This window comes from Amnibacterium sp. CER49 (assembly GCF_029846255.1).
Classification (GTDB): domain Bacteria; phylum Actinomycetota; class Actinomycetes; order Actinomycetales; family Microbacteriaceae; genus Amnibacterium.
This window is the reverse complement of sequence record NZ_JARVWQ010000002.1, coordinates 1,014,155-1,069,282: the sequence shown is the minus strand read 5'-3', so window position 1 is coordinate 1,069,282 and position 55,128 is coordinate 1,014,155. Positions and strand designations below refer to the sequence as shown.

General features: G+C 74.0%; 55 protein-coding genes and 1 other RNA gene (1 of these 56 running past the window's edge). 28 read left to right on the top strand and 28 right to left on the bottom strand.

The genetic code is table 11. From position 1 onward, the window contains the following. The first annotated feature begins 128 nt into the window (after window positions 1-128). Complete coding sequence (locus QDR37_RS15125; RefSeq protein WP_279714608.1) at window positions 129-590, top strand: VOC family protein; 462 nt, start codon at window positions 129-131, stop codon at window positions 588-590. 15 nt (window positions 591-605) lie between these two features. On the opposite strand, the gene QDR37_RS15120 is transcribed toward QDR37_RS15125, so the two are convergent. From QDR37_RS15120 to QDR37_RS15110, 3 genes are read right to left on the bottom strand one after another with little or no spacing between them, the layout of a single operon-like run. Next, window positions 606-1,436 (bottom strand): PHP domain-containing protein, encoded by an 831-nt coding sequence (locus QDR37_RS15120; RefSeq protein ID WP_279714607.1) that lies wholly within the window; start codon window positions 1,434-1,436, stop codon window positions 606-608. A 48-nt stretch (window positions 1,437-1,484) separates the two neighbouring features. Next, a complete protein-coding gene (locus tag QDR37_RS15115; protein WP_279714606.1) occupies window positions 1,485-2,318 on the bottom strand; it encodes an aldo/keto reductase in 834 nt (277 codons plus the stop codon). 36 nt (window positions 2,319-2,354) lie between these two features. Next, window positions 2,355-3,104, bottom strand: a complete 750-nt coding sequence (locus QDR37_RS15110; protein WP_279714605.1) for a class I SAM-dependent methyltransferase — start codon at window positions 3,102-3,104, stop codon at window positions 2,355-2,357. A gap of 39 nt (window positions 3,105-3,143) precedes the next feature. On the opposite strand from QDR37_RS15110, the gene QDR37_RS15105 reads away from it, so the two are divergent. The 5 genes from QDR37_RS15105 (at window position 3,144) to QDR37_RS15085 (ending at window position 5,437) form a co-directional block, all read left to right on the top strand. Further along, on the top strand, window positions 3,144-3,905 hold the full coding sequence (locus QDR37_RS15105) for a class I SAM-dependent methyltransferase (RefSeq protein ID WP_279714604.1): 762 nt from the start codon (window positions 3,144-3,146) through the stop codon (window positions 3,903-3,905). A gap of 87 nt (window positions 3,906-3,992) precedes the next feature. After that, the gene (locus QDR37_RS15100) at window positions 3,993-4,184 is read left to right on the top strand and encodes a hypothetical protein (RefSeq protein ID WP_279714603.1); all 192 of its coding nucleotides are present in this window, start codon (window positions 3,993-3,995) and stop codon (window positions 4,182-4,184) included. After that, window positions 4,181-4,561: a TadE/TadG family type IV pilus assembly protein gene (locus QDR37_RS15095; RefSeq protein WP_279714602.1), complete on the top strand. Its 381-nt coding sequence runs from the start codon at window positions 4,181-4,183 to the stop codon at window positions 4,559-4,561. Before QDR37_RS15100 ends, QDR37_RS15095 begins: the two co-directional genes overlap by 4 nt. Continuing rightward, window positions 4,536-4,997: a hypothetical protein gene (locus QDR37_RS15090; RefSeq protein WP_279714601.1), complete on the top strand. Its 462-nt coding sequence runs from the start codon at window positions 4,536-4,538 to the stop codon at window positions 4,995-4,997. Before QDR37_RS15095 ends, QDR37_RS15090 begins: the two co-directional genes overlap by 26 nt. Window positions 4,998-5,008: 11 nt before the next feature. Further along, window positions 5,009-5,437, top strand: a complete 429-nt coding sequence (locus QDR37_RS15085) for a pilus assembly protein TadG-related protein (protein ID WP_279714600.1) — start codon at window positions 5,009-5,011, stop codon at window positions 5,435-5,437. Window positions 5,438-5,440: 3 nt separating this feature from the next. Here the strand turns inward: QDR37_RS15085 and QDR37_RS15080 are convergent, their stop codons facing one another. Both QDR37_RS15080 and QDR37_RS15075 read right to left on the bottom strand, forming a co-directional pair. Further along, complete coding sequence (locus QDR37_RS15080) at window positions 5,441-5,935, bottom strand: PaaI family thioesterase (RefSeq protein ID WP_279714599.1); 495 nt, start codon at window positions 5,933-5,935, stop codon at window positions 5,441-5,443. A gap of 29 nt (window positions 5,936-5,964) precedes the next feature. Beyond that, a complete protein-coding gene (locus tag QDR37_RS15075) occupies window positions 5,965-7,233 on the bottom strand; it encodes an MFS transporter (RefSeq protein ID WP_279714598.1) in 1,269 nt (422 codons plus the stop codon). A gap of 47 nt (window positions 7,234-7,280) precedes the next feature. Here QDR37_RS15075 and prfB point away from each other — a divergent pair, with 47 nt between their 5' ends. From prfB to ssrA, 6 genes are all read left to right on the top strand, one after another. Beyond that, window positions 7,281-8,399, top strand: a complete 1,119-nt coding sequence (prfB, locus tag QDR37_RS15070) for a peptide chain release factor 2 (RefSeq protein WP_279714597.1) — start codon at window positions 7,281-7,283, stop codon at window positions 8,397-8,399. A 75-nt stretch (window positions 8,400-8,474) separates the two neighbouring features. Beyond that, complete coding sequence (gene ftsE / locus QDR37_RS15065) at window positions 8,475-9,776, top strand: cell division ATP-binding protein FtsE (protein WP_279714596.1); 1,302 nt, start codon at window positions 8,475-8,477, stop codon at window positions 9,774-9,776. Beyond that, window positions 9,773-10,687: a permease-like cell division protein FtsX gene (gene ftsX / locus QDR37_RS15060; RefSeq protein ID WP_279714595.1), complete on the top strand. Its 915-nt coding sequence runs from the start codon at window positions 9,773-9,775 to the stop codon at window positions 10,685-10,687. Before ftsE ends, ftsX begins: the two co-directional genes overlap by 4 nt. A gap of 81 nt (window positions 10,688-10,768) precedes the next feature. Then, window positions 10,769-11,245, top strand: a complete 477-nt coding sequence (gene smpB, locus QDR37_RS15055; RefSeq protein WP_279714594.1) for an SsrA-binding protein SmpB — start codon at window positions 10,769-10,771, stop codon at window positions 11,243-11,245. Next, a complete protein-coding gene (locus QDR37_RS15050) occupies window positions 11,245-11,703 on the top strand; it encodes a GNAT family N-acetyltransferase (RefSeq protein ID WP_279714593.1) in 459 nt (152 codons plus the stop codon). Before smpB ends, QDR37_RS15050 begins: the two co-directional genes overlap by 1 nt. A 142-nt stretch (window positions 11,704-11,845) precedes the next feature. Further along, window positions 11,846-12,223, top strand: a transfer-messenger RNA (tmRNA) gene (gene ssrA, locus QDR37_RS15045). 43 nt (window positions 12,224-12,266) lie between these two features. Here the strand turns inward: ssrA and QDR37_RS15040 are convergent. From QDR37_RS15040 to aroA, 6 genes are read right to left on the bottom strand one after another with little or no spacing between them, the layout of a single operon-like run. After that, window positions 12,267-13,520 (bottom strand): Nramp family divalent metal transporter, encoded by a 1,254-nt coding sequence (locus tag QDR37_RS15040; protein WP_279714592.1) that lies wholly within the window; start codon window positions 13,518-13,520, stop codon window positions 12,267-12,269. After that, window positions 13,517-14,140, bottom strand: a complete 624-nt coding sequence (locus QDR37_RS15035; RefSeq protein WP_279714591.1) for a methylated-DNA--[protein]-cysteine S-methyltransferase — start codon at window positions 14,138-14,140, stop codon at window positions 13,517-13,519. The genes QDR37_RS15040 and QDR37_RS15035 overlap by 4 nt, the downstream gene beginning before the upstream one ends. Further along, window positions 14,137-14,610 (bottom strand): sigma-70 family RNA polymerase sigma factor, encoded by a 474-nt coding sequence (locus QDR37_RS15030; RefSeq protein WP_279714590.1) that lies wholly within the window; start codon window positions 14,608-14,610, stop codon window positions 14,137-14,139. Before QDR37_RS15030 ends, QDR37_RS15035 begins: the two co-directional genes overlap by 4 nt. Further along, on the bottom strand, window positions 14,607-15,434 hold the full coding sequence (locus QDR37_RS15025; protein WP_347882112.1) for an inositol monophosphatase family protein: 828 nt from the start codon (window positions 15,432-15,434) through the stop codon (window positions 14,607-14,609). The genes QDR37_RS15030 and QDR37_RS15025 overlap by 4 nt, the downstream gene beginning before the upstream one ends. A 9-nt stretch (window positions 15,435-15,443) precedes the next feature. Next, the gene (gene rsgA / locus QDR37_RS15020; protein ID WP_279714589.1) at window positions 15,444-16,544 is read right to left on the bottom strand and encodes a ribosome small subunit-dependent GTPase A; all 1,101 of its coding nucleotides are present in this window, start codon (window positions 16,542-16,544) and stop codon (window positions 15,444-15,446) included. Further along, window positions 16,541-17,848, bottom strand: coding sequence for a 3-phosphoshikimate 1-carboxyvinyltransferase (gene aroA, locus QDR37_RS15015; protein WP_279714588.1), 1,308 nt, complete (start codon window positions 17,846-17,848; stop codon window positions 16,541-16,543). Before aroA ends, rsgA begins: the two co-directional genes overlap by 4 nt. A gap of 322 nt (window positions 17,849-18,170) precedes the next feature. On the opposite strand from aroA, the gene QDR37_RS15010 reads away from it, so the two are divergent. Continuing rightward, window positions 18,171-18,857, top strand: coding sequence for a sigma-70 family RNA polymerase sigma factor (locus QDR37_RS15010; protein ID WP_279714889.1), 687 nt, complete (start codon window positions 18,171-18,173; stop codon window positions 18,855-18,857). After that, window positions 18,854-19,096 (top strand): zf-HC2 domain-containing protein, encoded by a 243-nt coding sequence (locus QDR37_RS15005; protein WP_279714587.1) that lies wholly within the window; start codon window positions 18,854-18,856, stop codon window positions 19,094-19,096. Before QDR37_RS15010 ends, QDR37_RS15005 begins: the two co-directional genes overlap by 4 nt. Window positions 19,097-19,108: 12 nt before the next feature. On the opposite strand, the gene QDR37_RS15000 is transcribed toward QDR37_RS15005, so the two are convergent. Further along, entirely contained in the window at window positions 19,109-19,306 is a 198-nt protein-coding gene (locus QDR37_RS15000; protein WP_279714586.1) for a hypothetical protein, read from the bottom strand. An 85-nt stretch (window positions 19,307-19,391) separates the two neighbouring features. Further along, window positions 19,392-23,249 carry a multifunctional oxoglutarate decarboxylase/oxoglutarate dehydrogenase thiamine pyrophosphate-binding subunit/dihydrolipoyllysine-residue succinyltransferase subunit gene (locus QDR37_RS14995; RefSeq protein WP_279714585.1) on the bottom strand — a complete coding sequence of 1,286 codons (3,858 nt, stop codon included), beginning with the start codon at window positions 23,247-23,249 and terminating at the stop codon, window positions 19,392-19,394. 100 nt (window positions 23,250-23,349) lie between these two features. Here QDR37_RS14995 and QDR37_RS14990 point away from each other — a divergent pair, with 100 nt between their 5' ends. The 3 genes from QDR37_RS14990 (at window position 23,350) to QDR37_RS14980 (ending at window position 27,281) form a co-directional block, all read left to right on the top strand. Next, window positions 23,350-24,789, top strand: a complete 1,440-nt coding sequence (locus QDR37_RS14990; RefSeq protein WP_279714584.1) for a GuaB1 family IMP dehydrogenase-related protein — start codon at window positions 23,350-23,352, stop codon at window positions 24,787-24,789. Between the two features lie 120 nt (window positions 24,790-24,909). Beyond that, window positions 24,910-26,250 (top strand): hemolysin family protein, encoded by a 1,341-nt coding sequence (locus QDR37_RS14985; RefSeq protein ID WP_279714583.1) that lies wholly within the window; start codon window positions 24,910-24,912, stop codon window positions 26,248-26,250. Further along, window positions 26,247-27,281, top strand: a complete 1,035-nt coding sequence (locus QDR37_RS14980) for a hemolysin family protein (RefSeq protein ID WP_279714582.1) — start codon at window positions 26,247-26,249, stop codon at window positions 27,279-27,281. Before QDR37_RS14985 ends, QDR37_RS14980 begins: the two co-directional genes overlap by 4 nt. Before the next feature lie 68 nt (window positions 27,282-27,349). Here QDR37_RS14980 and QDR37_RS14975 read toward each other — a convergent pair whose 3' ends face one another. Further along, window positions 27,350-28,453, bottom strand: coding sequence for an NADH:flavin oxidoreductase/NADH oxidase (locus QDR37_RS14975; RefSeq protein WP_279714581.1), 1,104 nt, complete (start codon window positions 28,451-28,453; stop codon window positions 27,350-27,352). Next, window positions 28,450-29,076 (bottom strand): HAD-IA family hydrolase, encoded by a 627-nt coding sequence (locus QDR37_RS14970; protein ID WP_279714580.1) that lies wholly within the window; start codon window positions 29,074-29,076, stop codon window positions 28,450-28,452. Before QDR37_RS14970 ends, QDR37_RS14975 begins: the two co-directional genes overlap by 4 nt. Before the next feature lie 50 nt (window positions 29,077-29,126). Here QDR37_RS14970 and QDR37_RS14965 point away from each other — a divergent pair, with 50 nt between their 5' ends. Genes QDR37_RS14965 through QDR37_RS14955 form a run of 3 tightly spaced genes read left to right on the top strand, consistent with a single transcriptional unit; the run spans window position 29,127 to window position 32,138 of the window. Then, window positions 29,127-29,972: an NAD(P)H-hydrate dehydratase gene (locus QDR37_RS14965; RefSeq protein ID WP_279714579.1), complete on the top strand. Its 846-nt coding sequence runs from the start codon at window positions 29,127-29,129 to the stop codon at window positions 29,970-29,972. 14 nt (window positions 29,973-29,986) lie between these two features. Beyond that, window positions 29,987-30,847, top strand: coding sequence for an FAD:protein FMN transferase (locus QDR37_RS14960; RefSeq protein WP_279714578.1), 861 nt, complete (start codon window positions 29,987-29,989; stop codon window positions 30,845-30,847). Window positions 30,848-30,857: 10 nt separating this feature from the next. Further along, window positions 30,858-32,138, top strand: a complete 1,281-nt coding sequence (locus QDR37_RS14955; protein ID WP_279714577.1) for a hypothetical protein — start codon at window positions 30,858-30,860, stop codon at window positions 32,136-32,138. On the opposite strand, the gene QDR37_RS14950 is transcribed toward QDR37_RS14955, so the two are convergent. The 6 genes from QDR37_RS14950 to QDR37_RS14925 form a co-directional block, all read right to left on the bottom strand. After that, complete coding sequence (locus tag QDR37_RS14950) at window positions 32,135-32,788, bottom strand: response regulator transcription factor (RefSeq protein WP_279714576.1); 654 nt, start codon at window positions 32,786-32,788, stop codon at window positions 32,135-32,137. The two genes, QDR37_RS14955 and QDR37_RS14950, sit on opposite strands and share 4 nt — an antisense overlap. A gap of 74 nt (window positions 32,789-32,862) precedes the next feature. Further along, window positions 32,863-34,164 carry a hypothetical protein gene (locus tag QDR37_RS14945; RefSeq protein WP_279714575.1) on the bottom strand — a complete coding sequence of 434 codons (1,302 nt, stop codon included), beginning with the start codon at window positions 34,162-34,164 and terminating at the stop codon, window positions 32,863-32,865. Then, a complete protein-coding gene (locus tag QDR37_RS14940; RefSeq protein WP_279714574.1) occupies window positions 34,161-35,360 on the bottom strand; it encodes an ATP-binding protein in 1,200 nt (399 codons plus the stop codon). The genes QDR37_RS14945 and QDR37_RS14940 overlap by 4 nt, the downstream gene beginning before the upstream one ends. Window positions 35,361-35,509: 149 nt before the next feature. Continuing rightward, window positions 35,510-36,175, bottom strand: a complete 666-nt coding sequence (locus tag QDR37_RS14935; protein ID WP_279714573.1) for a response regulator transcription factor — start codon at window positions 36,173-36,175, stop codon at window positions 35,510-35,512. Window positions 36,176-36,282: 107 nt separating this feature from the next. Next, on the bottom strand, window positions 36,283-37,482 hold the full coding sequence (locus QDR37_RS14930; RefSeq protein ID WP_279714572.1) for a homoserine O-acetyltransferase: 1,200 nt from the start codon (window positions 37,480-37,482) through the stop codon (window positions 36,283-36,285). 75 nt (window positions 37,483-37,557) lie between these two features. Then, window positions 37,558-38,877 (bottom strand): bifunctional o-acetylhomoserine/o-acetylserine sulfhydrylase, encoded by a 1,320-nt coding sequence (locus QDR37_RS14925; protein WP_279714571.1) that lies wholly within the window; start codon window positions 38,875-38,877, stop codon window positions 37,558-37,560. Between the two features lie 119 nt (window positions 38,878-38,996). Here QDR37_RS14925 and QDR37_RS14920 point away from each other — a divergent pair, with 119 nt between their 5' ends. From QDR37_RS14920 to QDR37_RS14910, 3 genes are all read left to right on the top strand, one after another. Beyond that, window positions 38,997-39,773, top strand: coding sequence for an SDR family oxidoreductase (locus QDR37_RS14920; RefSeq protein ID WP_279714570.1), 777 nt, complete (start codon window positions 38,997-38,999; stop codon window positions 39,771-39,773). Window positions 39,774-39,959: 186 nt separating this feature from the next. After that, window positions 39,960-40,133, top strand: a complete 174-nt coding sequence (locus tag QDR37_RS14915) for a hypothetical protein (RefSeq protein WP_279714569.1) — start codon at window positions 39,960-39,962, stop codon at window positions 40,131-40,133. Window positions 40,134-40,174: 41 nt separating this feature from the next. After that, window positions 40,175-42,943, top strand: a complete 2,769-nt coding sequence (locus tag QDR37_RS14910) for a LuxR C-terminal-related transcriptional regulator (RefSeq protein ID WP_279714568.1) — start codon at window positions 40,175-40,177, stop codon at window positions 42,941-42,943. A gap of 40 nt (window positions 42,944-42,983) precedes the next feature. Here QDR37_RS14910 and QDR37_RS14905 read toward each other — a convergent pair whose 3' ends face one another. Together QDR37_RS14905 and QDR37_RS14900 are read right to left on the bottom strand one after the other, a co-directional pair. Next, window positions 42,984-43,367: a hypothetical protein gene (locus tag QDR37_RS14905; protein ID WP_279714567.1), complete on the bottom strand. Its 384-nt coding sequence runs from the start codon at window positions 43,365-43,367 to the stop codon at window positions 42,984-42,986. Window positions 43,368-43,481: 114 nt separating this feature from the next. After that, window positions 43,482-43,823 carry a DUF2568 domain-containing protein gene (locus QDR37_RS14900; RefSeq protein WP_279714566.1) on the bottom strand — a complete coding sequence of 114 codons (342 nt, stop codon included), beginning with the start codon at window positions 43,821-43,823 and terminating at the stop codon, window positions 43,482-43,484. 40 nt (window positions 43,824-43,863) lie between these two features. Between QDR37_RS14900 and QDR37_RS14895 the strand changes: the two genes are divergently transcribed. Further along, window positions 43,864-44,337: a GNAT family N-acetyltransferase gene (locus QDR37_RS14895; protein WP_279714565.1), complete on the top strand. Its 474-nt coding sequence runs from the start codon at window positions 43,864-43,866 to the stop codon at window positions 44,335-44,337. Here the strand turns inward: QDR37_RS14895 and QDR37_RS14890 are convergent. The 5 genes from QDR37_RS14890 to argG form a co-directional block, all read right to left on the bottom strand. Continuing rightward, entirely contained in the window at window positions 44,334-45,806 is a 1,473-nt protein-coding gene (locus QDR37_RS14890; protein WP_279714564.1) for a DUF222 domain-containing protein, read from the bottom strand. The two genes, QDR37_RS14895 and QDR37_RS14890, sit on opposite strands and share 4 nt — an antisense overlap. A gap of 115 nt (window positions 45,807-45,921) precedes the next feature. Then, window positions 45,922-47,787 carry a carboxypeptidase regulatory-like domain-containing protein gene (locus QDR37_RS14885; RefSeq protein WP_279714563.1) on the bottom strand — a complete coding sequence of 622 codons (1,866 nt, stop codon included), beginning with the start codon at window positions 47,785-47,787 and terminating at the stop codon, window positions 45,922-45,924. A 120-nt stretch (window positions 47,788-47,907) separates the two neighbouring features. Further along, window positions 47,908-50,238 (bottom strand): phosphoketolase family protein, encoded by a 2,331-nt coding sequence (locus QDR37_RS14880; protein ID WP_279714888.1) that lies wholly within the window; start codon window positions 50,236-50,238, stop codon window positions 47,908-47,910. A 107-nt stretch (window positions 50,239-50,345) separates the two neighbouring features. Continuing rightward, window positions 50,346-51,245: a proline iminopeptidase-family hydrolase gene (locus QDR37_RS14875; RefSeq protein WP_279714562.1), complete on the bottom strand. Its 900-nt coding sequence runs from the start codon at window positions 51,243-51,245 to the stop codon at window positions 50,346-50,348. 40 nt (window positions 51,246-51,285) lie between these two features. Further along, window positions 51,286-52,704, bottom strand: coding sequence for an argininosuccinate synthase (gene argG / locus QDR37_RS14870; RefSeq protein ID WP_279714561.1), 1,419 nt, complete (start codon window positions 52,702-52,704; stop codon window positions 51,286-51,288). 23 nt (window positions 52,705-52,727) lie between these two features. Here argG and QDR37_RS14865 point away from each other — a divergent pair, with 23 nt between their 5' ends. The 4 genes in view from QDR37_RS14865 to QDR37_RS14850 are tightly spaced (at most 11 nt apart) and all read left to right on the top strand, a layout consistent with a single transcriptional unit that may run on beyond the window. Beyond that, a complete protein-coding gene (locus tag QDR37_RS14865) occupies window positions 52,728-53,432 on the top strand; it encodes a Type 1 glutamine amidotransferase-like domain-containing protein (protein ID WP_279714560.1) in 705 nt (234 codons plus the stop codon). Next, complete coding sequence (locus QDR37_RS14860; protein ID WP_279714559.1) at window positions 53,429-54,151, top strand: uracil-DNA glycosylase; 723 nt, start codon at window positions 53,429-53,431, stop codon at window positions 54,149-54,151. The genes QDR37_RS14865 and QDR37_RS14860 overlap by 4 nt, the downstream gene beginning before the upstream one ends. A gap of 11 nt (window positions 54,152-54,162) precedes the next feature. Further along, complete coding sequence (locus QDR37_RS14855; RefSeq protein WP_279714558.1) at window positions 54,163-54,741, top strand: GNAT family N-acetyltransferase; 579 nt, start codon at window positions 54,163-54,165, stop codon at window positions 54,739-54,741. Between the two features lie 2 nt (window positions 54,742-54,743). Beyond that, window positions 54,744-55,128: the 5' end (the start) of an amidase gene (locus tag QDR37_RS14850; protein ID WP_279714557.1), read on the top strand. The gene runs 1,055 nt beyond the window's last position; only the first 385 of its 1,440 coding nucleotides appear in the window; the start codon lies at window positions 54,744-54,746; the stop codon falls past the right edge of the window.

Below are 55,128 nucleotides of genomic sequence, written 5' to 3'. Positions count from 1 at the left end.
ACAACCGACTGCTGATCAGCGCATCGAGTGTCTCGACAGCGGCGCGCCGCCATGGTCGTCGCTCTTCCGCTCGGCGGCTGCTCCCGCCACACTGAACCCGCCCGCAGCGCCGCGAGAAGGGATCTCCCATGGCCGAGGTCACGCCGTTCCTCTGGTTCGACGACCGCCTCGAGGAGGCGATCGACTTCTGGGCCGGCATCTTTCCCGACACGGAGGTGCTCGACCGTCGGCTCGATGGCGAGGGCCGTCTCTTCGGCGCGACCTTCCGCCTCGCCGGGCGGACGTTCTTCGGGCTGAACGGGGGACCGGGCCATCCGTTCACCGACGCGATCTCGCTCTACGTCGAATGCGCGGACCAGCAGGAGGTCGACCGGTACTGGGACGGCTTGCTCGAGGGCGGCACTCCCGTCGCGTGCGGATGGATCACCGACCGCTTCGGCCTCAGCTGGCAGATCGTGCCGCGGCGCCTGCCCGAGCTGCTCGGCGACCCGGATCCGGCGCGGGCGCAGCGAGCGATGGACGCCATGCTCCGGATGGTGAAGCTCGACATAACGGCGCTCGAGCGCGCCGCCGACGGCGTGCCCGCCTGACCCGACCGCCCCGGCCTAGCCGAGCCGCCAGAGGTCCGCGGGGCGCTCGCCCGGCCCGAAACCGAGACCGCCGGCGACCGCGGCCGCCTCCTGGAGGCCGCGCCCGACGTCCTCCGGCCGGTGCGCGTCGCTGCCGATCGAGATCGTCCGTCCGCCCTCCTCGATCCACCACAGCAGCACCATCGGCGTCAGCGGCAGCCGTGTGTTCAGCTCGAGCGCGCGGCCGCTGCCCGCGAGTCGGGACAGCGCCTCGCGGACTCCCGCCTCGTGCCGGGACCACGCGAACGGCGGTGCATCGACGGGCCGGTGCCGGAGGGGGTAGTCGAGGTGCGTGAGCACGTCGTAGGGGGCCGGGGAGCCGGCGAGGTCGGCGAGCTCGCCGAACCAGCGCTGGAGCACCTCGTCGGGATCGAGCGCCGCGAAGAGGGTCGGAGGCTCGACGAACTCGCCTTCGAGCTCGATGGAGTGGAGCGATCCGAGCACCCGGTCGAAGCCCCCCGCGTCGAGCAGCGGCCGTGCAGCGTCGATGTTCCGGTGCGGCTCGCCGAGCTCCGCGCCCGTGAGGATCCGAAGCCCCGGGAACCGGATGCGGCACCGCTCGACCGACTCGAGGTAGCCGTCGACGTCGAGCGGCGGCGGGCGCAGCAGCCCGTCCGCGCCCGTCCCCGGCGGCAGCTCGATCCCGTCGTCCCGCAGCGGGCGCCACACCGTGGTGTCGAGGTGCTCGGTGAGCACCACCGCGGGCAGCCCCAGCTCGACCGCGCGGGCGCAGGTGCCGGCCATGTCGCCGAGCGGGCTGTCCCACGACCACTCGGTGTGCACGTGCGAGTCCGCGGGAAGCGCCATCCGCGGATCCTCCCGGTCGAGCCGACCGACCTCGGACAGAGGCTCCGCCTAGTGCCCCTCGACGTCCGAGTCGACGCCGGCGTCGGGCCCCGTCGACAGCGCGTCGAGCGCGGTCATCTCCTCGTTCCCGAGCGCGAAGCCGAAGACGTCGAGGTTCTCGGCCTGGCGCGACGGCGTCGCCGACTTCGGCAGCGGCACGAGGCCGTGCTGCACGTGCCAGCGCAGCACCACCTGCCCGGGCGTCCGCCCGACCTGCTCGGCGATGCGCACGATCGCCGGATCCTGCAGCAGCGCGGCGCCCGGGCCGCCGAGGGGCGACCAGGACTCGGTCACGATGCCGTGCTCCTCGTCGTAGCGACGCTGCTCAAGCCGCGGGATGGTCGGGTCGATCTGGATCTGGTTGACCACGGGCACGATGCCCGCATCCTCGCGCAGCGTCTCGAGGTGCGCGGGCGTGAAGTTCGACACCCCGATCGAGCGCACCTTCCCTTCCTGCTGCAGCCGCGCGAACGTGCGCAGGGTCTCGACGAAGAGCCCGCGGGCGGGCAGCGGCCAGTGCAGGAGCAGCAGGTCCACGTACTCCGTGCCGAGGCGCTCGAGCGAGCCGGCGAGGCCGCCGACCGCCTTGTCGTCGCCCTGGAACTCGCCGTCGAGCTTCGTCGTGACGAAGACCTCCTCGCGCGGCACCCCGGAGCGCCGGATCCCCTCACCGACCCCGTCCTCGTTGCCGTACCGGACCGCGGTGTCGACGTGGCGGTAGCCGAGCTCGAGGGCGCTCGCGACGGCGACGGCCGCGTCCTCGCCCTTCAAGGGCCAGGTGCCGAGGCCGATCTGCGGGATCGCGGCGCCGTCGGACAGGGGGAGGGAGGGAGCAGCAGGCATGCCTCGAGGTCTACCACCTCGCTCCGATGGCCCCGGTCAGGGAGCGAGCGGCTTGCGCCACACGGAGACGTGCTGCTCGCTCTCGGCCGTGAAGGGCGTGCCCTGCCAGTCCGCCCACCGGTGCTCGAGCTCGAGGCCGGCGATGCGCGCCATGAGGTCGCACTCGGCGGGCCAGAGGTAGCGGAAGCGGCCGACGTCGTACCGCACCGTGCCGTCGGGGTCGCGGCGGTAGTGGTGCGACGCGGACTCCTGCGTCGCCGTGTCGATCGTGTCGAAGCCGACGTGCCCCTCGCCGATCTCGAACGGCACCGCGACCTGCCCCGGCGGCAGCCGCCGCAGCGGCGGGATCCCGAGCTCGATCACGAAGCGGCCCCCTGGACGGAGGTGCCGAGCCGCGTTCTCGAAGCAGGCGACCTGCTCGTCCTGACGACGGAGGTTCGCGATCGTGTTGAAGACGAGGAGGACGAGGGCGAAGCCCCCTGCTCCCGCCACCGACGCGGTCGCCATGTCGCCCTGCACGACGGGCAGGTCGCGGCCGCCGGGCTTGCGCCGCAGCTCGCCGAGCATCGCCTCGGACAGCTCGACGCCGCTCACGGCGAGCCCGCGGCGTGCGAGGGGCAGGGCGATCCGGCCCGTGCCGATCGCGAGCTCGAGCACCGGGCCGTCCTCCGCGAGCGCGACCAGGCGGTCGACCGCCGGACCCAGCACCTCGGGCGCGAACATCGCGGCCTCGTCCGCGTCGTAGGTGCTCGAGACCGACTCGTCCCACACGTCGCTGCTCGTCATGGCGTCGAGCCTCCCACCTGCCGCGGATACCGTGACCGGATGCCGGATCGATCCCGCACCTTCGGCGCGGTCGCCGCCTCGTACGAGCGGTTCCGGCCCGGCTACCCGGACGAGCTCGTCGACGCGGTGCTCGAGTACGCCGCCCGACCGATCCGGACCGCCTTCGAGATCGGCGCCGGCACCGGCAAGGCGACGCGGGCGTTCGCCGCTCGGGGCGTCGTCGTGACGGCCAGCGACCCCGACGAGGCGATGCTCGCCGAGCTGCGCCGACACGTCGGCGGCCCCGTCGAGACGGTCGTCGGTGCGTTCGAGGACGTGGCGATGAGCCGCACCTTCGACCTCGTCCTCGCCGCCGCAGCCCTGCACTGGACGCGGGCGGAGGGCCGGTGGGAGCGGATCGCCGCGCTGCTTCCGGACGGTGGCGTGCTCGCCTCGTTCGGTGGTCCGACCGGGCTCGCCGATCCTGCGCTCGAGGAGGCGGCGCAGCGTGCGCGCGCCCCCTTCGTCGAGGACGACGGCGTGCGGCCCCCTGAGGGCACGACGCCGGGCAGCCCGCTGGGGTGGCCGGGGAACGAGCTGCTGCGCACCCCGCTGTTCACCGACGTGCGGGAGGTGCTGCTGCCGCGGCGCCTGAGGATGCCTGCAGAGGAATATCTCGGTCTCCTGTCGACGATCTCGGCCTACCTCGTGCTGCCGGAGGAGGACCGGGAGGCTGCGCTCGCGGCGATCCGGGCGGTGCTGCCGGACACCGTCGACGTCACCGCCGACCTGGTGCTGCACCTCGCGCGTCGCGTTCGTTAGCGCCTGTGGACAATTCCGGAGGGGGGCGGCTCCGGCTCGGCACACTGGCCGCCGATCCTCGTCCCCCCCCCCCCCCCGGAGGCCCCCATGCAGTCCCTGCCCACGCCCGAACCCGCCGCCCTGCGCGTCGCCGCCGATGACCCCGAGCGCGGCGACGTGCCCGGCTGGGTGCTCGTCACCCTGATGACCGCCGGGCTCGTGGTGCTGCTCTGGGGCGTCGCCGGCCCCGCGCTCACCGGCCTGTTCCAGCAGGCGATGTCGAGCGTCTCCGGGCTGTGAACGACGCCGAGCAGGGCTCGGCCGCCGTCGAGTCGATGCTCGTGATCGTGCTGCTCGTCGCTCTCGTGCTCGGCGTGCTGCAGGTCGGTGCCGTGCTGCTCGTGCGCAACACCGCGCTCGACGCGGCGGCGGAGGGCGCCCGCTGGGCCGCCGTCGAGGGCAACGGCCCCGACGACGGCGTGCAGCGCACGCGACAGGTGCTCATCGACTCCCTCGGTCCGCGGTACGCGACCGACGTGCGTGCGGGCGTCCGCGAGGTCGCCGGCGCGGCGGAGGCGGCGGTCACGGTCTCCGCGCCGCTGCCCGTGCTCGGGCTGCTCGGCCCGCCGTCGGGCATCACCGTCACCGGCCATGCGCTCCTCGAGCCCGCGCCCTGAGCGCCGCGGCGACGACGGGTCGGCCGCCGTCGAGTTCCTGACCCTCGGGGTGCTGCTGCTCGTGCCGCTCGTCTACCTCGTGCTCACGCTCGGCGCGCTGCAGGGCGCGGCCTTCGCCGCCGAAGGGGCGGCCCGCCAGGCGGCCCGTGCCCTCGTCACAGCACCCGACGATGCGACGGGACGCGTCCGCGCCGCCGCGGCCGTCCGGGTCGCGCTCGACGACTGGCGCATCGCGCCGGACGCGTCCGCCGTCGCGGTCAGCTGCACGCCCGTGCCGGCCGACTGTGCGACCGCCCGCGGCACGGTCCGCGTCGCCGTCCGGGTCGCCGTCGCGCTGCCGCTGCTGCCCCGTGCCCTCGCCGTCGACGCGCCCGCCACGATCCCCGTGCAGGGCTCGGCCGTGCAGCGCGTCTCGATGTTCCAGGCCGCCCGGTGAGGGGCCGCCCCGTGCTCGAGGGCGACGAGGGCTCGACGCTGCCGCTGCTGCTCGTGTTCGTCGTGATCGCCGCGGGCTTCGTGGTCACCGCCGCCGCCGCGACGTCGCTCCACCTCGAGCGGCTGCGCCTCCTCACCCTCGCGGACGGGGCGGCGCTCGCCGCCGCCGAGTCCTTCGCGGTCGCCGACGCGCACGTCGAGTCCGGCGTCGTGGTGCCGCGGCTGACGGCGCCGGCGGTCGCGGCGGAGGCGCGCGCCTACCTCGCCGATGCCGACGCGGCGGGCTTCGACGGCCTCACGCTCGACTCGGCGACCACGCCCGACGGCAGGACCGCGTCGGTGCGGCTCACGGCGGTCTGGCACCCGCCGGTGGCGGGTGCGCTGCTGCCGCTGTCGGTGCCGGTCACGGTCACCTCGACCGCGGCTGCGCGCTTCGGCTGAGGGTCAGCGCGGCTGCAGCACGAGCAGGCTCGAGGTCGCGGTCGCGTAGACGGTGCCTGCCTGGTCGGTCAGCTCGCCGTCGGTGAAGATCACCCGCGCGCCGCGCTTCACGACCCGTCCCGTGGCCGTGACCCGGCCGGCGCTCGGCTGCACGGCGCGCAGGTAGCGCACCTGGAGGTCGATCGAGGTGTAGCCGACGCCGGCGGGCATCGTGGTGTGCCCCGCGCAGGCGAGCACCGTGTCGAGCAGGGTGCAGGCGAGGCCGCCGTGCACCGAGCCGAGCGGGTTGAAGAACGCCTCCCGGGGCTCGCAGGACACCGAGAACCGTCCGTCCTCGATCGTGTCGAACCGCATGCCGAACACCTCGGCGATCGGCGGCGGTGCGATCTCGCTCCGCTGCACGGCACGCAGGTACTCGATCCCCTGCATCGCGGCGAGGCTCGGCAGGGCCTCCCGAGGATCCTTCCAGGTCACGGTGAGGCGGCGCTCGTCGGTCACGGTCGGACGCTAGTGGAGCGCGGCGGCCCTCAGACGGCGCGACGCCCGATGTACCGCGGCACCCAGCGGGCGGCCAGCCCTGCGCCCAGCAGACCGAGCACCCCGATCGCACCGGCTGCGACGGCGACGGACGACACGGCCGTGAGCAGCGAGATGAGCAGGGGAGCGGCGGCGTTGCCGACGTCGCCCGTGAACCTGTAGGCGCCGAGGAACGGCGCCGGGTCGTGCCGCGGGGCGAGATCGGCGCCGAAGGTCATGAGGATGCCGCTGCCGAGCCCGTTCGCGACGGAGAGGAACATCGCGACGGCCACGAACCAGGCGACGGCGCTCGGCAGGTCGTGCGTGAGGGCGAGCACGAGGTGACCGAGCCCCAGCCCGATCATCGAGGGGAGGGCGCTCCACAGCCGGCCGAAGCGGTCCATGATCTGCCCGCTCGTGAAGAACAGGGCGAAGTCGACGAGGCCCGCGAGCCCGATGACGAGCGCGATCGAGCTCTCCGGCATCCTCAGGCTCACCGCCACGAGCGGCAGGATCACCTGCCGGCTCGCGCGCAGGCCGCCGATGAGCGCGGCGTTCGTGCCCATGCGCGCGAGCACCCCGCGGTGGCGCCAGACGGTGGCGAAGAGGCCCTCGCGCGGCCGCGCCCCGCCGCCCGCGAGGACCTCGTCCGACTGCGGCCGGTCCGCGCGCGGTGCGACGGCCGCCCGCCGCCGCGCCGCGAGCGCCTCGGCCGGGTCCGGCAGGGCGAGCAGCACCACCGCGGAGGCGAAGCAGGCGATCGCGTCGAGGAAGAACGCCGCCTGCGTCGTGCCGGCGAGCGCGATGACCGCCGCGGCGAGGAACGGGCCGACGAAGTAGCCGGCGCGGAACATCCCGCCGAGCAGCGACAGCGCCCGCGCCCGGTACGCGAGCGGGACGAAGGAGGTCATGAAGGCCTGCCGGGCGAGGGCGAACGAGGCGGTCGCGATGCCGACGATCAGCACGCCGAGCGCGAGCACCGCCGGCACGGGTGCGACGAGGGCGAGCAGCAGGCCGACGAGGGCCGCCGCGGCGGAGCCGAGCATCGCCCGCCGCTCGCCGACGCGTGCGACGATCCAGCCGCTCGGCAGGTCGCCGATCAGCTGCCCGACCGTGAGCAGCCCGGCGATGAGGCCGGCGAGCGCGAGCGGCGCGCCGAGCCGGGTGGCCGAGACCGGCAGGATCGGGATCACCGCGCCTTCGCCCGTCGCGAAGAGGAGCGAGGGCAGGTAGACCGGCAGCGCGACCGAGCCGAGTCGGAACGGCGCGGGCGAGGTCACTGCCTCGACGGTAGCCGCGCCTCCCGCGAACTACGCTGGACGGCGCTATGCAACTCGACTACGGCGCCCGTCTCGCAGCCCTCCGCTCCACGCTGGGCGACGTGCTCGCCGTGGTCGACGTCGACGCGCTGCGGAGCCGCATCGCCGACCTCGAGCAGAAGGCCGCGGCGCCCGACCTCTGGAACGACCCGGAGGCCGCGCAGCAGGTCACGAGCGAGCTGAGCCACGCGCAGTCCCAGCTGAACCGGGTCACGGGCGTCGAGCGCCGCCTCGACGACCTCGAGGTGCTCGTCGAGCTCGTGAACGCCGAGGACGACGAGGCGCAGGCCGCCGAGACGGCGAAGGAGGCCGACGCCGAGCTCGCCGCCGTCGAGGCGACCGTGAGCGAGCTCGAGGTGCAGACGCTGCTGAACGGCGAGTACGACCCGCGTCCCGCGGTCGTCACGATCCGCGCGGGAGCCGGCGGCGTCGACGCGGCGGACTTCGCCGAGATGCTCCTGCGTATGTATCTGCGCTGGGCCGAGCAGCACAAGCACGCCGTCACCGTGATGGACACCTCCTACGCGGAGGAGGCGGGGATCAAGTCGGCGACGATCGAGGTCGACGCGCCGTACGCGTTCGGCACGCTCTCGGTCGAGGCCGGCACGCACCGCCTCGTCCGGATGAGCCCCTTCAACTCCGCCGGCAAGCGGCAGACGAGCTTCGCGGCCGTCGAGGTGATCCCGCTGCTCGAGGAGAGCGGCGAGATCGAGGTGCCGGAGAGCGACATCCGCATCGACGTCTTCCGCTCGAGCGGCCCGGGCGGCCAGAGCGTGAACACGACCGACTCGGCGGTGCGCATCACGCACCTGCCGACCGGGATCGTCGTGTCGATGCAGAACGAGAAGAGCCAGATCCAGAACCGCGCCGCGGCGATGCGCGTGCTGCAGTCCCGCCTGCTCATCCAGCGGCGCGAGGAGGAGGCGGCGAAGAAGAAGGAGCTCGCGGGCACCATCACCGCCAGCTGGGGCGACCAGATCCGCAACTACGTCCTCGCGCCGTACCAGATGGTGAAGGACCTCCGCAGCGAGTACGAGGTGAACAACCCGTCGGCCGTGTTCGACGGCGACATCGACGGCTTCCTCGCGGCCGGGATCCGGTGGCGGAAGAGGGCGGTGGAGGTCTAGCCCCTACGCAGGATCGGGCTCCGTAGGCCTGTCGGCGCGGCCGTACTCGCCCGGGTGCCTATCGTGGTGGCCGTCATGATCCGCTTCGACTCCGTCACCAAGCGCTACAAGGGCGCGCCGCGGCCTGCGCTCGACGCCGTGTCCCTCGAGATCGGCAGCGGCGAGTTCGTCTTCCTCGTGGGCGCGTCGGGCAGCGGCAAGTCCAGCCTGCTCCGCCTCATGCTGCGCGAGGAGAAGCCCACCTCGGGCGAGATCCACGTGCTCGGCCAGCGGCTCACCTCGATCTCGAGCCGCAAGGTGCCCTACTTCCGCCGCAGCCTCGGCGTCGTCTTCCAGGACTTCCGGCTGCTGCCGAACAAGACCGTGTTCGACAACGTCGCCTTCACGCTCCAGGTGCTCGGCAAGTCGCGCGGCTTCATCCAGTCCGCTGTCCCCGACGTGCTGACCACCGTGGGCCTGGGGGAGAAGGCGCAGAACCTGCCGAACGAGCTCTCCGGCGGTGAGCAGCAGCGCGTGGCGATCGCCCGCGCGGTCGTGAACAAGCCCGCGATCCTGCTCGCCGACGAGCCGACGGGCAACCTCGACCCGAACACGAGCGACGAGATCATGCAGGTGCTCGAGCGGATCAACCTCGCCGGCACCACCGTCGTCATGGCGACGCACGACGTCTCGATCGTCGACCGGCTGCAGAAGCGCGTCGTCGAGCTGAAGCACGGGCACATCATCCGCGACGAGCTCGAGGCGAAGTACGTCACCTCGAACATCCCGATCCAGCGCCGCCCCGAGCCGCAGCCCGCTCCCGCGCCGGACGCGCCCGCCTGGGCCCGGCGCCGCGCGCAGCAGCCGCAGCCGTCCCAGCCGGGCGGCGAGTCCTCCCGGCCCGCCACCACCCCGGTGCGCCTGCCCACCGGACCGCTGCCCCTGCCGCTGCCGCAGCCCGCCGACACCGGCGAGGTGCGCACCCCGATCTGGGCGCGGTCGGAGACCGGACCGGTCGCGACGCCCGACGGCGAGCGCGCCCGCGCCCCGTGGCGCGCGGCTCCGGTGGCTCCGCCGGCGGCCCCCGCGGAGCAGTCGGAGGCCACGAGCCTCTTCTTCGCCGCTCCCGTCCCCGCGCCGCGGCCGCTGCACACGCTCGCGGAGGACGAGGCGGAGACGACGAGCTCGTTCCCGCTCGGCGACCGCCGCCGCGAGGCCCGCCGGGTCCGCGACGCCGAGCCGATCGACCTGGACGACACCGGCGACGTCGAGGGCGCCGCGCGCCGGAACGGCCGCCACCGCGACCAGCTGCCCGACCACCTCGACTTCCTCACCGGGCTCGGCCTCCGCGCCCCCGGTGCGCGGAGCGACGACGACGAGGTGGGGCCGTCCTCATGAGACTCGGACTCGTGCTCGCCGAGGCCGGCCAGGGCCTCCGCCGCAACTTCTCGATGGTCGTCTCGATCGTGCTCGTCACGTTCGTGTCGCTCACGTTCGTCGGCGCCGCCGCGCTGCTGCAGCTGCAGATCGGCCAGATGAAGAACTTCTGGTACGACAAGGCGCAGGTCGCCGTCTACCTCTGCAACGGCGAGGTGCCGAGCGCGCACTGCACGAACGGCAGCGCCACGAAGGCGCAGATCGCCGCCGTGAAGCAGGCGCTCGACTCGCCGACGCTCTCCCGGTTCATCACGAGGTACTACTTCGAGGACCACCAGGAGGCGTACAAGAACTTCGAGTCGCAGTTCAAGGGCAACCCGGTCGCCGACTACGTGACGCCCGACCTGCTGAACGAGGCGTACTGGATCAACCTGAAGAACCCGCAGCAGTCCGCGGTGATCCAGGAGGCGGTCGGCAACCTGCCCGGCGTCGACGCGGTCACCGACCAGCGGCGCCTGCTCGACCAGATCTTCGCCGTGCTGAACAGCGCCTCGATCACCGCGGCGAGCATCGCCGCGCTCATGCTCGTGGCCGCGGCCCTGCTCATCTCGACGACCATCCGGCTGTCGGCGTTCTCCAGGCGGCGCGAGCTCGGCATCATGCGGCTCGTCGGGGCGTCGAACCTGTTCATCCAGACGCCGTTCATCCTCGAGGGCGTGCTCGCCGCGCTCGTCGGCTCGCTGCTCGCGGGGGCGGCGACGGTCGGCATCGTGCAGTTCTTCGTGCAGGGCTACCTCGCGCACGCCCAGGCCGACATCGCCTTCGTGACCGTGCCCGACGCGCTCGTCGTCGTGCCGCTGCTGCTCGTCGTGGGGGTCCTGCTCGCCGCCGTCAGCGCGAACGTCGCGATCAGCCGGTACCTGAGGGTCTGACCTCCGGTCATCGACCGCCGCGGCGGCGGTAGACTGCCGGGCCCGCCGGTTCCCGGCGGCCGAGAGTCGAGGAGGTGCGCGATGCCCAAGGAGCAGGGTCGTCGTCTGGTGGCGAGCAACCGCCGCGCGCGCCACGACTACACGATCGAGGACACGGTCGAGGCCGGCCTCGTGCTCACCGGCACCGAGGTGAAGTCGCTGCGGCAGGGTCGCGCGTCGCTCATCGACGGCTACGCGTTCATCGAGCACGGCGAGGCGTACCTCGACGCGGTGCACATCCCCGAGTACAACCAGGGCACCTGGACGAACCACCCGCCGCGCCGCACCCGCAAGCTGCTGCTGCACAAGCAGCAGATCCTCAAGCTGTCGTCGCGGGTGAAGGAGGGCGGCTACACGCTCGTGCCGCTGTCGCTGTACTTCTCCGACGGCAAGGCGAAGGTCGAGCTCGCGGTCGCGAAGGGCAAGCGCGAGTACGACAAGCGCCAGACGCTGCGCGAGCGCCAGGACCGCCGCGAGGCGGAGCGCGCCATGTCGAGCCGCCGCCACCTCGGCGAGTAGTGCGCGTCGAGCCCGACGACCCACGACGGCCGGACGTCGTGGCGCTGCTCGTCGATCACCTTGCGGACATGCACCGCGAGAGCCCTCCGGAGAGCGTGCACGCCCTCGACGTCGAGGCGCTCGCCGCCCCCGGGATCACGTTCTGGTCCGTTCGGGACGACGACGGCCTGCTGCTCGGCTGCGGCGCCTTGAAGGCGCTCGGCGCGGATGAGGGCGAGGTGAAGTCGATGCGGACCAGCGGCGCGGCCCGCGGCCGGGGCGTCGCGTCCCGCGTGCTCGCGGTGATCCTCGACGAGGCCGCCCGGCGCGGCTACCGGCGGGTCAGCCTGGAGACCGGCCCGCAGGACTTCTTCGCCCCGGCTCGGCGGCTCTACGAGCGGCACGGCTTCGTGGCCTGCGGCCCGTTCGCCGACTACCGCGAGGACCCGTACAGCGTCTTCCTCACGCTCGCGCTGTGACCGCGTGGCGGTGATCCGCCCGGGCGGTCCACACGGTTCTGCATGCGCGGGAATGACGGCGGGGGGTGCGTCGTTCTAGACTGTCGGAGCCCCTCGGGGCACCGCACAACTCCACAGCGCGACAGTGGCTCGCCCACCCCATGGGGATGATCGGTTTCGACATTGCCTGTTCAGGGACGGGAAGCGGGCCGAGGATGCATGCTTATCTCGATAACGACGCATGCGACCAATAGGTGCCAGTAAGACTCGCACCGCCTTCGCTCTCGCTGCGTAAGCAACGGAGTAGATAAGGCCGTCGGACCGGGTTCGCCTCCGCCCCGGTATCCGGCGTCAGCGAGGAGGCTCGCTGCAGACGTCCTGCCTCGGGGCGCTGCGGGACTTGCACCGAGGCTGGGCCTGTCGACCGCAATCCGCCTGCGGTAAGAGTCGGGGCCGAGCAGAACGCCACGCGCAGGCTGCGCCCGGAGAAGACGTCGCTCTCCAGCAGTGGACGGGGGTTCGATTCCCCCCATCTCCACTTCCAGGCGTCGAGCCACTGTCGTGCTGTGCGAGCTGGTGCAGCGTCATGCCGTGCCGGTGAACGTGAGCACGAGCAGCGTCGCGTTCAGCGCGATCACGAGCGCCGCGACGAGCCAGCCGACGACGCGCAGGCCGCGCCCGGCCACGTGCTCGCCCATGAGCGTGGCGTCGCTGTTCAGCTTCAGCAGCGGCACGACCGCGAAGGGGATGCCGAAGCTCAGCACCACCTGGCTCAGCACGAGCGTCGGCGACGGGGGCGCGCCGAGGCCGAGCAGCAGGAGCGCGGGCACGAGCGTGATCGCGCGACGCGCGAGCAGCGGCACGCGCACCTTCAGCAGCCCCGCCATCACCTCGGAGCCGGCGTAGGCCCCGACGGAGCTCGACGCGAGGCCCGACGCGAGCAGCCCGAGCGCGAAGAGCACGCCGACGACCGGGCCCAGCGCGGCGGTGATCTCGGCGTGGGCGCCCTCGATCGTGCCCGGGCTCCCGCGCCCGTGCAGGTTCGCCGCGGCGACGACCAGCAGGGCGATGTTCACGGCGCCCGCGATGCAGAGCGCTGAGGCCACGTCCCAGCGGTTCGTCCGCAGCAGCGTCGGCAGGTCCTGCGCCGAGCCGCCGTGCCGGTCGCGGGACAGGGCGGAGTGCAGGTAGATCGCGTGCGGCATGACCGTGGCGCCGAGCATCGAGGCCGACAGGACCACCGCGGTGCCGTCCGGGAAGCCGGGCACGAGGCCGCCCGCGACTACGCCCCAGTCAGTGCGGCCGGTGAACGCGCCGACGGCGAAGCCGACCGAGAGCACCGCGAGCAGACCGATGAGCACCGCCTCGAACGTCCGCTGGCCGCGGCGCTGCTGCGTCGCGAGCAGCAGCAGGCTCGTCGCGCCGACGAGCACGCCGCCGAGCAGGAGCGGCAGGCCGACCAGCAGCTGCAGGGCGAGGGCGCCCCCGATCACCTCGGCGACGTCGGTCGCGGCGGCGACCAGCTCGGCCTGCGCCCAGAACGCGAGCCGCGCGGGTCGGGAGAGCCGCGAGCCGATCAGCTCGGGCAGGGTGCGCCCGGTGACGAGGCCGAGCCGCGCCGAGGAGTACTGCACGACCGCGGCCATGAGGTTCGCCGCGACGAGCACCCAGACGAGCGCGTACCGCTCCTCCGCGCCGGCGCTCACGTTCGCGGCGACGTTGCCCGGATCGACGTAGGCGATCGCGGCGACGAACGCGGGGCCGAACCCCGCGATCGTGGCGATCACCCCGCCGTTGCGCCCGCGGGCCCTTGCGGCGGCGCGGGCGGGGACGGTCATGCTCCGGGATCCTGCCGTATCGCCCCGCGAGCGCTCTCGAGGGCGAGCAGCCGCTCCTTCGCCGCCGTGCCGCCGAGGTAGGCGCCGATCGTCCCGTCCGAGCGCACGACCCGGTGGCACGGGATCAGCAGCGGCAGCGGGTTCGTGGCGCACGCCGTGCCGACGGCGCGCACCGCCTTCGGGTGCTCGACCGCCGCGGCGAGGGTGCCGTAGCTCACGGTCGTGCCGTAGGGGACGCCGCGGAGGCGCTCCAGCACCGCGAGGCGGAAGCCCCGCGCGAGCCGCAGGTCGAGCGGCTGCGCGAACGGATCCGTCGAACCGGCGAAGTACCGATCGAGCCAGCGGGCGACGGGATCGAGGCGCCCGGGGGTCCGCAGCACGCGGGGGCCCACTCGCTCGGCCAGGGCGTCGAGCACCGCGTCCTGCCCCTCCCGCGCGAAGGCGACCCGCAGCACGCCCCGCTCGGTCGCGGCGACGAGCAGCGGCCCGAGCGGCGAGTCCACCGTGCGGTAGTGCACGTCGGGTGCGGCGTCGCCGGTGGCGCCGGCCTCGAGCCGGGCGTGCAGCCGCTCCAGCAGACCGGGGTCGACGGCGGGGGTGTCGAGCGCGGGGATGGTCATCGGTCCTCCTCGAGGAGTGTTCGGAGCCGACCCACCCCGTCGGATGCCGCTTTCCGCGCGGCGGTCTCGGTGGTGCCGGTGAGGCGGGCGACCTCGGCGAACGGGAGCCCGCCGAGGTGATGGTGGACGACGGCGACGCGCTGCTTCGACGGCAGGGCGGCGAGGGCGTTCCAGAGGTCGAGGTCGCGGGATCCCGGCCGGCCGAGCGGCGACTCCCGCTCGGGCGGCTCGTCGGTCGGGATCGCGGTGCGGGCGCGCACGCGGAGCACGTCGATCGCCTTCCGGTGCGCGATGGTGATGAGCCACGCGCGCACGTCGGCGGCGGGATCGAGCCGCTCCCAGGCGCCGAGCGCGGCGAGGAACGTCTCGCTCCAGGCGTCCTCCGCGTCGTGCTGCGGCAGCAGGCCGCGGCAGACGCGCCACACGACTGCGCCGTGCTCGAGGGCGGTGCGCTCGAAGGGGGTCCTCACATCTCGTCAACGGCGGAGCCGCCGGAGATGTGAGGTGCGATCTTGCCAAGGGCCGCGTCGTGCAGCAGGCCGTTCGTCGCGAGCGCCGTGCCGTGCCAGGGCCCGGGTCGCCCGTCGAGCGCGGTGAAGCGGCCACCCGCCTCGGTGACGATCGGCTCGAGCGCGGCGAGGTCGTAGACCTTGAGGTCGTGCTCGCCGACGACGTCGACCTGCCCCTCGGCGACGAGCACGTAGGACCAGAAGTCGCCGAGCGCCCGGGTGCGCCACGAGGCGCGGGAGAGCGCGAGGAGGCCCTCGAGGGCGCCCGCGTCGTCCCAGCCCTGCAGCGAGTTGTAGGACAGGAGCGCGTCGGCGAGCTCCGCGACGCCCGAGACCTGGAGCCGGGCGGGCGCCCCCGTGCCGCCTTCGCCGACCGGCGCGGCCCACGCGCCCTGGCCGCGCGCCGCCCACCACCGGCGGCCGAGCGCGGGGGCGGCGGCGACGCCGAGCACCGGCTCGCCGTCGACCGCGAGGGCGATCAGCGTCGCCCAGATCGGCAGGCCGCGGAGGAAGTTCGTCGTGCCGTCGATCGGGTCGATGATCCACTGCCGACCCGGCGCCGGATCGCCGCCGTACTCCTCGCCGAGCACCGCGTCGTCGGGGCGCTGGTCGGCCAGCGCGGCGCGCAGCGCCTGCTCGATGGCCTGGTCCGCGTCGGTGACGGGGGTGCGGTCGGGCTTCGTGGTGACACGCAGGTCGGCGGCGCGGAACCGCTGCATGCTGAGCACCTGCGCCATGTCGGCGAGCTCGAGCGCCAGCTGCAGGTCCGCGAAGATGCCGGGCACGGGGCGAGCCTAGGGCTCGTCGGCGTCGCCGTCGGCGATCTCGTCCGCCCCCGTGATCCTGCCGCCCTGCGCCTCGAGCAGCCGCTGCAGCGACTCGAGCCGCCGCTTGCCGGCCTCGCCGAGCTCGCCCGCGCCGACCCGGTCGACGATCTCCCAGTCGTGGGCGTCGGCGAGCGCGATGCCGTCCGGCGGGTCCGCCACGGGGCGGCTGCGCGCGGCGAACGATCGGAGGATGCTCGCCGGGTCGATGTGGCCGAGGCCGAACGAGCGGATGCCCGGGGTGTCGATGATCCAGCCGGCCGGCGGCCGCCCTGCCGCCCCGTCGTCCTCCGTCGCCAGGACGCGCAGCGCGACGCTCGACGACGAGGTGTGCCGCCCGCGCCCCGTCACCTCGTTCACCGCGCCCGTCGCGCGGCCCGCGTCGGGCACGAGCGCGTTCACGAGCGTCGACTTGCCGACCCCGGAGTGCCCCACCGCGACGGTGGTCCGACCGAGCAGGTGGCGGCGGAGGTCGCCCAGGTCCGCCCCGCGCTGCGTCAGCACGACGGGCAGGTCGAGGGGCACGAACTCGTCGAGCAGGGGAGCGGGATCGGCGAGGTCCGTCTTCGTGACGAGCAGGAGCGGGTCGATCCCCGCGTCGAACGCGGCGACGAGGTACCGGTCGATGAGCGCCGGCCGCGGCTCGGGGTTCGCGGCGGCGACGACGATGAGCAGCTGGTCGGCGTTCGCGACGACGACGCGTTCGACCTCGTCGGTGTCGTCGGCGCTGCGCCGCAGCACCGTCGTGCGCGGCTCGAGGCGGACGATGCGGGCGAGCGTGCCCGGCTGCCCGGAGAGGTCGCCGACGACGTCGACACGGTCACCCGTCACGACGCCGGTGCGCCCGAGCTCGCGGGCGCGGGTCGCCTGCACCTCGCGCTCGTCGTCGCCCTCGCCGAGGAGCACCTGCATGCGTCCGCGGTCGACGGTCAGCACCCGGCCCGGGACGGCCGTCTCGTGCGCGGGCCGCTGCTTGCTGCGCGGCCGCGAGCCGCGGCGGTTCGGCCGCACCCGTGCGGCGGCCTCGTCGTACTCCTCGTACGGCTCGTCCTCCTCGCTCAGCCAGCTCACGCGCGCAGCATCCGCTCCCAGAGCGCCGCGAAGCCCGGCAGCGTCTTCGCGGTCGTCGTCACGTCGTCGACCACCACGCCCGGCACCGCGAGGCCGAGCAGGGCCCCGGTCGTCGCCATGCGGTGGTCGCCGTAGGCGCCCCACGGCCGGTCGGTCGCCGCGAGCGGACCCGGCGTCACGACGAGGCCGTCCTCGGTCTCCTCGGTCGCCGCCCCGAGGGCGGTGAGCTCGGCGGCGAGCGCGGCGAGGCGATCGGTCTCGTGCCCGCGGAGGTGCCCGATGCCGGTGAACCTGCTCGGCCCGTCGGCGAAAGCGGCGAGCCCGACGAGCGTCGGGGCGAGCTCGCCGCCCTCGCCGAGGTCGAGGTCGACCGCGCGCAGCGGCGCCGCGCGGACGCCGCCGGCCTCGACGACGAGCGCGCCCGCGGCACGGGACACCCGGGCCCCGAACGCCGGCAGCCACTCGCGGAGCCGATCGCCGACCTGCGTGGTGCGCTCGGGCCAGTCGGGCACGGCGACCCGGCCGCCCGCCACGAGCGCCGCGGCGAGGAAGGGCGCGGCGTTCGAGAGGTCCGGCTCGACGACGACGTCGCGGGGGGCGATCGGCCCCGGTTCGACGGTCCAGCGGGCGGCGGCGACGTCGCTCGTGACGCGCACCCCGCGCCGGGCGAGCACGTCGACGGTCATGGCGATGTGGGGGAGCGAGGGCAGGGCGCCGCCGCGGTGCTGGACGGTGAGCCCGCGGGCGAAGCGGGCGCCGACGAGCAGCAGCCCCGACACGAACTGGCTCGAGCGCGACGCGTCGAGCACCACCTCGCCGCCGTCGACCGCCCCGCTACCGCGCACGGTGAAGGGGAGCGTGCCGCGGCCGTCGTCGTCGACCTCGACGCCGAGCGCCCGCAGGGAGCCGACGGTCTCGGCCATCGGCCGGGCCCGGGCCCGCTCGTCCCCGTCGAAGCGCACCGGACCGGACGCCAGCGCGGCGAGCGGCGGCAGGAAGCGCATGAGCGTCCCGGCCAGGCCGCAGTCGACCTGCGTGTCGCCGCGCAGCGGTCCCGGCGTGACGACGAGGTCGTCGCCGTCGTGCTCGATGCTCGTGCCGAGCGCGACGAGCGCGTCGACCATGAGCGCGGTGTCACGCGCGACGAGCGGGCGCCCGAGCCGGGACGGGCCGGCGGCGAGCGCCGCGAGCACGAGCTCGCGGTTCGTGAGGCTCTTCGAGCCCGGCAGGCGCACCGTCGCGTCGAGCGGCGCCTGGGCCCCCGGCGCCGCCCAGGACTTCTCGGAATAGGTCTGCGCCGGCATCGGTTCCAGCCTAGGACGGGCGGGGTGCCCGGCGAGAGGCACGGGAAGGGGACGACGCATGGCCGAAGCGCTGCTCGAGCGTCCGCTCCTCCCGCCGCTGCTCCCGGGGGAGCCGTGGGCCTCCGAACTACACTTCGACCCCATGTCCCTCCCCGCCGACCGTCCCGACCGGCTGCCCCGTCTCGAGGACGACGCGACGCGTCCCCCCGAGGACGAGGCCGACGAGGCCGACGAGCGGTTCGACCGCCGCGGCGACGAGCTCGAGCCCGAGGACGACGACGAGGACGACCTCGGCGAGGGCACGGAGAGCGAGTCGGAGCCCATGGACGAGGCCGTCCGCGAGGACGACGCCGAGGCGACCATCGAGGAGTCCCTCGAGGACGCGGCGCCCGACGACCGCCAGCTGCGCGCGCTCTTCGAGCAGCAGGCGCTGCCGTACCTCGACCAGCTGTACGCCGCGGGCATGCGCATGACCCGCAACCCGGCCGACGCGCAGGACCTCGTCCAGGAGACGTACGTGAAGGCGTTCAGCGCCTTCCGTCAGTTCCAGCAGGGCACGAACCTGAAGGCCTGGCTGTACCGGATCCTGACGAACACGTTCATCAACAGCTACCGGAAGAAGCAGCGGGACCCGTACAAGAACACCATCGACGACCTCGAGGACTGGCAGCTCGGCGAGGCGGTCTCCACGACCTCCGCGTCGCGGGTGTCGCGCTCCGCCGAGGCCGAGGCGATCGATCACCTGCCGGACTCGACCGTGAAGGACGCGCTGCAGTCCATCCCGGAGGACTTCCGGCTCGCGGTCTACCTCGCCGATGTCGAGGGCTTCTCGTACCAGGAGATCGCCGACATCATGAAGACGCCCGTGGGCACCGTGATGAGCCGCCTCCACCGCGGCCGCCGCCTGCTCCGGGACCGACTGACCGGGTACGCGGAGGAGCGGGGCATCTCGATGGGTGCCGTGTCCCGCCGCGCCACCTCGACGCGGAAAGGGGCAACGACGCCATGACGGACTGCGGCTGCGAGAAGGCCAAGCGGGACCTCGAGGAGTACCTCCACCACGAGCTGAACCGTGTGGAGTACGCCGACATCACCGAGCACATGTCGGGCTGCGTCGACTGCGCGGAGGAGCACCGCATCGGCGTGGTGCTCACCGAGGCGGTCAAGCGCGCGTGCCGCGACACGGCGCCCGAGACGCTGCGCGAGCAGGTCGTCACCCGCCTGCGCCTCATCACGGTCCACGACTGACCAGCAGGCCGGCTAGCGCTCCAGGAACGCCCTGAGCGGGCCGGGCAGGCGCGACAGCAGCGCCGGCACGTCGATGCCGAGCCGCTGCAGCGTCGCCGCGAGCTGCTGGGTGTCGACCTGCTCCGGCAGGTGCTGCTCCGCCTGCGCGGCGAGCCCGTCCTGACCGCGGCTGCGCAGCAGCTCGACGATCGTCGACCTCGGGACCTGCATCGCGCCTCCTGCGTAGGAACGGGAAGGGCCGGGTGCCGCTCCCCGAAGGGGAGTCCAGCACCCGGCCCTCGCCGGATCCTGAGCCCTACCTGGCGAACACCCGCTCGACGAGCTCCGCCTGCTCGGCCGCGTGCCGCTTGGCCGAGCCGACCGCCGGTGACGCCGACGCGGGCCGCGAGATGATGCGGAGCCGGTTCACGTACGGCGTCGCGAACGCCTGCAGCGTCACGAACGGTGCGGCGCCCTGGTTCGCCGGCTCGTCCTGCGCCCAGACGATCTCGGCGTGCTCCGGGTAGGAGCCGACGAGGTCGAGCAGCTCCTTCCGTGGGACGGGGTAGTACTGCTCGACCCGCACGAGCGCGGTGCGCAGGTCGTTGCGCTTCTGCGCCTCGGCGAGCAGGTCGTAGTGGATCTTGCCGCTGTGCAGCACGATGCGGTCGACGGCGCCGCGGTCCTCGATGCGGGCGTCGTCGATGACCGGTTCGAAGCGGCCCGACGTGAAGTCGTCGACGCCGCTCGTCGCGCCGCGCAGCCGCAGCATCGACTTCGGCGTGAAGACGACGAGCGGGCGACGGGGCCGTGCATAGGCCTGGCGCCGCAGCAGGTGGAAGTACGACGCGGGCGTGGACGGCTGCGCGATCGTCATGTTGCGCTGCGCGGCGAGCTGCAGGTAGCGCTCGATCCGGGCCGACGAGTGGTCCGGCCCCTGTCCCTCGTAGCCGTGGGGGAGCAGCAGCACGACGCTCGACCGCTGGCCCCACTTCTGCTCCGAGGACGAGATGTACTCGTCGATGACGCTCTGCGCGCCGTTCGCGAAGTCGCCGAACTGCGCCTCCCAGGCGACGAGCGCGTCGGGGCGCTCGACGGAGTAGCCGTACTCGAAGCCCATCGCCGCGTACTCGCTGAGCAGCGAGTCGTAGATCCAGAACTTCGCCTGGTCGTCCGAGAGGTTGTCGAGCGGCGTCCACTCGGCGCCGGACGCCCGGTCGTGGAGCACCGCGTGGCGCTGCACGAAGGTGCCGCGGCCGCTGTCCTGGCCGACGAGGCGCACGGGCGTCCCCTCGAGCAGCAGGCTGCCGAACGCGAGCAGCTCGCCGAAGGCCCAGTCGATCCCGCCGGTGCGGGTCATCTCGACGCGGCGCTTCAGCACCTGCTGCAGCTTCGGGTGCACCGTGAAGCCCTCGGGCGCGTCGTCGAACGCGTCGCCGACGCGCTGCACGACCTCGATCGGCACGCCAGTCGTCTCCGGCTCGACGACCTCGTCGTCGCCCTGCTGCGACTTCGGCATCTCGAGGTCGGCGACGTGGTCGGCGTCGGCGTCGGGCTGCTGCGCCTGCACGGGTGCGCCGCCCTGCGTCTGCGCCGCGTGGGTCTCGGCGAAGGCGTTCTCGAGCCGCGACTGGAAGTCGCGGTGCGCCTCGTCGTAGACCTCCTGCGTGATGTCGCCGCGGCCGACGAGGGCCTCGGTGTAGAGCTTGCGGACGCTGCGCTTCGCCTCGATGAGGTTGTACATGAGCGGCTGCGTCATCGACGGGTCGTCGCCCTCGTTGTGGCCGCGCCGGCGGTAGCAGACGAGGTCGATGACGACGTCGCGGTGGAACCGCTGGCGGTACGCGAACGCCGTCTCGGCGACGCGGGCGACGGCCTCCGGGTCGTCACCGTTCACGTGGAGCACGGGCGCCTGGATCGTCTTCGCCACGTCGGTCGCGTAGACGGACGAGCGCGAGTCCTTGGGCGGTGTGGTGAAGCCGATCTGGTTGTTCACCACGATGTGGATCGTGCCGCCCGTGCGGAACCCGCGCAGCTGCGACATCTGCAGCACCTCGACGACGACGCCCTGGCCGGCCATCGCCGCGTCGCCGTGGATGAGCAGCGGCAGCACGCGGAAGCTCGCGACGGGGTCGCGGTCCTGCTTCGCGCGCACGATGCCCTCGAGCACCGCGTCGACGGTCTCGAGGTGCGACGGGTTCGCCGCGAGGGTGATCGGCAGGGTCGCGCCGGTGGCGGAGACGTACTCGCCGGAGGTGCCGAGGTGGTACTTCACGTCGCCGGAGCCGTGGACCGTCTTCGGGTCCTGCGTGCCCTCGAACTCGCGGAAGATCTGCCCGTAGGTCTTGCCGCAGATGTTCGTCAGCACGTTGAGGCGGCCGCGGTGCGCCATGCCGAGCGCGGCGGCGTCGAGGGCGTCGGCCTCGGTGGCGCGCTGCAGCACCGTGTCGAGCAGCGAGATGAGGCTCTCGGAGCCCTCGAGGCTGAACCGCTTCTGGCCGACGTACTTCGTCTGGAGGAACGTCTCGAACGCCTCGGCCTGGTTCAGCTTGCTGAGGATGCGCATCTGCTCGGTGTGCGTCGGCTTCTTGTACGGCCGCTCGAGGTGCTCCTGGAACCACGCGCGCTGCTCGGGGTCCTGGATGTGCATGTACTCGATGCCGACGGTCCGGCAGTACGTGTCGCGGAGGAGGCCGAGCACGTCGCGCAGCCGCATGGAGCGCTTGTCGCCGAAGCCGCCCACCACGAACTCGCGGTCGAGGTCCCAGAACGTGAGCCCGTGGTTGCGGATGTCGAGGTCGGGGTGCGACCGCTGCTGGTAGACGAGCGGGTCGACATCGGCGAGCAGGTGCCCGCGCACCCGGTAGGCGTTGATGATCTCCTGCACCCGCGCCGTCTTGCTGATCTGGTCGGAGACGTCGACGTTGATGTCCTGCGCCCAGTGGATGGGGTCGGACGGCACGCGGAGCGCGGCGAAGATGTCCTCGTAGAAGCGCTCCTCGCCGATCAGGAGCCGGTGCACGATCTTCAGGAACTCGCCCGAGCCCGCGCCCTGGATGACCCGGTGGTCGTAGGTCGACGTGAGCGTGATCGTCTTGCTGATGCCGAGGTCGACGAGGGTGCGCTCGCTCGCGCCCTGGAACTCGGCCGGGTACTCGAGCGCGCCGGCGCCGATGATGCAGCCCTGGCCGCCCATGAGGCGGGGCACCGAGTGCACGGTGCCGATGCCGCCCGGGTTCGTCAGCGACAGGGTGGTGCCCCCGAAGTCCTCGGCGGTGAGCTTGTTCGCCCGCGCCTTCCGGACGAGCTCGTCGTAGGCGCCGACGAACTCGGCGAAGGTCATCGTCTCGGCGCGCTTGATGCTCGGCACGAGCAGCGCGCGGGTGCCGTCGGGCTTCGGCAGGTCGATCGCGAGGCCGAGGTTCACGTGGCCCGGCTGCACGACCGACGGCTTGCCGTCGACCTCGGCGTAGTGCACGTTCTGGCTCGGGAACTCGGCGAGCGCCTTGACGAGCGCGTAACCGATGATGTGGGTGAAGCTCACCTTGCCGCCGCGGGCGCGACGCAGGTGGTTGTTGATGACGATGCGGTTGTCGATCATCAGCTTCGCCGGGATCGTCCGCACGCTCGTCGCGGTCGGGATCGTGAGCGACGCGTCCATGTTCGTCGCGAGGGTCTTCGCCATGCCGCGCAGCGGCGTGACCACGTCGTCCGACGGCATGCCGGACGGCGACGCCGGCGTCGGCGCGTCGGCAGGGATCGCCTGCTGCTTCGGGCCGGACGAGGTGCGCGACGGGGCGCGACTCGCGGCCGGGGCCGGGGCCGGGGCCGGGGCCGGGGCCGGGGCCGGCTTCGGCTCGGCCGGGGCGGGCTCCGGCTGCTCGGCCGTCGGAGCGGGTGCCGTCGGAGCGGGTGCCGTCGGAGCGGGCGCTGCCGCCGCGGCCTCAGGCGCCTCGGCGGCCGGCGCCTCCGGCGTCGCGGGCACGTCGACCTCGTGCGCCGTGAGCACGGCGTCGGCGTCGACCGGGTGGTACGCCTCGAGCACCGGCCACCACGAGCGGTCCACCGAGTTCCGGTCCTGGACGAACCGCTCGTAGAGCTCGTCCACGAGCCACTCGTTCGCGCCGAACTCTGCTCCGGCGCCCTCCTCGGTTCCGGTCAACTGGCTCGACACGGTATTCGGCCCACTTCCGTCGCGATGCTTGCACGTTCCGCGGTACACGAGGGTACGCCCGATCCTCCGCGGCACCCGGTGCACGGATACCGTTTCGGACATGCGATTCCTCGCAGCCCGCCCTGCGCACGACCTCACCTACTCGGACGTGTTCCTCGTCCCCGGCCGGAGCGCCGTGGCGAGCCGTCTGGACGTCGACCTCGCCCCCGGCGACGGCACCGGGGCCACCCTGCCGATCGTCGCCGCGAACATGAACTCGGTCACGGGGCCGAGGCTCGCCGCGACCCTCGCGCGGCGCGGCGGGATCGGCGTCCTGCCGCAGGACCTCCCCGCGGCGGAGCTCGCCGAGGCGGTCGCCTGGGTGAAGGAGCAGTCGCCGGTCTGGGAGTCGCCATTCGTGCTGAGCCCCGATGCCACCGTGGCCGACGCGCTCGAGCTGCTGCCGCCCGTCGCCGGCCACGGCGTCGTGCTCGTCGACGGCAGCGGTGCGCTCATCGGCGCCCTCGAGGCGGTGCGGCTCGCGACCGCGCTGCCCGACGCGCGCCTCGGCGACCTGCTGCGCCGCGGCGGCGGGTACGTCCACGACGGGTCGGTGTCGGAGCCGCACGCCGTCTTCGAGGCCCTGACGGACGCGGCGGTCGACTTCGCCCCGGTCGTCACCGACGGCGTGCTCGACGGCACGGTCAGCCGCCGGGGCGCGGTGCGCGGCGCGATCTACTCGCCCGCGCTCGACGACCGGGGCCGCCTGAGGATCGCGGCGGCGCTCGGCATCAACGGCGACGTCCGCGGGCGTGCCCGCCGCTTCGCCGAGCTCGGCGTCGACGTGCTCGTGCTCGACACGGCGCACGGGCACCAGGAGGGCATGCTGGCGGCCGTCGAGCGGGTCGCCGAGCTGGGGCTCGGGCTGCCCGTCGTCGCCGGCAACGTGGTCACCCCCGACGGGGTCCAGGACCTCGTCGAGGCGGGCGCCGACATCGTGAAGGTCGGCGTCGGCCCGGGGGCCATGTGCACGACGCGGATGATGACGGGCGTCGGCCGGCCGCAGTTCTCCGCCGTGCTCGAGACCGCCGAGACGGCCCGGAGCCTCGGCAAGGCGGTCTGGGCGGACGGCGGGGTGCGCTACCCGCGCGACGTCGCCCTGGCGCTCGCCGCGGGCGCGGCCTCGGTCATGATCGGCTCCTGGTTCGCCGGGACGATCGAGGCGCCCGGCGCGCTCGAGCACAGCGCCGACGGGTCGCTCTTCAAGCAGAGCTGGGGCATGGCGTCGACGAAGGCCGTCCAGGCGCGCTTCGGCGGCGGCGACCGCTGGGAGCTCGCCCGCAAGGAGCTCTTCGCCGAGGGCATCTCGGCGTCGCGCATCCGCGTCGACCCCGAGATGCCGGGCGTCGAGGACCTGCTCGACATGATCACGACGGGTGTCCGGTCCGCCTTCACCTACGCAGGGGCCGCCGACGCGCACGCCTTCCACGACCGCGCGGTGGTCGGCACCCAGTCGTCGTCCGGGTACGAGGAGGGCAAGGCCCTGCCCATGAGCTGGTAGCACTCGCTCGCGAGTGCTACGAAGAGCCCGGCGCGCGCCGTCAGGGCTTCCGAATAGACTCGCGGGCCTGATGGACGGACACCGGCCCGCCCCTATCCACCTCGACGACTCGATCCCCGCATGGTGATCGATCTCCTCCTGCTGCTCATCGGGGTCGTGCTCACGGTCGGCACCGGGTTCTTCGTCGCCGCCGAGTTCTCGCTCGTGAACCTCGACCGCGCCGAGCTCGAGGCCCGCAGCCGTGAGGGCGAGCCGCGGCTCGGCACCGTCATCGGCGCGCTCAAGGTCACGTCGACGCATCTGTCGAGCGCGCAGCTCGGCATCACGCTCACCACGCTGCTCGCGGGCTACACCTTCGAGCCGGCCCTGTCGGGGCTCATCGCCGCGCCGCTCCATGCGCTCGGCGTCGCGGACGAGGCCGCCTTGCCGATCGCCGCGATCGCGGGCCTGCTCGTCGCCACCCTGATCAGCATGATCCTCGGCGAGCTGCTGCCGAAGAACCTCGCCCTCGCGGCGGCGCTGCCGGTGGCGCGGGTGGTCGTGCCGTTCCAGGTCGGCTTCACGGCGGTGTTCCGTCCCGCCGTGAGGCTGCTGAACAGCACCGCGAACCTCGTGCTGCACGGGCTCGGCATCGAGCCGAAGGAGGAGCTCTCCGGCGCGCGCAGCGCGCAGGAGCTGTCGTCGCTCGTGCGGCGGAGCGCGCTCGAGGGCGTGCTCGACCGCGACACCGCGACCCTGCTCGAGCGCTCGCTCAACTTCAGCGGGCACACGGCCGCCGACGTGATGACCCCGCGCCCGCGGCTCGCGACGATCGCCCGCTCCGCCTCCGCCGCCGACGTGCTCGACATGGCGCGCCGCACCGGCTTCTCGCGCTTCCCGGTCACCGGCGAGGGCGGCGTCGACGACGTCGCCGGTGTCGTCCACGTGAAGCAGGCGATGGCGGTGCCGCGGCCGCGCCGGGCCGAGGTGCCGGTCGGCGCGATCGAGACGCGGCCGCTGCGGGTGCCCGAGACGATGACGCTCGACGCGCTGCTCGGCGAGCTGCGCGGCCGCGGCTACCAGATGGCCGTGGTGCTCGACGAGTACGGCGGCACCGCCGGGGTCGCCACCCTCGAGGACCTGGTCGAGGAGCTCGTCGGCGATCTCGTCGACGAGCACGACCGCACGCGCGCGGGGGTCGTCCGCAGCCGCGACTCCCTCGCCTTCCCGGGGATCCTGCGACCCGACGAGCTCGAGGACCAGACGGGCGTGCAGGTGCCGGAGAGCGGCCTCTACGAGACGGTGGCCGGTTTCGTCGTGAGCCGGCTCGGCCGGCTGCCGAAGGTCGGCGACACGGTCCGCGTCGAGCAGGGCGTGCTCGAGGTGCTGCGCCTCGACGGGCGGCGCATCGACCGGCTGCGCTTCCGCGCCGATCCCGACTCGCGGCTCGGCGAGCAGCAGGACCTGGTGGTGGCGCCGTGAGCGCGTGGTCGGGCCTGCTCTGGCTCGTGCTGCTGCTCGGCGTGAACGCGTTCTTCGTCGCGAGCGAGTTCGCGGTCATCTCCGCGCGCCGCTCCCAGATCGAGCCGCTCGCTGAGGAGGGCAGCCGGCGGGCGCGCACCGCGCTCGGCGCGATGGAGCACGCGACCCTCATGCTCTCGACGACGCAGCTCGGCATCACCGTCGCGTCGCTGCTGATCCTCGAGGTGTCGGAGCCCGCGATCCACGAGCTGCTCGCGGGACCGCTGCATCTCACGGGGCTGCCCGAGGCGGCGATCGGCGCGATCGGCTTCGTGCTCGCGCTCGTCGTCGTCACGTTCCTGCACGTGATCCTCGGCGAGCTCGTGCCGAAGAACATCGCGTTCTCGGCGCCCGACCGCTCGGTGCTGCTGCTCGCCGCGCCGCTCGTGTTCGTCGCCCGCGTGTTCAGGCCGATCATCTTCGCGCTGAACGGCACGACGAACGGGCTCGTCCGGCTCTTCGGCGCGGAGCCCCGCAGCGAGGCGACGAGCGCCTACACGCTCGACGAGGTGCAGACGATCGTCGACACCTCCCGCCGCGAGGGCACCCTCGCCGATGCCTCCGGCACGCTGTCGGCGGCCTTCGAGTTCACGGAGAAGCGCGTCGACGAGGTCATCGTGCCGATGGAGCGCATCGTGAGCCTGCCGCAGGACGCGACGCCCGCCGACCTCGAGCGGGTCGTCGCACAGTCGGGGTTCTCCCGGTACGTGCTCGTCGACGCCGCCGGCGAACCGGTCGGCTACCTGCATCTGAAGGACGTGCTCGACCTCGACGAGGACGAGGCCGACGAGCCGGTGCCGCCGAAGTTCGTGCGGCAGCTCGTCTCGATCTTCGCCGGCATGGAGCTCGAGGACGCCCTGGCGACGCTCCGGCGCGGCGGCAACCACCTCGCCCGGGTGTTCGACGAGCAGGGCGGCACCCGCGGCATCCTGTTCCTCGAGGACGTGCTCGAGGAGCTCGTCGGCGAGGTGCAGGACGCCACGAGGCGGTAGCGCCCAGCGCTGCCCGGCGCGGGACCCGTGCCGCGGCTTCCCTCGGGGCCTGAGGCCCGGGACCGGCCTCAGCGCGCGCCGCGAGGCAGCCCGGAGATGGGCTTCCTGTCCAAGCGGGCGCGCGCGTACTGCACGGGCCACGGCACGTCGGCGTCGAGCGCGTCGGCGGCGGCGAGCGGGAAGTGCGGGTCGCGGAGCGCCGCCCGCGCGACGAGCACGGCGTCGGCGCGGCCCTCGGCGACGATCGCCTCGGCCTGCTCGGGATCGGTGATGAGGCCGACCGCAGCGGCCGGCAGGCCCGCCGCGTGCAGCGCCTCGGCGAGGTGCACCTGGTAGCCGGGGCCGACGGGGATCGAGGCCGGAGCGTTGCCGCCGGAGGAGACGTCGAAGAGGTCGGCGCCCGCCTCCTTCGCCCAGGCGGCGGCCTGCACGGTCTCCTCGATCGTCCAGCCGTCGTCGCGCCAGTCGGTGCCCGAGAAGCGGACGATCAGCGGGGTGCGCGGCGCGGCCGCGCGCACGGCGCGCACGACCTCGAGCAGCAGGCGGGCACGGTTCTCGAGGGATCCGCCGTAGGAGTCGGTGCGCTCGTTGCTGAGCGGCGAGAGGAACTGGTGCAGCAGGTAGCCGTGCGCGGCGTGGACCTCGATCACGTCGAAGCCCGCGTCGACCGCCCGGCGAGCCGCCGCCGCGAAGTCGTCGACGACATGGCGGATGCCCGCGGCGTCGAGCGCCACGGGCACGTCGTACCCCGGGAACGCGAGGGCGGACGGCGCGACCGGTGTCCAGCCGCCCTCGGCCGCCGGCACCGTGCCCTGGTGCTCCGCCCACGGGCGCCACGTCGAGGCCTTCCGGCCCGCGTGGGCGAGCTGCACGCCGATCACGGCGCCCACCCCGTGCGCGAAGTCGACGATGCGGCCCCATGCCTGCTGCTGCGCCTCGTTCCAGATGCCGGTGTCCTGCGGCGAGATGCGCCCCTCGGGGCTCACCGCGGTCGCTTCGGTGAGCACGAGGCCCGCGCCGCCGCGGGCGAGGGAGCCGAGGTGCACGAGGTGCCAGTCGGTGGGCACGCCGTCCTCGTCCTCGACGGAGTACTGGCACATCGGCGCGATCCAGAGGCGGTTCGCGAGGCGCAGTTCGCCGAGGTCGATCGGGGTGAAGAGCGCAGAGGTCATGCCGTCTCCTTGGCGAGGTCGGTGAGGAAGGTGCGCAGGCGGGCAGCGTCGCGGAAGACGTGACCGCGGACGCCGAGCGCCTCGGCACCCGCGACGTTGTCGTCCCTGTCGTCCACGAACACCATCCGGTCGAGCGGGATTCCCAGGGCGTCGGCGACGTGCTCGTAGATCGCCGCCTCGGGCTTCAGCAGCAGCAGCTCGCCCGAGACGAACACCTGCTCGAAGAGGGCGCCGATCGGCGAGAAGCGGAACAGACCGCCGTAGTCCGGCCCGGCGTTCGAGAGCAGGGCGAGCCGGGAGCCGCCGGCGGCGAGCTCGCCGATCAGGGCGACCACGTCGGCGTTCGCGCTCGTCCAGCCGCGGATGTCGAGGCGCCACAGCTCCTGGCAGCGCGCGAGGTCCCACTCGGCGCCGCAGGCGCGGCCGATGCCCGCCCAGTAGTCGGTGGTCGACAGGGTGCCCCGGTCGAGGTCGCGCCGCTGCACCGGGTACGCCCGCCGCAGCGCCTCGGCGTCGACGCCGGCCGCGGCGACCAGCGCGGCCCGATCCGCCTCGCTCGGCGGCAGCGAGATCACCTGGCCGTAGTCGAGCACGACGACACGTCCGGGGATCGAGATGGGCACCTCTGCACGGTACCCAGAGGCCGCCCGAGCACCCGCCGTACGCTGCCGCCATGACGGCAGGGAGCCCCGCACCCCCGGTGCCCTTCGGCCGGGCCGAGGCCGCGGGCTGCATCGACGTGCCCGAGGCGGGTGACGACAAGTACTCCCGCGGGGTGCTCGGCGTGCTCACCGGCTCCGACACCTATCCCGGCGCCGCGGTGCTCGGGGTCGAGGGCGCCTCGCGGACCGGCGTCGGCATGGTGCGCTACGTCGGCCCGCCGCGCGCCGCCGACCACGTGCTGCGCCGCCGTCCCGAGATCGTGACGGCGGACGGGCGCGTGCAGGCCTGGCTGCTCGGCTCCGGCATGCCGCCGGAGCGCGACGAGGCGCTGCAGCGGCAGGTCGACGGGATCCTCGCGCAGGGGCTGCCGACCGTGCTCGACGCCGGCGCCCTCGACCTGGTCGGCGCGGCGCCCGGACCGGTCGTGCTCACGCCGCACTTCGGCGAGCTCGTCCCCGTGCTGCGCGCGGCCGGGATCGAGACCGACAAGGGCCGGGTGGCCGCCGAGCCGGAGCGCTGGGCCCGGGAGGCGGCTGCCGCCACCGGCGTCACCGTGCTGCTCAAGGGCTCGACGACCTTCATCGCCGATGCGAGCGGCTCCCGCTGGTCGGTGCAGGCGGGCCCCGCCTGGGTCGCGACGGCCGGCGCGGGTGACGTGCTCGGCGGGGTGCTCGGCGCGCTGCTCGCCACGCACGCGCAGCAGCTGCAGGAGCACCCGGAGACGCTCGCCGACCTCGCGGCGGCGGCCGCCTGGATCCACGGGGAGGCGGGGCGGCGCGCGTCCGCCGGCGGTCCGATCGTCGCGCTCGACATCGCGGAAGCGCTGCCCGCGACGATCGCCGCGCTGCTCGCCTGAGCGGCCGCGTCCCCATGCCCGACCTCGCATTCGACGCGATCGGCACGCGCTGGACGATCACGACGCGGGAACCCATCGACGAGGGACTCCGCGCCGAGGTCGCCGCGGTGATCGAGCGCTACGACCGCACCTGGTCGCGCTTCCGGGCGGACTCGGCCGTGCTCGAGCTCGCCGCCACGCTCGGTCCGGTCGACCTCGGGCCCGAGGCGGCCGACCTCCTGCCGCTCCTGCTCGACCTCTCGGCGCGCACGGACGGCGCGCTGAACCCGCTCGTCGGGGGCTCGCTCGAGCACCTCGGCTACGACCGCGCGACGAGCCTCGACGACCGGCCCGGGTTCGCGCCCGCGCCGTCCGCCGACGTGCTCGAGCTCGACGGCACCGTGGCGAGGCTCCGCGCCCCGGCGGTGCTCGACGTCGGCGCCGCCGGCAAGGGCCAGCTCGTCGACCTGGTCCTCGACGTGCTCGAGCGGGCGGGCGCGGTGCCCGCCGTCGTCGACGCGGGCGGCGACCTCCGCGCCGCGGGCGGACCCGTGCGGGTGGGCCTCGAGCACCCCTTCGACCCGTCGGCCGCGATCGGCGTCGTCACGGTCGACGAGGGCGCGATCGCCGGCTCCGGGGTGAACCGCCGGGCGTGGCCGGGGCAGGACGGCCGCCGCCTGCATCACGTGCTGGACGCCCGCACCGGGCGCCCGGTGGAGACGCTCGCGGCGACCTGGGCGCTCGCGCCGACCGCGCTGCTCGCCGACGCGCTCGCCACCGCCCTGTTCCTCGTCGAGCCCGCCGCCCTCGACGGCTACGCGTTCGACTACGTGCGGATGCGCACCGACGGCGTCGCCGACTTCTCGCCCGATCTGCCGGGCGAGCTGTTCGGCTAGCCTCCTGAACGTGCCGGCCCGACCCCGACTCGAGGTCGCGGCCCTGGTCGCCGCGTTCCTCCTCGTGCACGCCGGGCTCGGCGCGCTCGACCTGCTCGACCAGGTCCACCAGCCCGCCGGCGACGTGACCGGGGCCTACCGGTTCTGGATCGACGAGTGGCGCTCGACCGGGCAGCTCGTCGGCGTCTCGCTGCCGTGGGTCTACCCGATCGGCGCCCTGCCGTGGATGATCGCCGCCGCCGCGTTCGGCGACGCCGCGTACCCCGTCACCTGGCTGCTGCTCGTCACCGTGCTCGACGCCGGCGCCGCGGTGCTGCTCGCGCGGCGCAGCCGGCGCCTGCTGTGGTGGTGGCTCGCGTTCACCGCCTGCCTCGGCCCCGTCGCGCTCGCACGCCTCGACGCCGTCGCGCTGCCGTTCGCGATCGCGGGCGTGCTGCTCGTCGCCGACCGGCCCGCCGTCGCCTCGGCGCTGCTCACCGTCGGCGCGTGGATCAAGGTGTGGCCCGCCGCGATCGTCCTCGGCCTCGTGCTCGCCGGGCGCCGCACCGCGGCGGTGGTGGCGGCGGCCGTGGGGACGAGCGCCGCCGTGATCCTGCTCGCCCTGCTCGCGGGCGCGGGCGGCAACGTCTTCTCCTTCGTCTCGGCGCAGACGGGTCGCGGCCTGCAGATCGAGGCGCCCGTCACCGCGCTGTGGCTGTGGAACGGCGCGCTCGGCCTCGGCGCCACGACCGTCTACTACGACCAGACGCTGCTGACGTTCCAGGTGACGGGCGACGGCGTCGCCGCGACGGCCGCGGCGATGACCGCGGTGCTGCTCGCCGGCGTGCTCGGGATCTGCGCGCTCGGCCTCGTCGCCCGCCTCCGCGGCGCGCCGGCCGGCGAGGTGCTCGCCTTCACGTCGCTCGGCCTCGTCGCCGCGTTCCTCGCCCTCAACAAGGTCGGCTCGCCGCAGTACCTCACCTGGTTCGTCGGACCCGTGCTGCTCGGCCTGCTCACCGCCCCGCGCCGGTTCCGGCCGACCGCCGTGCTCGTGCTCCTGCTCGCGGCGCTGACGCAGCTGATCTACCCGTGGTTCTACGGCGACGTGACGGGCCTCAGGCCGCCGATGCTCGCCGTGCTCACCGTGCGGGACCTGCTCGAGCTCGTCCTGCTCGGCACCGCGGCCCTCGGGCTCGCCACCGCGCATCCCGCGCATCGGATGCATCCGGTGGAGGCACCGTTCGCGCCCGTCGACGACGAAGGGGCCCCGCCGTCGTCGGCGGAGCCCCTCGCGGCGCAGCGACCGGTCTAGTCGGTCTGCAGCAGGATGCCGTCCTCGATGGCGCGCTTGCGCAGCGCGACCTTCGTGCCCACGTCGAAGCCCGCGACGCGGTACTTCTCGCGGATGCGCTTCAGGTACGACTTCGCCGTCTCCTCGGAGATGCCGAGCTCGTAGGCGACCGTCTTCACGGGCTCGCCGCCGCCGTAGAGCGCCATGACGCGCCGCTCCTGGGCCGAGAGCTTCGGGGAGCCGCCGATGTCGCTCGAGCTGATCGCGAGGTCGAGCTCGGCCGAGATGTAGGACTCGCCGCGCGACGCCGCGCGGATCGCCTTCACGATCATCGACGCGTCCTCGCTCTTCGGCACGTAGCCGAGCGCACCGGAGGCGAGCGCCTCGCGGACGCGCGGCGGCTCCGAGTAGCTCGACATGAGCACGACCTTCACGCCGGTCGGCTTCATCTGCGCGAGGCGCACCGCGAGCGGCATGCCGTCCTTCAGGTCGACGTCCATGAGCGCCACGTCGACGGGGAACGCCGGGTGCGAGAGCAGCTCGGGGTAGCTCGTGACGGCGCAGACCAGCTCGATGTCGTCGGCGGCGCTCCGGATCCACTCGGAGAGCGCGCCGAGCAGCATCTTGTGGTCGTCGACGAGGGCGAGGCGGATGGTGCCGGATTCGCTCATCGCTCGGGTTCCTTTCGGTGAGGCGGGGGAGTCGCGGAAGAGGGGGAGGGTTCGGGGGAGGGGAGAGCGGCGGATCAGCGCTCGGCGGGCCGGTCGACGACGCAGTCGATCTCGACGCAGAGGCTGCCGCTGCGGGAGGAGTCGGCGTGCCGGCCGACTTTGCGCACAGCGTCCCACGTGGCCGGATCGACGCGGTGACGCGCCACGCCGGTGGTGGAGAGGACGATCGGGACGCGCATCGTGCGCTCCTTGCCCTCGCGAGGGCGCGCCGGGCCGACCGTGATCTCCACGGTCACGCGGGCGGCGCTGCGGCGGGAGCGCTGCGGCGAGTCGCCGAGCAGCAGCCAGACCGCCTGGAGCAGCCCGTCGCGCTGGCGCTGATCGAGCAGGCCGGCGAGGCTCTCGGGGTCCGAGAGCGTCACGGCGCGGCCGAGCAGCTCGGACTCGCTGATCGCGTGGTACAGCCACGTCTGGCGACGCCCCTCGATGAGGTGCAGGCGCAGCTCGGTGGCGAGCTCGGCGGCGGCCTGCGCCGCGGCGGCGTTGAGCGGCAGGCGGGTGCGCCCGGTCGCGACGGAGTCGAGCAGCTGCTCGGCGGCGAGGTCGAGGCGCGCGAGCTCCTCCGAGGCCATCATGCCGACGGAGAACCGCGGCGCCGAGACCGTGGACTGCACGAGCACGCGCTCGAGCTCGCGGCCGATTACCCGGCGGAACATGTGCACGATCAGGGCGCCGAGCACCGGCGGCAGCAGCGTGCGGCAGAGCATCGCCACCGCGCCCTCGGCACCGTCGACGGGGGGCGGGAACGCCGCCCACGAGGCGAGCACGAGCACGCCGAGCAGCAGCCCGAGCACGCCGGCGGCGAGCAGGATGCTCCGGCTCGTGCGCACGCCGACCATCGCGAGCAGCACGAGCGCGGTGGCGGGGCCCGCCGTGAGGTCGTGGCCGAGGTCCGGGTCGCCCCAGACCGCGATCGCGTCGAGCAGCACGACGACGCCGAGACCGCCGACGATCGCCCAGCTCACGTAGGCGTTCAGCTGGTCGCCGGCGGATCGCGACGCGAAGGCGAGCGCGACGAGGAGGCCCGCGAGCAGCAGCCACGCGGCCGCGGCGAACCCGGGCGTCGGGTAGGTGTGCCACTCGGTGGCGAACCGGGCGACGTCGAAGCAGAGCAGCAGCACGGCGACGACGTTCGCGGCGATGCCGAGGAAGCCGGTGCCGAGGCTCGTGCGCGCCGGGTAGTACTGCTGCCTCAGGCGCGGCAGGCGCAGGGCGGGGATGCGCCGCGCGACGAGGTCCGCGGCGGACTCGACAGCGACCGCGGGTGCGACCGGGGCGACCGCGGGCGTGAGGTCGTGCTCGGATGCGAGGGTCACCGGGGCACCTCCAGGACGACGGTCGTGCCGGACCCCTCGGCGGAGAACACGCGGGCGGTGCCCCCGACCTCCTCGAGGCGGCCGACGATCGACTCGCGGTAGCCGAGCTTGCCCTGCGGCACGTCGGCGGGGACGAAACCGACACCGTTGTCGGTGACGAGGGCACGGACCGTGGCCTCGTCGTCGGTGATCGTGACGTGCGCCTCGTTCACGCCGGAGTGGCGGCGCACGTTCTCGAGGCACTCGGAGACGGCCATGAGGAAGGCCTCGAGCCGTGCGGGGGGCAGCTCGAGCTCGACGGCGCCGTGCCAGCTGACATCGAGGCCGAGGCGCGCGAAGCGCTTGCGCACGGTCTCGATGCTGCCGCCCTGCTTCTTCACGGTCGTGCTGCCGGTCGCCGTGCGCTCGGTGGTCTCGGTGCCCATCGTCAGCGCGGTCGGCGACAGGCGCAGCTGACGCAGCAGGCGGGCGTCGTCGCCGGCCTGCCGGCGCAGCGCCTCGCGGGAGACGCCGACGCCGGAGTGGGCGAGCAGCGTGAGGGTGGCGAGCACGGTGTCGTGGAGGAGGCGGGCACCCTGGCGGCGCTGCGCCTCGGTCTCGCTCGCCTGCCGCTCGCTGCGGTGCGCGCGGCCGATGGACGACACGCGGCGCGCGGCCCGGAGCAGGCCGGCGGAGAGCACCGAGCCGACCACGGCGAGGCCGCACCAGCCGCAGAGCGTCGAGAGCAGCACGATGCCGAGCGAGGCGTCGTCGGCGAGCACGGCGACGACCGTGATCATGGTGGCGGCGAACGCCCCGAGGAGCACGATCATCCGGCCGAGGCCGATCGTGAGCAGGATGGCGGCCGCGGGCAGCGAGCAGGCGGCGAGCACGCGGATGGCCTCCGCGACGCCGGGCTGCAGCGTCGGGGCGGGCGTGCCGAGCAGGAACGCGAACGCGCCGATCGACGAAAGGCGCACGGCGACGATCGTGACGAGCCCGGTGAGGATCGACGCGAGCGGCCAGCCGAGGTCCTTCGAGGCCCCCATCCGGTACTGGGTGAAGCCGAGCAGGGCGAGCAGCGGCAGGCAGACCAGCGCCAGGGGGAGGGCGCCGCCCGCGACGAGCAGCACCAGGGCGACCGCCGTGGAGGTGAGCCCGATGAGCCGGGCGCTCAGGGCCAGCAGCCGGTCGCGCTGCTTGAGGATGCGTTCCATGACTTCCGCGCTTCGCGTGGGGAGATCCGCCGAGGGCCGGCGGGCGAGCGTCATGGAAGCACGGGGGGCGCCCGTTCACGGGGTGCCGCGCCGCGGCGACACCGGACTTCCGCGGCGCCGCCCTTGACTCCAGGGGCACCGGAGCGGTATCAGTCCGGCTGGATCCAGCCTTCCCGGATCGCATGGCGGCGCAGCAGCAGCTTCGTGCCGAGGTCGACGCCGGCGGCGCGGTACTTGCGCCGGCCGCGCTTGATGTAGCTCTTCGCCGTCTGGTCGGTGGTCGCCATGTGCTGCGCCACCTCGTGCACGCTGCGGCCGCCCGCGTAGAGCTGCAGCGCCATGAGCTCCTGCCGGCCGAGGCTCGGGTCGGCGCGGTTCGCGTAGGCGTCGAGCGCGGCCTGCACGGCGAGCGAGCGGTGCTCCCGACCGGCGGCGACGTCGTGGATCGCGGCGACGAGCTCGTCGCCCGACTCGTTCTTCGCCACGAACGCCTGCGCGCCCGCGAGCACGGCGGCGTGCACGGTGGGGCCGTCGCCGTGGCGGCTGAGCGCCACCGCGGGGACGTTCGCGGCGCGCAGCGAGCGCAGCTTCGCGTCGAACGGCACGCCGTCCTCGAGGCCGTACTCGACCACGACGACGTCGACCGGGAACTCGGGGTGCGCGAGCAGCGCCTCCCAGCTCGTGAGGGCCGCGACGACGTCGATGCGCGAGCGCGAGCCGGACAGCCTCGCGGCGAGTCCCTCCACGAGCAGCTGGTGCTCGTCGACGAGGGCGACCCGCACCCGGGAGCGCGCCTCCGCGTTCGCTGCCGTCATCGCTGCCTTCCCACCCGATCGCGCCGGGGACGCCCCGCGCCGCCCCCATCGTATGGGGATCCGGGGGGCGGATGGGGGCGCGGGAACGACCGGAACGGGGGCGCGGCTCAGGTGGCGAGCAGGCGGACGATCGCCGCGCCGACGGCGTCGCGCTCGATGAGGAACGCGTCGTGCCCGAACGGCGACTCGAGCACCGTCGGCTCGCGGCCGTCGAGCGCGGTCGGCACCGCGCCCGCGATCACCCGCTGGCCCTCGAGGGGGTAGAGGCGGTCGGTGTCGATGCCGAGCACGAGCATCGGCGCGCGCACCGCCGCGAGCGCGGCCTCGACGCCGCCGCGGCCGCGGCCCACGTCGTGCGAGCTCATCGCGTCGACGAGCCGGATGTAGCTGTTCGCGTCGAAGCGCCGGGGGAAGCGGTTGCCGTGGAAGTCGAGGTACGACTCGACCGCGAACCGGCCGCCGGACCCGAGCGGCGACACCCCGCTCTGCCAGGAGCGGCCGAACCGCTCGTTCAGCTCGTCGCGGCTGCGGTAGTTGAGCAGCGCCATGCGGCGCGCGAGCGCGAGCCCCCGGTGCGGCCCTTCGACGCGGGCGTAGTAGTCGCCTCCACGGAACAGCGGGTCGCTCCGCACGGCCTCGACCTGCACCGAGTTGAGCGCGACCTGATCGGCCGTCGACACGGGGGGCGCCGCGAGCACCGCCGCCCGCGCGAGCCGGTCGGGATGCCCGACCGCCCACTCGAGCGCGTGCATGCCGCCCATCGAGCCGCCGACCACCGCGGCCCAGACGTCGATGCCGAGCCGGTCGGAGAAGGCGACCTGCGCCGCGACCTGGTCCCGGATCGTGAGGTACGGGAAGCGGCCGCCCCACTCGGTGAGCGACGGCCCGAGCGATGCCGGACCGGTCGTGCCCTGGCAGCCGCCCAGGATGTTCGGCGCGACGACGAACCACCGCTCGGTGTCGATCGGCGCGCCGGGGCCGACCATCCCCTCCCACCAGCCGGCGGTCGGCTGGCCCGGCCCCGCAGAGCCGACGACGTGCGCGTCGCCGGTGAGGGCGTGCAGCACGAGCACCGCGTTGTCGCGGGCGGGGGAGAGGCGCCCCCACGTCTCGTACGCGATCCGGACGGCCGGCAGCGTCGCACCCGTCTCGAGCGCGAGCGGACCCGTGGCGACGAAGCGCCGGTCGCCGACCGGGTCGCCCTCCCGCCACGCGCCGCTCGCGGGCGGCTTGCCGATGAGGGCCCGGGCGTCGCGGTCGGTGACCGGGCGTGCCGCCTCGGAGTCCTCCGACGTCTGCCAGTCCATGTCCTCGCCAGTATGGGTGGGCGGACGAAGGCGCTCCCGCCGTGTTACGACGGGAGCGCCTCCGTGCCGGAGCGATTACTGGACCGCGGTCTCCTGGAAGGAGCGCGCGGCCTTCAGACCCGCATCGAGGTCGGCCTTCAGGTCGTCGACGTGCTCGAGCCCGACCGAGAGCCGCACGAGGCCCGGCGTGACGCCGCTCGTCAGCTGCTGCTCGGGGGTGAGCTGCGAGTGCGTCGTCGAGGCGGGGTGGATGACGAGCGAGCGCACGTCGCCGATGTTCGCGAGGTGGCTGAACAGCGTGAGGCTCTCGACGAACCGGCGGCCGGCGTCGACGCCGCCCTTCAGCTCGAACGACAGCACCGCGCCGACGCCCTTCGGGGCGTACCGGTTCGCGGCGGCGTACCACCGGCTCGACGGGAGGCCCGAGTAGTTGACGCTCGCGACGTCGTCGCGGTCCTCGAGCCACTCGGCGATCTCCTGCGCGTTCTGCACGTGCCGCTCGATGCGGAGCGAGAGCGTCTCGATGCCCTGCAGCAGCGTGAACGCCGTGTCGGGCGAGACCGCGGCGCCGACGTCGCGGAGCAGCTGCACGCGCGCCTTGATGACGTAGGCGATCCCGTCGCCGACCGCGGTCGTGTACGAGGCGCCGTGGTACGACGGGTCCGGCTCGGTGAGGCCGGGGAACCGCTCCACGTGCTCGCTCCACTTGAAGCGGCCGCCGTCGACGATCGCGCCCGCGACCACCGTGCCGTGGCCGCCGAGGAACTTCGTGGCGGAGTGCACGACGATGTCGGCCCCGTGCGCGAACGGGCGGATGAGGTACGGCGTCGCGATCGTGTTGTCGACGATCAGCGGCAGGTCGTGCTCGTGCGCGACGGCCGCGACGGACTCGATGTCGAGGACATTGATGCGCGGGTTGCCGATCGTCTCCGCGAAGAACAGCTTCGTGTTCGGGCGCACCGCCGAGCGCCACGCCTCCGGGTCGTCCTGGTCCTCGACGAAGGTGACGTCGATGCCGAGCTTCTTCAGCGTGTACTCGAAGAGGTTGTAGGTGCCGCCGTAGATCGAGCTCGACGAGACGATGTGGTCGCCGGCGCCCGCGATGTTCAGCACCGCGTAGGTCGTCGCCGCCTGCCCGGACGCGAGCAGCAGCGCCGCCGTGCCGCCCTCGAGCGCCGCGATGCGCTCCTCGACGACCGCCTGCGTGGGGTTCTGGATGCGGCTGTAGATGTTGCCGAACTCGGCGAGCGCGAACAGGTTCTTCGCGTGGTCCGCGGAGTTGAAGACGTACGAGGTCGTCTTGTAGATGGGCGTCGCCCGCGCGTTCGTGACGGGGTCGGGTGCGGCCCCCGCGTGGATCTGCTCGGTCTCGAAGTGCCAGGAGGACTCGGTCATGGCGGTGAGGCTAGGGAGGCCCGCCGGCACCAGCAACGGGTCGGCGACACATGCGGTAACGGGCGGCACGCACGCGTCGGCGCGGGGAACGCTCGGCGGCCGGCTGCTTCGATGGCGCCATGACGGACACACGGGTGGTGGTGACGGGGGCGAGCTCCGGCATCGGGGCGGCGACGGTGCGCCTGCTCCGGGCGCACGGGCGCCCGGTGACGGCGGTGGCGCGGCGCGAGGACCGCCTGCGGTCGCTCGCGGAGGAGACCGGCTGCGAGGTCGTGGTCGCCGACCTCACGAGCGACGACGACGTGGCCCGCCTCGTCGCGGAGCTCGAGGCCGGCGGCGGTGCCGGCGCGCTCGTGAACAACGCGGGCGGGGCGCGCGGTGCCGACTCCGTCGAGCACGGCAGCATCGACGACTGGCGCTGGATGTACGAGGTGAACGTGATCGCCACGAAGCGGGTCACGAGCGCGCTGCTGCCGATGCTCCGCGACGCCGCAGAGGCGTCGGGCGTCGCCGACATCGTGACGGTCACGTCGACGGCGGCCCAGGTCGGCTACGAGGGCGGCGGCGGGTACAACGCGGCGAAGTTCGCCGAGCGGGCGCTCGTGAACGTGCTGCGCCTCGAGCTGGCGGGCGAGCCGATCCGCGTCGTCGACATCGCACCCGGCATGGTGCGCACCGAGGAGTTCTCGCTGAAGCGGTTCGGCGGCGACCAGGCGCGGGCCGACGCCGTCTACCTGGACGTGCCCGACCCGCTCTCCGCGGATGACGTCGCCGAGGCGATCGTCCACGCCCTCGAGCTGCCCCCGCACGTGAACCTCGACCTCGTGACCGTCCGGCCGCTCGCGCAGGCCGCGGCCCACAAGGTGGCGAAGGGCCCGCTCACGGTCAAGCGGTGACGGTCAGCCCGGGTCCTTCGGAGGATCGGCGGATCGGCACCCGCAGCGCGGACGGCGCGTCCGTGCGGACCACCGAGTGGACCACCGAGTGCGGGATTCGGTGGGCGTCTCCGTGGTCGGCACGGATGGCAGCGGACCGTCGGCGGACGACGCTTTCGGCGTTCCGATCCACCGAAGGAGCCGATCATGTTCCAGCCCACCGCCCTCCACACCGACTTCGCCCGCCGCCTGCAGGCGGACCGCGTCGCGACCGTCCGCGTCGAGCGGCGCCGGGGCGCCTCGCTCGTCGCCCGCATCCGGACCGCGCTGCGGGGTCACCGTGGCCCCGTCGTCGAGCAGCCCTCCGCCGCCACTGCGTGACCACTGTTCCGCCGCCGCCGATCGGGGCAGGATCGGCGGATGTGACGACCGGCGGCGTCCAGGAGGCGATCTCGCCCCGCGAGCAGGAGGTGCTCGCGGCGCTCGTCGGCCACGCGACGAACGCCGAGATCGCGGAGCGTCTCTTCATCTCGGTGCGCACGGTGGAGAGCCACATCGCGTCCCTGCTCCGCAAGACCGGCGCCCGTGACCGGCGGGCGCTCGCCGTGCTCGGCCCGATCGAGCAGGCGCCCGCCGCCCGCCCGCGCGTGGCCTCCACCCTGACCTCGTTCGTCGGGCGCGCCGTCGAGCGCGAGGCGCTCGCCACGGCGCTCGCCGAGCACCGGCTCGTCACCGCGCTCGGCCCGGGCGGTGTCGGGAAGACGCGGCTCGCCTTCAGCGTCGCGGCCGATCTCGCCGATCGCTACCCGGACGGCGCGTGGATCGTCGACCTCGTGCCGCTCACCGACCCCGACCGGCTCGCGCCCAGCGTGGCGGAGCGCCTCGGCGTCCAGGAGCGCCAGGGGCGCCCGGCCGTCGACGCCCTGGAGGCCTGGCTCACCACGCGCACCGCGCTGCTCGTCCTGGACAACTGCGAGCACCTGCTCGATCCTGTCGCCGAGCTGCTCGAGCGACTGCTCGCCGCCTGCGCCGGCCTGACCGTCCTCGCGACCAGCCGAACCCGGCTCGCCGTGCCGTTCGAGTGGGTCCTCCCCGTTCCCGGCCTCTCGACCGGCGAGCAGGGCGACGCGGCCGCGCTGTTCGAGGCGCGTGCGCGCGCGGCCGGCGCGGCCGTGACCGACACCGATCGGGAGCGCGTCAGCCGCGTCTGCGAGGCCCTCGAGGGCGTCGCGCTCGCGATCGAGCTCGCGGCCGCCCGCCTTCCCTCGCTCGGGCTCGACGGGTTGGAAGCGGCGCTCGGCGACCGGCTCGCCGTCCTCACCGGCGGGGCCCGAACCGATGCGCGGCACCGGTCGCTCCGCGCCACGCTCGACTGGAGCCACGACCTGCTCGGCCCGGGTGAGCGGGCGGTGCTCCGACGCGTGACCGTGTTCGCCTCCCCGTTCACGGCCGCGTCCGCCGTGGCCGTGTCCGCGGCGCTTCCCGGTGTGCGGGGGGCAGCGGTCCCCGCTGTCCTCGCCGCGCTCGTCGACGGGAGCCTGCTCGACGCCGTCCACGCGCCGGGCGCGACCCGCTACCGCGCCCTCGAGACCATCAGGCAGTACGGCGCCGAGCGCCTCGAGGCGGCGGGCGAGCGGGACGCCGTCCGCTCCGCCCATCTCGCCTGGTGCCGCGCCCAGGCAGAGGCGCTCGAGGGTCGCACCGCCGACGCCGAGACCTGGATGCGCGACGTCGACGCCCTGGTGGACGAGGTGCGTGCCGCCCTCGTCGGGTCCCTGGCCGACGCCGACCGCGGCGTGGCCTGTGACCTCGCCGCACGGTTCGCCCGGCTCGCCTTCGCGCGCGGCATGCCCGGCGAGGCGCAGCGCCGCTTCGAGCAGGCCGCGTCGCTGGCTGACGACGCCCTCATCCGCGCCACCGCGTACGCCGCAGCGGCCGGTGCCGCCGAGGCGAGGCAGTTCGGCGACTCCGCGCTCCGCCTGCGGCGTCTCGCGGCTCCCGCCTTCGTGGAGGCCGGGCGGCTCGAGGAGGCGGTCATCCAGCTCGCGCGGAGCGGTGAGACCATCCGGCGGTTCCAGGGCATCCTCACGACCGTGCCGGAGGACCAGGCCGCGGTGGCCCTGCTCGACGAGGCCGCCTCGATCGGCGCGGGCAGCGACCGGGCCACGGCCCGCGTCGCCGCGGCGCGGCTGATGGCCGAGGCCGACGAGGACCCGGCGAAGATCCGTCAGGCTCTCGCGCTCGCCACGGAGTTCGAGCGCCTCGACGACCGGGTCGGATGGAGCGCGTCACTCGATACCGCCTGCGCAGCGCGGCTCGTGCAGGGCGACCTCCGCGGCGCCTTCGACGCAGCCGCGGCGCGCGAGGACGTGCTCGCGCCTCTCGGGGTCGTGCCGGAGACCGGGATCGAGCTCACCGACGCGCTCCAGATGGCGACCGAGTGCGCCGTCGGCATCGGCGATCTCGTCGGAGCCGAGCGGCTCGCGCGTCGCCTGCTGGACCTGCCGTACCACGCTCTCGAGCCGCACCTCGCTACCCCGCGGGCGATGCTCGTGAACTGGGTGCAGGGGGACCTGTCCGGCTGCCTCCGGCTCGGCGAGCGCTTCCTCGACGGCTGGGAGCGCGCCGGGCGGCCCATCGTGCACAACCTCGCGCCGTCCGCCGCCGCAGCGGCCAACGCGGCGCGGCTCGCCGCCGACGCCGGGGGCGAGCAGCGCTGGCTCGAGGTCCTCCGTGCGCTCGCGGACACGACCTGGACGTCGGACAACTTCGAAGTCCTCGGCTTCCGGGTACTCGCCCTCCTGCACGAAGGCAGGGCGAAGGAGGCGCACGCCGGCACGCTCGACAGCCCTGCGCGGTGGGACAAGTGGTACGGCGCGATCTGGCGCCCCTGGTACGCGGCGCTCCGGGCCGAGGCGGCGGTGCTGGCCGGAGCTCCGGAGACCGCGGAGCGCATCTCCCTGGCGCGACCGGCGGTCGCCCCGAACGTCGTCGCGTCGACGCTCCTCGAGCGTGCCGAGGCGCTGGTCGCCGAGCGGGACCGCCTCCCCGCCATCGCCGACCGGCTCGAGTCGCAGGGCGCCCGCTACCAGGCCGCGCGCACGCGGATCATGGCAGGCGGCGAGCTCCGCACCCGCGGGGAGCGCGAGATGGCCGCGTGCGGCGCCGCCCCGATGGCGTGGGCCGGCTGAGGTCCCCGCTGCAGGTCCGTCGCGCCCGAACGCTCCCGCCTCACGCGGGAGCGGATGCGAGCAGGCGCACGCCCGAGTCGGACGAGAGCGCCTGCGCGCGTACCCGGAGGTCAGGCGCGATCGCCGCCTCGACGGCGTCGACGAACTCGGCCTCCTCGTCGGAGAGCCACGCGTCGCCCGGCCGCTCCCACACGAGCAGCACGGCCGCGGCGCCCGCCATCCGGCCGGTCTCGACGACGACCTCGCCGAGCCGCTCGACGGCGGGCAGCCGCATCGGCACGTCCTCGACGGGGATCGCGAGCGGGATCGGCTCGTCACGCGCGTCGGTGAAGAACAGCCAGAGCTCGTTCCGCAGCGCGGGACCGATCAGGTCGCGCAGCGAGTCGAGCAGGTCGGTGTCGGTGGTCCTAGCGGGAAGCGACATGCCGGGCAGCGTGGCCTCCGCGCATCCCGCCCGCTCCGCCGTCCACAGCGGCCGCGAGGTGCAGCCCTGGCCTCGACCTCTGGGGAGGAGCGGATGTGCTTCCGCCCTGCAGGCTCAGACCGCGCCGACGGCTGCGCCGAGCGCGAGCCGCGCGCCGGCCGCGACCGCGAGCGCGACGGCGAAGCCGAGCGCCCCGACGACGGCGAGCCCCACGACCGCGAGCCCGAACAGCACCGCCTCCGCGATGAGACGCCCGGCCGGCGGAAGGCGCCGCGGGGCTCGCGGGGCGAGCAGGGCTCCCCACACGACGACCACGGCGACGGGCAGCAGCACCGCGAGGACGACGGCTGCGATTCCCGGCAGCCCCGACGCGAGCCCGATCACGACGCCCGCGACGAGCAGTGCGAGCTCCACGAGCAGGGCGAGCACCGCGTTCAGGCCGAGGAGGGGACGCATCGCTCCCATGCTGGCGCATCCGTGGCCGGAGGATGGAGGCGTGACCGATCCGATCGTCCGCCGCGCGGTCCCTGCCGATGCGCACGCGCTCGTCGAGCTGCGGGCCGCCATGTTCCACGCGCTCGGCCAGGACGACGGACCCGCCGATGCGCCCTGGCGCACGGCCGCGGGGCGCTGGTTCGCGGAGCGCCTCGCCGAGGAGACCGGCACAGCCGTCTTCGTCGTCGACGTCGACGGGCGCCCGGTGTCGTGCGCGATGGGCCTCGTCGAGCGCCGGGCGCCGTCACCGGCGAACCCGTCGTCCACGCGCGGCCACGTCTCGCAGGTGAGCACGTTGCCGGAGCACCGGCGCCAGGGCTACGCGCGAGCCTGCCTCGCGGCGCTGCTGGGCTGGTTCGAGACGGAGACGGGCGCTCGCTTCGTCGACCTGCACGCCGCGCCCGACGGTGCCGCGCTCTACCGCTCGCTCGGCTTCCGCGACGCCCCGAACCCGGGCATGCGGCTCACGTTCTAGAACGGGCAGGCGACGGGATCGAGGTCGGCGGGTGCGGGTGGCGCCGGTGTCGGCTCCGGTGGATCGTCGGGCGGGACCACGATGCGGGTGCCCCAGATGCTCGTCCAGACCACGCTCCGGTCGGGCTTCAGCCGCAGGTCGTACTGACCCGAGCCCTTCATCACGTGATCGCGGCGGGCGAGGAGCACGAGGTTGTCGATGGCGGTGCGCCCGCGGTGGATCGCCCACTCGCGGACGTGATCGAGGTCGCCGCGTCGCCGACCGCAGCCGCATCGGCAGGTGCCGTCGAGCAGGGTGACGAGGCGCCGGAGGTCCTCCGGCGGCCGGTAGCGCCGCCGGTCGACGTCGACGATCGTGCCGGTGACCGGGTGGGTGAGGATGCGGATCCAGGTCCTCGCGCTGCCCGCCAACCGCGTCGCGGTGTCGAGGTCGATCGGGCCGTAGCCGGCGAGCGTCGCGGGCGCGTCGGAGTGCCCGAGCAGCGTCATCGCGGGCACGAAGACGTGCACGACCGGCTCGACACCGATGCGGTTCGGCACCGAGAGCCGGTCGTCGTGCGGATCGGCCGCGTGGCGGCCGCCCTCCGTCAGCACGTCGACGAGGAGATCGGCGCGCAGCTGCGCCACGGTGCGGCTCTCGCCAGGGCGGCCGGCGGCCGCGACGGCGGCCTGCTGGAGCTGGTGGTCGATGCCGAGCAGGTCGGCGACCGCGCCGTGCAGCACGAGGTCGGCCATGCCGTCCTCGGCGGGCAGCAGCGTGACCCCGCGCCCCTTGAGCGCTGCGCGGTGCCGCTCGTCGGCGGTGCCGGCCTGGAGGCGCTCGCGGAGGCGGCGGAGGCGCTCCTTGAGGCGGGGGAGCTGCGCGCCGGCGAGCAGCGCGGCGGCCCGAAGGTCGTACTCGGCGAGCGGCTCGGGATCGAGCCCGTGCGCCTGCGCGTGCACCAGGCGGAGCGCCGACCAGGGCGCCGCCCCGTCGAGGAAGGCGGCCCACGACGCCGGGAACGACCGCTCGAGCGTGTCGGCGGTGTGCACGACGAACACGGCCGACCGGTCGGCGATGCGCAGCTTGGCGGCGACCGCGTGCAGCACCGACCGCTCGTAGGGCCCGTCGAGCACCGCATCGGGGCCGCCCTCGACCTGCTCCATCGCCGCGCGATAGGCGCGGAGCGCGCCCGCGACGCGATCGGCCTCGGCCCGCTGCCAGTCGCGCTGGTAGGCGTCGAGCACCTCGAAGCGGAACGTGGCGGCGGGCTCGTCAGGCAGCGGGTGCTCCTCGAACGGCTCGTCGGACACCTCGCACCACATGCGGGCGATGTCGGCCGGGTCGAGACCGTGCTCGGTGGCGAAGGCTTCGAGGGGATCGAGCCGCCGCGTCTCCGGCTGCTCGTCGGTGAGCGCGCCGAGCGCGTCGAGCGAGGGCACGGCGTCGTCCGGCTCCTCCCCGGTTCCGCGCCGCGCCTCGTCCGCCATGCCCACATCCTATCGAACACCTGTTCGAAGAACCAGGACTACGCAGCCCTGGGGAAACGGCAGCGGCCCGCCCTCCGGTGGAGAGCGGGCCGCTGGTCGAGCCGGAGCAGCGGGCTCAGGGCGTGATGGTCCCCGTCGGCGCCGGGCTCGTCGTCTCGACGGGCGCGGGGCTCGTCGAGGCGGACGACGAGCTCGACGAGGACGCGGTCGCAGCGGCCGGCGTGGCGCCGGCATCGCCCTCGAGCAGGAGGTGCACCGAGAGCCTCGTGGTCTGCCCCGCCACGAGCGTGATGCTCGGGTCGGGCCACGCGTACCAGTAGGGCGAGAACGCCTGGAACGGGTCCGCCCACGGCTCGACGCCGACGATGCGGTGCGTGCCGGGCGCGGCCGTCCCCTCGAGACCGTCGACGCCTGCCCACGCGTCGAGACCGCTGTCGTCGAGGAACGAGGCGCTCATGCCGGCCTCGTCGCGGACGTCGACGCCGTCGGTGCGGGCATCGCCCGCGTAGACGACGCCGGCGAGCCGTCCGACGGGCCCGCCCGCCGACAGCTTCAGCGTGGTGTCCTTCGCCAGGCCGGCGCTCGTCGTCGACAGGAGGCGGTTCGGCGCCATGTAGAGCACCCGGTAGCTGCCGGGAAGCAGGCCGAAGAGCGCGTAGCGACCGCCGGAGGCCGAGGCGGAGGCGTAGCTCGAGAAGTTCTTCGCGACGGCGACGACCTCACCGGTGGAGGCGCCGCTGACGGTGCCCTCCAGTGAGACGGTGCGTTTCGTCGGCGCCAGCACGCCGAGGTTCACGCCCTGGCCCGCGGTCAGCGTCACGAGTCGCTCGGCGTAGCGGGCGCCGTCGCGGTCGGAGACGCGGACGTCGTAGGTGCCTGCAGGCAGACCCGAGGCGACGACGGTGTTGCGGCTCGTCGTGGCCGACGCGTCGCGCTCGTCGCCCGTGACGATGCCGCCGTACCGCGACGAGCGGGTCACCACGAAGACGTAGCGGTCGGCACCGGGGGCCGAGTCGTAGGTCGCCTTGATCAGTCCGCCGAGCACGAGGCTCGCGTTCACCTGCGTCGTGACGCCGCTCGCGAGACCGCTCACCGGCTTCGTCAGCGGCACGTAGCCGTGCAGGGCCGTGGTGTTGCCGACCGCACCGAAGCGGACGGACCGCACGCCGAGCGGGACGCCCGCGATCGACCACGTGCCGTCGGCCGCGGTCCGCGTGCTGCGGTCGCCGGCGCGGACGGCGGCGCCGCCCACGGCCTTGCCGCTGCTCGTCACGACGCCGGCGAGCGTCGCGCCGAGCGCGCGCTGCACGGACACGACGCGGTCGGTGCCGGCCGTCGCGGTGACGCGGGTCGCGGAGCGCCACTCGAGGTGCGTGGCGTCGGCGGGCACGACGACGCGGTAGTCGCCGGGCACGACCTCCATGCGGAAGGCGCCGGTCGCATCGGCGGAGACCGCGCCGACGTCGTCACCGTGCAGGTTCTGCAGGTGCACGCCGCGCTTCGCGAGGTCAGGGCCGCCCGTGCCGCGGATCACGGCGGCGTCGCCGAGGGTGATGGGCGGCAGCGCCTTCGGTGCGGTGCCGGCGGTGAACAGCCGGGTGCTCTGGTAGGCGTAGGACTGTCCCGCGAAGCCGACGTAGACGCCGACGCTCCCGGCCTTCTGCGCCTTCGGGCGCACCGGCTCGTCGTTCGGCCAGTCGGTCGTCGCGGCCGAGGCGTGGGGCAGCCCGGCGAACACGACGTACTTCGTGCCGGCCGCCGGCAGCGCGAGCGAGTACGTGCCGTCGGCCGCGGTGACCGTGGTCCGCTCGTCGTCGGTGTCGGGCTCGAACCAGCCGACGGTCACGCCGACCTGCGGGGCGCCGTGGAACACGACCTTCCCGGTGAGGGCCGGCGCCACGGCGTTCGCGGCGGTGGCGGGGACGAGGGCCGCGGCGAGTGTCGCGGCGGTGGCGAGGGCCAGTGCAGGGGCTGAGCGCACGTGGAGGGGGACCTTCCGGTGGGGGATGTCCCGAACGGTACGAACCGCCCTTTCTTGGAATCCTTTGACACACGGCGCGGCGGGCCCGGGACCCCTCGGAGTGGGGGTCCCGCTCCCTCGTCACCCGCGTGCGTACGGCCAGGTCCAGTCGGCGATCGCCGGGTCGTCCTCGCCGTGCTCCCGCGTGTGGAGCCGCGCCGCGAGGCGCGAGTCGGTCATGCGCTGCCGCAGCACCGCGTAGGCCGAGCCGAGCGCCGGCACCCGGTCGATCACGTCGGTGACGAGGCTGAACCGGTCGAGCGCGTTCATCGCGACCATGTCGAAGGGCGTCGTCGTGGTGCCCTCCTCGATGTAGCCGTGGACGTGGAACTGGGCGTGGTTCGCGCGCTTGTAGGTGAGCCGGTGGATGAGCGTGGGGTAGCCGTGGAAGGCGAAGACCACCGGCTTGTCGGGCGTGAAGATCGCATCGAACTCGCGGTCGGACAGCCCGTGCGGGTGCTCCGACACCGACTGCAGGCGCATGAGGTCGACGACGTTCACGACCCGCACCTTGAGGTCGGGGACGTGCTGCCGCAGCAGGTCGGCCGCGGCGAGCGTCTCCATGGTCGGGATCTCGCCCGCGCAGGCGAGCACGACGTCCGGCTCGCCGTCCGTCGTGGAGGCCCAGTCCCAGATGCCGACGCCGCGCGCGCAGTGCGCGACCGCCTCGTCCATCGTCAGGTAGTCGAGCGCCTCCTGCTTGCCCGCGACGATCACGTTGATGTACTGCCGGCTGCGCAGCACGTGGTCGCCGACGGAGAGCAGGCAGTTCGTGTCCGGCGGCAGGTAGACGCGGGCGATCTCGGCCTTCTTGTTCACGACGTGGTCGATGAAGCCGGGGTCCTGGTGGCTCGAGCCGTTGTGGTCCTGCCGCCAGACGTGGCTCGTGATCAGGTAGTTCAGGCTCGAGATGCCGACGCGCCACGGGATGCGGTTGACGTCGTGCAGCCACTTCGCGTGCTGGTTCACCATCGAGTCGATGATGTGGGCGAAGGCCTCGTACGAGCTCATGAGGCCGTGCCGCCCGGTGAGGAGGTAGCCCTCGAGCCAGCCCTCGCAGAGGTGCTCCGAGAGCACCTCCATGACGCGCCCGCCCGCAGCGAGGTGATCGTCGGTGCCGACGACCGGCTCCTCCCAGGCGCGGTCGGTGGCCTCGAACACCGCCTGCAGGCGGTTCGACGCGGTCTCGTCCGGGCCGAACAGCCGGAACCGGGTCGGGTTCAGCCGCATGACGTCGCGGAGGTACTCGCCGAGCCGCGTCGTCGCCGACGAGAACGAGGTGGCGGGACCCGGCACGTCCACGGCGTAGTTCCGGAACTCGGGCAGCTCGAGCTCCTTGAGCAGCAGGCCGCCGTTCGTATGCGGGTTGGCGCCCATCCGCCGGGCGCCCTCGGGAGCGAGCTCGGCGAGCTCGGGCAGCAGCCGGCCCTCGTCGTCGAACAGGTCGCCCGGGTCGTAGCCCTTCATCCACGCCTCGAGCGCGTGGAGGTGGTCCTCGTTCGTCCGCACCTCGGTGAGCGGCACCTGGTGGGCGCGGAAGGTGCCCTCGATCTGCTGCCCGTCGACCCGCTTCGGGCCGGTCCAGCCCTTCGGCGTGCGCAGCACGACCATCGGCCAGCGGGCCGGCTCGCCCCTGCGGCTCCCGCCGTCGCGCGCGGCCCGCTGGATCCCGGCGATGCGGTCCATGCAGGTGTCGAGGGCCTCGGCGAGCTCGCGGTGCACGCGCATCGGGTCGTCGCCCGCGACCTCGATCGGCTCCCAGCCCCAGCCGCGGATCAGCGAGTGCAGCTGCTCCTCAGGCAGCCGCGCGAGCACGGTGGGGTTCGCGATCTTGTAGCCGTTCAGGTGCAGCACCGGCAGGACGGCGCCGTCGCGGGCCGGGTCGAGGAACGCCGGGGCGTGCCAGCTCGTGGCGAGCGGCCCGGTCTCGGCCTCGCCGTCGCCCACGACCGTGAACGCGACGAGGTCCGGGTTGTCGAACACCGCGCCGGTGGCGTGCATGAGCGAGTAGCCGAGCTCGCCGCCCTCGTTGATCGAGCCCGGCGTCTCGGGCGCCGCGTGGCTCGGGATCCCGCCCGGGAAGGAGAACTGGCGGAACAGCCGCCGCATCCCGTCGACGTTCTGCCCGATGTGCGGGTAGGTCTCGGTGTAGCTGCCCTCGAGGTAGGTGTTCGCGACCATGCCGGGGCCGCCGTGACCCGGCCCGCAGACGTAGATCGCGTCGAGGTCGCGCTCGCGGATGAGGCGATTGAAGTGGACGTAGAGCAGGTTCAGCCCGGGCGTCGTGCCCCAGTGCCCGAGCAGCCGCGGCTTGACGTGGTCGGGCGTGAGCGGCTCGCGCAGCAGCGGGTTGTCGAGCAGGTAGATCTGGCCGACCGACAGGTAGTTCGCCGCCCGCCAGTAGCGGTCCATCCTCGCGAGCAGGTCGTCGTCGACGGTCGGAGCGGTCTCGGCGGGCGCGGTCGTGGTCACCGGCACAGCGTCGACGCTCCGGCTGAACGGGAGGTAGACGCCTCCGATCAGGCCCGCTCGGCCTCGTCGAGGAGCGCGGTGACGGCGCCGAGCACCTCCTGCGGGCGCTCGAGGTGCGAGCAGTGGCTCGCATCGGGCACGACGACCGTGCGGGTGTCGGGGATGCCGTCGACGAAGGGCTGCCAGGCCTCGGGGGTCGCCTCGTCGAGCTCGCCGGCGAGCACGAGCGTCGGCACCTCGACCTGGGGGAGCCGCTCGATCACGCTCCACTCCTTGAGCGACCCGATGACTGTGAACTCGCTCGGGCCGTTCATCGTGAAGTACACGGTCGGGTCGGCCTCCTCCTGCTCGAGCGTCGCGATGAGGTCCGCGGGCCACGGGTCGAGCCGGCAGACGTGCCGGCGGTAGAAGACGTCGACGGCCGCGAGGTACTCGGGGTCGTCGTAGGTGCCGGCCGCCTCGTGCCGGTCGAGCGCGTCGCGCGTCCGCGGAGGCAGGTCCTGCTTCAGCCGGTTGCAGCCGGCGACCCAGAGCGGCATCGACGCGGGGGAGTTGAGGATCGACAGCGACGCGAGGCCCGCGGGGCGGCGCACCGCGATCTCGGCGCCGAGCATCCCGCCCCACGACTGACCCACCACGTGGTAGCGCTCGAAGCCGAGTGCCGACACGAGGTTGTGGAACTCGTCCACGAACAGCTGCGGCGTCCAGAGGTCCTTCGGCGCGTCGGGCAGGTGGGTGCTGCGTCCGCAGCCGAGCTGGTCGTAGTGGACGACGGTGCGGCCCGTGTGCGAGAGCGCAGCGAGGTTCCGCACGTAGTCGTGCGCCATGCCGGGGCCGCCGTGGAGCACGATCACGGGCAGGCCGCCGTCCTTCGGCTGCTCCGGCTCGGTCACCTGGGCCCAGGTGGTCCAGTCGCGGAACGGGATCTCGAGCGTGCGGACGGGCATGGGACGGCCTCCTCGTCGTCGGGTGCGGGTGCGATGCGGGTCAGTCGGCGCCGGTCTCCATGGCGGCGCGGTCGAGCGACTCCTCGCCCGCGTCCGTGTGCTCACCGGTGGAGGTGATCTCGGTGGCGCGGCCCTCCTCGACCTGCCCGATGAGCTCGCCGAAGGCGCCGCCGAGGTGGCCGAGCGACGCGTACTGCTCGAGCTTCGCGCGCGAGTCGGCGAGGTCGAGGTTGCGCATCGTGAGCTGGCCGATGCGGTCGCCGGGCTCGAACGCGACGTCCTCGGTGCGCTCCATCGAGAGGCGGTCCGGGTGGTAGGCCAGGCGCTCGCCGCGGGTGTCGAGGATCGAGAAGTCGTTGCCGCGGCGCAGGCGCACGGTGACCTCGCCGGTGACGGTGGCGCCGACCCACCGCGTGAGCGCCTCGCGGAGCATGAGCGCCTGCGGCTCGAGCCAGCGGCCCTCGTAGAGCAGCCGGCCGAGGCGGCGGCCCTCGGTGGCGTACTGGGCCATGGTGTCCTCGTTGTGGACCGCGCTCACGAGCCGCTCGTAGGTGACGAAGAGCAGCGCCATGCCGGGCGCCTCGTAGATGCCGCGGCTCTTCGCCTCGATGACGCGGTTCTCGATCTGGTCGGTCATGCCGAGGCCGTGCCGGCCCCCGATCGCGTTGGCGCGCTCGACGAGTGCGATGGGGTCGTCGAACCGCTCGCCGTCGATCGAGACGGGGCGGCCGCCCTCGAAGCCGACCGTGACGTCCTCGGGCGCGACCTCGACGGCGGGGTCCCAGAACCGCACGCCCATGATGGGCTCGACGAGCTCGACGGAGCTGTCGAGGTGCTCGAGCCGCTTCGCCTCGTGCGTCGCGCCCCAGATGTTCGCGTCGGTCGAGTACGCCTTCTCGGCCGAGGCCCGGTACGGCAGGTCGCGTTCCGTGAGCCACGCGCTCATCTCGGCGCGGCCGCCGAGCTCGCTGACGAACGCCGCGTCGAGCCACGGCTTGTAGACGCGCAGGCCGGGGTTCGCGAGCAGCCCGTAGCGGTAGAAGCGCTCGATGTCGTTGCCCTTGAAGGTGGACCCGTCGCCCCAGATCGAGACGCCGTCCTCCGCCATCGCCCGCACGAGCAGCGTGCCGGTCACCGCGCGGCCGATCGGCGTCGTGTTGAAGTACGGCATGCCGGAGGAGCGGATGTGGAACGCGCCGCAGGCGAGCGCCGCGAAGCCCTCCTCGACGAGCGCGCGGCGGCAGTCGACGACGCGGGCGATCTCGGCGCCGTAGCGGGTCGCCCGCTCCGGGACGCCCGCGAGGTCCGGCTCGTCGGGCTGGCCGAGGTCGGCGGTGTAGGCGCACGGCAGGGCGCCGTGCTCACGCATCCAGGCGACGGCGACGGAGGTGTCGAGGCCGCCGGAGAAGGCGATGCCCACGCGCTCGCGCTCGGGGAGGCTCGTCAGGATCTTCGGCACGGGGTCGACGCTAGCGTTGCCGCGTGACCGCCGGATCCCTCACGCTCGTCGGCGGCGGCTGGGACGGCGGAGGTCGTGCGTTCGCGCCCTTCCTCGCCGCGGCGGCCGCGAGGCGCGCGGTGCCGCGGGTCGCCGTGATCGCGGTGCGCGACGGCGACGCCGAGGAGCACGCGGCGAGGCTCGTCGCCGAGCTGCCGGGTCGGGTCGAGCCCCGGATCGCGGTCGTGGCGCACGGGGGAGCGGTGCCCGCCGCCGTGCTCGACGACGTCGACGGGGTGCTCGTCGGCGGCGGCCTCACCCCCGCCCACCTCGACGCCCTGCTGCCGGTCGCGGACCGGATCCGCGCGCTCGTCGCCGGCGGCGTCCCGTACGCGGGCTTCTCCGCCGGCTCCGCGATCGCCGCGCGGCGGGCGCTGCTCGGCGGCTGGCGCCTGGACGGCACCCCCGTCGTCGACGAGGAGGTCGGCGAGGACCTCGACGCCCTGACGGTGCGCGACGGGCTCGGGCTCACCGATCTCACGCTCGACGTCCACGCCGCGCAGTGGGGCACCCTCGCCCGGGCGATGGCCGCGGTCGAGGCGGGCCTCGTCCCGCGGGCCGCCGCGATCGACGAGCGGACCGCGCTCGTGCTCGACGAGCGCGGCGCCCATGCCGCCGGCGACGGCAACGTCTGGTGGATCGAGCGCGCCGGTGACGCCGTCGCCGTGCGGCGCAGGACGGCCCGGTGAGCGTCCTCGGGCTCGCCGACCTCGCCGCCGAGGGCCGCATCGACCCGGGCTGGGCGGATGCGCTCGCCCCCGCCGAGCCCGCGCTGCTCGCGGCCCTGGCCTTCCTCGACACGGAGGAGGCCGCCGGGCACCGCGTGCTGCCCGCTCGCGATCACGTGCTCCGCGCCTTCACCACGCCGCTCGAGCGGGTGCGGGTGCTGATCCTCGGCCAGGACCCGTACCCGACGCCCTCGCACCCGATCGGGCTCGCCTTCGCCGTGGAGCGCCACGTGCGGCCGCTGCCGCGGAGCCTCGTCAACATCTACCGGGAGCGCGAGAGCGACCTCGGCATCCCGCCCGCCGCGCACGGCGACCTGTCGGCCTGGGCGGACCAGGGTGTGCTGCTGCTGAACCGCGACCTCACGGTGCGGGCGGGCGCCGCGAACTCCCACCGCGGCAAGGGCTGGGAGCCGTTCACCACGGTCGCGCTGCAGGCGCTCGCGCGGCGCGGGGGCCCGCTCGTCGCGATCCTCTGGGGACGGCAGGCGCAGGCGCTCGGCGGCCTGCTCGGCGACGTGCCGCGCCTCGAGTCGGCGCACCCCAGCCCGCTGTCGGCGCGGAACGGCTTCTTCGGCTCGCGGCCGTTCAGCCGCACGAACGCCCTGCTCGAGGAGCAGGGCGCGGCTCCGCTCGACTGGCGGCTGCCGGGGGACCCCGGTACCGCGGAGGCCGCCGACTAGGCTCGCGAGCCGTGCTGGAAGAGGAGTACGCGCCGCGGCGGGTGAAGCCGTTCCACCTGCGGCGGCTCCCCGCACCCGAGGCGCCGTTCACCTGGACGATCCGGCCCGCGACCCCGCGCGACCTGCCCGACGTGCGCGAGATCTACAACCACTACGTGACGAACAGCATGGTCACGCTCGACGAGGACACGATGTCGCTGCGCGAATGGCGCGCGAAGTACGCCTACCTGACCCGGCTGAAGCTGCCGTTCCTCGTCGCGGTCTCACCGAGCGGCCAGGTGCTCGGGTACGCGCTCTGCGCGCCGTGGATCCAGAGGCGCGCCTACCGGTTCACCGCCGAGAGCTCGATCTACCTGCGTGCCGCCTCGACCGGCAAGGGCCTCGGCCGCGCGCTGCTCGTCGCGCTGATCGACGCGGGTCGCGAGGCGGGCCTCAAGCAGATGCTCGCGGTGATCGCCGACAGAGGCGCTGAGGCCTCGATGGCGCTGCACCGCTCGCTCGGCTTCACGGAGCAGGGGCGGATGGGCGACGTCGCCTTCAAGTTCGACCGCTCGATCGGCACCGTGCTGCTGCAGAAGTCGATCAAGTAGCCGTGGTCTTCGCGCTGCACCACCTCTCCGCGCAGGAGCAGTGGGACTGGGTCCACCGGGGTGACGCCACCGTCGTCGAACTCGTCGAGCACGCGCTCGGCCGGATCGCCGAGCTCGACCCCCGGCTCGGCGCGTTCGCCCGCGTCGACGGCGACCGGGCGCGCGAGCGGGCCGCCGCGCTCGACGCGACAGGGCCCGGCGCCGCGCCGCTCGCCGGGGTGCCGACCGCCGAGAAGGAGCTCGCGCGGCGCGCGGGGACCCGCTCCGGTTCCGGGTCGCGACTCCTCGCGGACGCCTTCGCCACCCGATCCGACCGGATCGTCGACGCGCTCGACGCGACCGGCGCCGTGTCGCTCGGCGCGACGACCTCGCCCGAGTTCGGGCTGA

Bases quoted from the DNA above. Each gene is read 5' to 3' on its own strand.
- QDR37_RS15125 (WP_279714608.1), top strand. From the start codon at position 129: ATGGCCGAGGTCACGCCGTTCCTCTGGTTCGACGACCGCCTCGAGGAG.
- QDR37_RS15120 (WP_279714607.1), bottom strand. From the start codon at position 1,436: ATGGCGCTTCCCGCGGACTCGCACGTGCACACCGAGTGGTCGTGGGAC.
- QDR37_RS15115 (WP_279714606.1), bottom strand. From the start codon at position 2,318: ATGCCTGCTGCTCCCTCCCTCCCCCTGTCCGACGGCGCCGCGATCCCG.
- QDR37_RS15110 (WP_279714605.1), bottom strand. From the start codon at position 3,104: ATGACGAGCAGCGACGTGTGGGACGAGTCGGTCTCGAGCACCTACGAC.
- QDR37_RS15105 (WP_279714604.1), top strand. From the start codon at position 3,144: ATGCCGGATCGATCCCGCACCTTCGGCGCGGTCGCCGCCTCGTACGAG.
- QDR37_RS15100 (WP_279714603.1), top strand. From the start codon at position 3,993: ATGCAGTCCCTGCCCACGCCCGAACCCGCCGCCCTGCGCGTCGCCGCC.
- QDR37_RS15090 (WP_279714601.1), top strand. From the start codon at position 4,536: ATGCGCTCCTCGAGCCCGCGCCCTGAGCGCCGCGGCGACGACGGGTCG.
- prfB (WP_279714597.1), top strand. From the start codon at position 7,281: ATGCAACTCGACTACGGCGCCCGTCTCGCAGCCCTCCGCTCCACGCTG.
- ftsE (WP_279714596.1), top strand. From the start codon at position 8,475: ATGATCCGCTTCGACTCCGTCACCAAGCGCTACAAGGGCGCGCCGCGG.
- ftsX (WP_279714595.1), top strand. From the start codon at position 9,773: ATGAGACTCGGACTCGTGCTCGCCGAGGCCGGCCAGGGCCTCCGCCGC.
- smpB (WP_279714594.1), top strand. From the start codon at position 10,769: ATGCCCAAGGAGCAGGGTCGTCGTCTGGTGGCGAGCAACCGCCGCGCG.
- QDR37_RS15040 (WP_279714592.1), bottom strand. From the start codon at position 13,520: ATGACCGTCCCCGCCCGCGCCGCCGCAAGGGCCCGCGGGCGCAACGGC.
- QDR37_RS15035 (WP_279714591.1), bottom strand. From the start codon at position 14,140: ATGACCATCCCCGCGCTCGACACCCCCGCCGTCGACCCCGGTCTGCTG.
- aroA (WP_279714588.1), bottom strand. From the start codon at position 17,848: ATGCCGGCGCAGACCTATTCCGAGAAGTCCTGGGCGGCGCCGGGGGCC.
- QDR37_RS15010 (WP_279714889.1), top strand. From the start codon at position 18,171: ATGGACGAGGCCGTCCGCGAGGACGACGCCGAGGCGACCATCGAGGAG.
- QDR37_RS15005 (WP_279714587.1), top strand. From the start codon at position 18,854: ATGACGGACTGCGGCTGCGAGAAGGCCAAGCGGGACCTCGAGGAGTAC.
- QDR37_RS15000 (WP_279714586.1), bottom strand. From the start codon at position 19,306: ATGCAGGTCCCGAGGTCGACGATCGTCGAGCTGCTGCGCAGCCGCGGT.
- QDR37_RS14990 (WP_279714584.1), top strand. From the start codon at position 23,350: ATGCGATTCCTCGCAGCCCGCCCTGCGCACGACCTCACCTACTCGGAC.
- QDR37_RS14985 (WP_279714583.1), top strand. From the start codon at position 24,910: ATGGTGATCGATCTCCTCCTGCTGCTCATCGGGGTCGTGCTCACGGTC.
- QDR37_RS14975 (WP_279714581.1), bottom strand. From the start codon at position 28,453: ATGACCTCTGCGCTCTTCACCCCGATCGACCTCGGCGAACTGCGCCTC.
- QDR37_RS14965 (WP_279714579.1), top strand. From the start codon at position 29,127: ATGACGGCAGGGAGCCCCGCACCCCCGGTGCCCTTCGGCCGGGCCGAG.
- QDR37_RS14960 (WP_279714578.1), top strand. From the start codon at position 29,987: ATGCCCGACCTCGCATTCGACGCGATCGGCACGCGCTGGACGATCACG.
- QDR37_RS14950 (WP_279714576.1), bottom strand. From the start codon at position 32,788: ATGAGCGAATCCGGCACCATCCGCCTCGCCCTCGTCGACGACCACAAG.
- QDR37_RS14940 (WP_279714574.1), bottom strand. From the start codon at position 35,360: ATGGAACGCATCCTCAAGCAGCGCGACCGGCTGCTGGCCCTGAGCGCC.
- QDR37_RS14935 (WP_279714573.1), bottom strand. From the start codon at position 36,175: ATGACGGCAGCGAACGCGGAGGCGCGCTCCCGGGTGCGGGTCGCCCTC.
- QDR37_RS14930 (WP_279714572.1), bottom strand. From the start codon at position 37,482: ATGGACTGGCAGACGTCGGAGGACTCCGAGGCGGCACGCCCGGTCACC.
- QDR37_RS14925 (WP_279714571.1), bottom strand. From the start codon at position 38,877: ATGACCGAGTCCTCCTGGCACTTCGAGACCGAGCAGATCCACGCGGGG.
- QDR37_RS14920 (WP_279714570.1), top strand. From the start codon at position 38,997: ATGACGGACACACGGGTGGTGGTGACGGGGGCGAGCTCCGGCATCGGG.
- QDR37_RS14915 (WP_279714569.1), top strand. From the start codon at position 39,960: ATGTTCCAGCCCACCGCCCTCCACACCGACTTCGCCCGCCGCCTGCAG.
- QDR37_RS14905 (WP_279714567.1), bottom strand. From the start codon at position 43,367: ATGTCGCTTCCCGCTAGGACCACCGACACCGACCTGCTCGACTCGCTG.
- QDR37_RS14900 (WP_279714566.1), bottom strand. From the start codon at position 43,823: ATGCGTCCCCTCCTCGGCCTGAACGCGGTGCTCGCCCTGCTCGTGGAG.
- QDR37_RS14890 (WP_279714564.1), bottom strand. From the start codon at position 45,806: ATGGCGGACGAGGCGCGGCGCGGAACCGGGGAGGAGCCGGACGACGCC.
- QDR37_RS14880 (WP_279714888.1), bottom strand. From the start codon at position 50,238: ATGGACCGCTACTGGCGGGCGGCGAACTACCTGTCGGTCGGCCAGATC.
- QDR37_RS14875 (WP_279714562.1), bottom strand. From the start codon at position 51,245: ATGCCCGTCCGCACGCTCGAGATCCCGTTCCGCGACTGGACCACCTGG.